Source organism: Candidatus Methanoperedens sp., from assembly GCA_012026795.1.
Taxonomy (GTDB): domain Archaea; phylum Halobacteriota; class Methanosarcinia; order Methanosarcinales; family Methanoperedenaceae; genus Methanoperedens.
Genome location: VEPM01000019.1, coordinates 1 through 57,671 on the forward strand (window position 1 = coordinate 1; position 57,671 = coordinate 57,671).

Annotated in this window: 58 protein-coding genes and 4 tRNA genes (1 of these 62 running past the window's edge); 32 read left to right on the plus strand and 30 right to left on the minus strand. The window is 41.7% G+C overall.

Annotated features, from left to right (window positions below; genetic code table 11):
* Positions 1-5,933, minus strand: a 5,933-nt coding sequence (locus FIB07_10320) for a hypothetical protein (GenBank protein NJD53250.1), incomplete at its 3' end; no start/stop codon positions are given.
* 397 nt (positions 5,934-6,330) lie between these two features.
* Here FIB07_10320 and FIB07_10325 point away from each other — a divergent pair.
* Entirely contained in the window at positions 6,331-7,749 is a 1,419-nt protein-coding gene (locus tag FIB07_10325) for an NAD(P)/FAD-dependent oxidoreductase (protein NJD53251.1), read from the plus strand.
* Between the two features lie 19 nt (positions 7,750-7,768).
* Here the strand turns inward: FIB07_10325 and FIB07_10330 are convergent, their stop codons facing one another.
* From FIB07_10330 to FIB07_10345, 4 genes are all read right to left on the minus strand, one after another.
* Positions 7,769-8,092: a hypothetical protein gene (locus FIB07_10330; GenBank protein ID NJD53252.1), complete on the minus strand. Its 324-nt coding sequence runs from the start codon at positions 8,090-8,092 to the stop codon at positions 7,769-7,771.
* A gap of 30 nt (positions 8,093-8,122) precedes the next feature.
* On the minus strand, positions 8,123-8,461 hold the full coding sequence (locus FIB07_10335) for a hypothetical protein (GenBank protein NJD53253.1): 339 nt from the start codon (positions 8,459-8,461) through the stop codon (positions 8,123-8,125).
* A gap of 110 nt (positions 8,462-8,571) precedes the next feature.
* Positions 8,572-10,458: a biosynthetic arginine decarboxylase gene (speA, locus tag FIB07_10340; GenBank protein NJD53254.1), complete on the minus strand. Its 1,887-nt coding sequence runs from the start codon at positions 10,456-10,458 to the stop codon at positions 8,572-8,574.
* A gap of 93 nt (positions 10,459-10,551) precedes the next feature.
* Positions 10,552-10,842 (minus strand): hypothetical protein, encoded by a 291-nt coding sequence (locus tag FIB07_10345; GenBank protein ID NJD53255.1) that lies wholly within the window; start codon positions 10,840-10,842, stop codon positions 10,552-10,554.
* A 251-nt stretch (positions 10,843-11,093) separates the two neighbouring features.
* Between FIB07_10345 and aroA the strand changes: the two genes are divergently transcribed.
* Positions 11,094-12,374, plus strand: coding sequence for a 3-phosphoshikimate 1-carboxyvinyltransferase (gene aroA / locus FIB07_10350; GenBank protein NJD53256.1), 1,281 nt, complete (start codon positions 11,094-11,096; stop codon positions 12,372-12,374).
* 73 nt (positions 12,375-12,447) lie between these two features.
* A tRNA-Met gene (locus FIB07_10355) sits at positions 12,448-12,558 on the plus strand.
* A 294-nt stretch (positions 12,559-12,852) separates the two neighbouring features.
* Here the strand turns inward: FIB07_10355 and FIB07_10360 are convergent.
* The 3 genes from FIB07_10360 to FIB07_10370 are packed head-to-tail and all read right to left on the minus strand — an operon-like array spanning position 12,853 to position 14,392.
* Positions 12,853-13,368, minus strand: a complete 516-nt coding sequence (locus tag FIB07_10360; GenBank protein ID NJD53257.1) for a hypothetical protein — start codon at positions 13,366-13,368, stop codon at positions 12,853-12,855.
* Between the two features lie 21 nt (positions 13,369-13,389).
* Entirely contained in the window at positions 13,390-13,815 is a 426-nt protein-coding gene (locus FIB07_10365) for an FAD synthase (GenBank protein NJD53258.1), read from the minus strand.
* A 40-nt stretch (positions 13,816-13,855) separates the two neighbouring features.
* Positions 13,856-14,392: a class I SAM-dependent methyltransferase gene (locus FIB07_10370; GenBank protein ID NJD53259.1), complete on the minus strand. Its 537-nt coding sequence runs from the start codon at positions 14,390-14,392 to the stop codon at positions 13,856-13,858.
* A gap of 218 nt (positions 14,393-14,610) precedes the next feature.
* On the opposite strand from FIB07_10370, the gene FIB07_10375 reads away from it, so the two are divergent.
* From FIB07_10375 to FIB07_10390, 4 genes are read left to right on the plus strand one after another with little or no spacing between them, the layout of a single operon-like run.
* Complete coding sequence (locus FIB07_10375) at positions 14,611-15,084, plus strand: hypothetical protein (GenBank protein NJD53260.1); 474 nt, start codon at positions 14,611-14,613, stop codon at positions 15,082-15,084.
* Entirely contained in the window at positions 15,084-15,404 is a 321-nt protein-coding gene (locus FIB07_10380) for a hypothetical protein (GenBank protein NJD53261.1), read from the plus strand. The genes FIB07_10375 and FIB07_10380 overlap by 1 nt, the downstream gene beginning before the upstream one ends.
* Position 15,405: 1 nt before the next feature.
* On the plus strand, positions 15,406-15,978 hold the full coding sequence (locus FIB07_10385; protein ID NJD53262.1) for a zinc ribbon domain-containing protein: 573 nt from the start codon (positions 15,406-15,408) through the stop codon (positions 15,976-15,978).
* A 38-nt stretch (positions 15,979-16,016) separates the two neighbouring features.
* Positions 16,017-17,615, plus strand: a complete 1,599-nt coding sequence (locus tag FIB07_10390) for a phenylalanine--tRNA ligase subunit beta (protein NJD53263.1) — start codon at positions 16,017-16,019, stop codon at positions 17,613-17,615.
* Here the strand turns inward: FIB07_10390 and FIB07_10395 are convergent.
* The gene (locus tag FIB07_10395; protein ID NJD53264.1) at positions 17,565-20,228 is read right to left on the minus strand and encodes a calcium-translocating P-type ATPase, SERCA-type; all 2,664 of its coding nucleotides are present in this window, start codon (positions 20,226-20,228) and stop codon (positions 17,565-17,567) included. The two genes, FIB07_10390 and FIB07_10395, sit on opposite strands and share 51 nt — an antisense overlap.
* A 148-nt stretch (positions 20,229-20,376) precedes the next feature.
* Here FIB07_10395 and larB point away from each other — a divergent pair, with 148 nt between their 5' ends.
* From larB to thiC, 15 genes are all read left to right on the plus strand, one after another.
* Complete coding sequence (larB, locus tag FIB07_10400) at positions 20,377-21,153, plus strand: nickel pincer cofactor biosynthesis protein LarB (GenBank protein ID NJD53265.1); 777 nt, start codon at positions 20,377-20,379, stop codon at positions 21,151-21,153.
* Between the two features lie 35 nt (positions 21,154-21,188).
* On the plus strand, positions 21,189-21,626 hold the full coding sequence (locus FIB07_10405; GenBank protein ID NJD53266.1) for an NfeD family protein: 438 nt from the start codon (positions 21,189-21,191) through the stop codon (positions 21,624-21,626).
* 38 nt (positions 21,627-21,664) lie between these two features.
* Positions 21,665-22,759, plus strand: coding sequence for an SPFH/Band 7/PHB domain protein (locus FIB07_10410; protein ID NJD53267.1), 1,095 nt, complete (start codon positions 21,665-21,667; stop codon positions 22,757-22,759).
* 6 nt (positions 22,760-22,765) lie between these two features.
* On the plus strand, positions 22,766-23,197 hold the full coding sequence (locus FIB07_10415; protein ID NJD53268.1) for a GNAT family N-acetyltransferase: 432 nt from the start codon (positions 22,766-22,768) through the stop codon (positions 23,195-23,197).
* 53 nt (positions 23,198-23,250) lie between these two features.
* On the plus strand, positions 23,251-24,486 hold the full coding sequence (locus tag FIB07_10420; GenBank protein NJD53269.1) for a translation initiation factor IF-2 subunit gamma: 1,236 nt from the start codon (positions 23,251-23,253) through the stop codon (positions 24,484-24,486).
* Entirely contained in the window at positions 24,483-24,851 is a 369-nt protein-coding gene (locus FIB07_10425; protein NJD53270.1) for a DNA-binding protein, read from the plus strand. Before FIB07_10420 ends, FIB07_10425 begins: the two co-directional genes overlap by 4 nt.
* Before the next feature lie 21 nt (positions 24,852-24,872).
* Positions 24,873-25,517: a DNA-directed RNA polymerase gene (locus FIB07_10430; protein ID NJD53271.1), complete on the plus strand. Its 645-nt coding sequence runs from the start codon at positions 24,873-24,875 to the stop codon at positions 25,515-25,517.
* The gene (locus FIB07_10435; GenBank protein NJD53272.1) at positions 25,518-25,706 is read left to right on the plus strand and encodes a DNA-directed RNA polymerase, subunit E''; all 189 of its coding nucleotides are present in this window, start codon (positions 25,518-25,520) and stop codon (positions 25,704-25,706) included.
* A gap of 1 nt (position 25,707) precedes the next feature.
* Positions 25,708-26,268 (plus strand): DUF359 domain-containing protein, encoded by a 561-nt coding sequence (locus FIB07_10440; protein NJD53273.1) that lies wholly within the window; start codon positions 25,708-25,710, stop codon positions 26,266-26,268.
* On the plus strand, positions 26,243-26,587 hold the full coding sequence (rps24e, locus tag FIB07_10445; protein ID NJD53274.1) for a 30S ribosomal protein S24e: 345 nt from the start codon (positions 26,243-26,245) through the stop codon (positions 26,585-26,587). Before FIB07_10440 ends, rps24e begins: the two co-directional genes overlap by 26 nt.
* A gap of 34 nt (positions 26,588-26,621) precedes the next feature.
* On the plus strand, positions 26,622-26,771 hold the full coding sequence (locus FIB07_10450; protein NJD53275.1) for a 30S ribosomal protein S27ae: 150 nt from the start codon (positions 26,622-26,624) through the stop codon (positions 26,769-26,771).
* A gap of 122 nt (positions 26,772-26,893) precedes the next feature.
* Positions 26,894-27,193: a hypothetical protein gene (locus FIB07_10455; GenBank protein ID NJD53276.1), complete on the plus strand. Its 300-nt coding sequence runs from the start codon at positions 26,894-26,896 to the stop codon at positions 27,191-27,193.
* On the plus strand, positions 27,193-27,642 hold the full coding sequence (locus FIB07_10460) for an archease (protein ID NJD53277.1): 450 nt from the start codon (positions 27,193-27,195) through the stop codon (positions 27,640-27,642). Before FIB07_10455 ends, FIB07_10460 begins: the two co-directional genes overlap by 1 nt.
* A gap of 184 nt (positions 27,643-27,826) precedes the next feature.
* Positions 27,827-29,287: an RtcB family protein gene (locus FIB07_10465; GenBank protein NJD53278.1), complete on the plus strand. Its 1,461-nt coding sequence runs from the start codon at positions 27,827-27,829 to the stop codon at positions 29,285-29,287.
* Between the two features lie 84 nt (positions 29,288-29,371).
* Positions 29,372-30,652 carry a phosphomethylpyrimidine synthase ThiC gene (thiC, locus tag FIB07_10470; GenBank protein ID NJD53279.1) on the plus strand — a complete coding sequence of 427 codons (1,281 nt, stop codon included), beginning with the start codon at positions 29,372-29,374 and terminating at the stop codon, positions 30,650-30,652.
* 38 nt (positions 30,653-30,690) lie between these two features.
* Here thiC and FIB07_10475 read toward each other — a convergent pair whose 3' ends face one another.
* The 10 genes from FIB07_10475 to FIB07_10520 all read right to left on the minus strand — a co-directional run bounded on the left by FIB07_10475 (position 30,691) and on the right by FIB07_10520 (position 39,151).
* Entirely contained in the window at positions 30,691-32,745 is a 2,055-nt protein-coding gene (locus tag FIB07_10475; protein NJD53280.1) for a sodium-translocating pyrophosphatase, read from the minus strand.
* A gap of 115 nt (positions 32,746-32,860) precedes the next feature.
* Positions 32,861-33,907, minus strand: coding sequence for a DUF4367 domain-containing protein (locus FIB07_10480; GenBank protein ID NJD53281.1), 1,047 nt, complete (start codon positions 33,905-33,907; stop codon positions 32,861-32,863).
* A 134-nt stretch (positions 33,908-34,041) separates the two neighbouring features.
* A complete protein-coding gene (locus FIB07_10485; GenBank protein NJD53282.1) occupies positions 34,042-34,446 on the minus strand; it encodes a DUF2178 domain-containing protein in 405 nt (134 codons plus the stop codon).
* 227 nt (positions 34,447-34,673) lie between these two features.
* The gene (locus FIB07_10490) at positions 34,674-35,033 is read right to left on the minus strand and encodes a DUF1673 family protein (GenBank protein ID NJD53283.1); all 360 of its coding nucleotides are present in this window, start codon (positions 35,031-35,033) and stop codon (positions 34,674-34,676) included.
* The gene (locus tag FIB07_10495; GenBank protein NJD53284.1) at positions 35,030-35,608 is read right to left on the minus strand and encodes a hypothetical protein; all 579 of its coding nucleotides are present in this window, start codon (positions 35,606-35,608) and stop codon (positions 35,030-35,032) included. Before FIB07_10495 ends, FIB07_10490 begins: the two co-directional genes overlap by 4 nt.
* Entirely contained in the window at positions 35,605-36,225 is a 621-nt protein-coding gene (locus FIB07_10500; protein ID NJD53285.1) for a DUF1673 family protein, read from the minus strand. The genes FIB07_10495 and FIB07_10500 overlap by 4 nt, the downstream gene beginning before the upstream one ends.
* A complete protein-coding gene (locus tag FIB07_10505) occupies positions 36,222-36,923 on the minus strand; it encodes a DUF1673 family protein (protein NJD53286.1) in 702 nt (233 codons plus the stop codon). The genes FIB07_10500 and FIB07_10505 overlap by 4 nt, the downstream gene beginning before the upstream one ends.
* 1 nt (position 36,924) lies before the next feature.
* Positions 36,925-37,698 carry a DUF1673 family protein gene (locus FIB07_10510; GenBank protein NJD53287.1) on the minus strand — a complete coding sequence of 258 codons (774 nt, stop codon included), beginning with the start codon at positions 37,696-37,698 and terminating at the stop codon, positions 36,925-36,927.
* Between the two features lie 14 nt (positions 37,699-37,712).
* A complete protein-coding gene (locus FIB07_10515; GenBank protein ID NJD53288.1) occupies positions 37,713-38,708 on the minus strand; it encodes a hypothetical protein in 996 nt (331 codons plus the stop codon).
* Complete coding sequence (locus tag FIB07_10520) at positions 38,705-39,151, minus strand: hypothetical protein (protein ID NJD53289.1); 447 nt, start codon at positions 39,149-39,151, stop codon at positions 38,705-38,707. Before FIB07_10520 ends, FIB07_10515 begins: the two co-directional genes overlap by 4 nt.
* 221 nt (positions 39,152-39,372) lie before the next feature.
* Here FIB07_10520 and FIB07_10525 point away from each other — a divergent pair, with 221 nt between their 5' ends.
* Positions 39,373-40,716, plus strand: a complete 1,344-nt coding sequence (locus FIB07_10525; protein ID NJD53290.1) for an FAD-dependent oxidoreductase — start codon at positions 39,373-39,375, stop codon at positions 40,714-40,716.
* Here the strand turns inward: FIB07_10525 and FIB07_10530 are convergent.
* The 3 genes from FIB07_10530 to FIB07_10540 form a co-directional block, all read right to left on the minus strand.
* Positions 40,690-40,774 (minus strand) — tRNA-Leu (locus tag FIB07_10530). The genes FIB07_10525 and FIB07_10530 overlap by 27 nt on opposite strands.
* A 278-nt stretch (positions 40,775-41,052) precedes the next feature.
* Positions 41,053-41,955, minus strand: a complete 903-nt coding sequence (locus FIB07_10535) for a preprotein translocase subunit TatC (protein ID NJD53291.1) — start codon at positions 41,953-41,955, stop codon at positions 41,053-41,055.
* Position 41,956: 1 nt separating this feature from the next.
* Positions 41,957-42,769, minus strand: coding sequence for an aspartate dehydrogenase (locus FIB07_10540; GenBank protein NJD53292.1), 813 nt, complete (start codon positions 42,767-42,769; stop codon positions 41,957-41,959).
* 79 nt (positions 42,770-42,848) lie between these two features.
* On the opposite strand from FIB07_10540, the gene nadC reads away from it, so the two are divergent.
* From nadC to FIB07_10565, 5 genes are all read left to right on the plus strand, one after another.
* Positions 42,849-43,688 (plus strand): carboxylating nicotinate-nucleotide diphosphorylase, encoded by an 840-nt coding sequence (gene nadC / locus FIB07_10545; GenBank protein NJD53293.1) that lies wholly within the window; start codon positions 42,849-42,851, stop codon positions 43,686-43,688.
* A 45-nt stretch (positions 43,689-43,733) separates the two neighbouring features.
* Positions 43,734-43,808, plus strand: a tRNA-Pro gene (locus tag FIB07_10550).
* A 307-nt stretch (positions 43,809-44,115) separates the two neighbouring features.
* Positions 44,116-46,509: a twin-arginine translocation signal domain-containing protein gene (locus FIB07_10555; GenBank protein NJD53294.1), complete on the plus strand. Its 2,394-nt coding sequence runs from the start codon at positions 44,116-44,118 to the stop codon at positions 46,507-46,509.
* A gap of 134 nt (positions 46,510-46,643) precedes the next feature.
* Entirely contained in the window at positions 46,644-46,898 is a 255-nt protein-coding gene (locus FIB07_10560) for a hypothetical protein (protein NJD53295.1), read from the plus strand.
* A 121-nt stretch (positions 46,899-47,019) separates the two neighbouring features.
* Positions 47,020-47,346: a transcriptional regulator gene (locus FIB07_10565; protein ID NJD53296.1), complete on the plus strand. Its 327-nt coding sequence runs from the start codon at positions 47,020-47,022 to the stop codon at positions 47,344-47,346.
* A 17-nt stretch (positions 47,347-47,363) separates the two neighbouring features.
* Here the strand turns inward: FIB07_10565 and ygiD are convergent, their stop codons facing one another.
* The 3 genes from ygiD to FIB07_10580 form a co-directional block, all read right to left on the minus strand.
* A complete protein-coding gene (ygiD, locus tag FIB07_10570; GenBank protein NJD53297.1) occupies positions 47,364-48,146 on the minus strand; it encodes a 4,5-DOPA dioxygenase extradiol in 783 nt (260 codons plus the stop codon).
* Positions 48,147-48,211: 65 nt separating this feature from the next.
* Positions 48,212-48,706: a hypothetical protein gene (locus tag FIB07_10575; GenBank protein NJD53298.1), complete on the minus strand. Its 495-nt coding sequence runs from the start codon at positions 48,704-48,706 to the stop codon at positions 48,212-48,214.
* Between the two features lie 17 nt (positions 48,707-48,723).
* Positions 48,724-49,134: a ferritin gene (locus FIB07_10580; protein NJD53299.1), complete on the minus strand. Its 411-nt coding sequence runs from the start codon at positions 49,132-49,134 to the stop codon at positions 48,724-48,726.
* A 100-nt stretch (positions 49,135-49,234) separates the two neighbouring features.
* Here FIB07_10580 and FIB07_10585 point away from each other — a divergent pair, with 100 nt between their 5' ends.
* From FIB07_10585 to FIB07_10595, 3 genes are all read left to right on the plus strand, one after another.
* The gene (locus tag FIB07_10585; GenBank protein NJD53300.1) at positions 49,235-49,687 is read left to right on the plus strand and encodes a DedA family protein; all 453 of its coding nucleotides are present in this window, start codon (positions 49,235-49,237) and stop codon (positions 49,685-49,687) included.
* Positions 49,688-49,757: 70 nt separating this feature from the next.
* Positions 49,758-50,639 carry an ATP-binding cassette domain-containing protein gene (locus FIB07_10590; protein ID NJD53301.1) on the plus strand — a complete coding sequence of 294 codons (882 nt, stop codon included), beginning with the start codon at positions 49,758-49,760 and terminating at the stop codon, positions 50,637-50,639.
* Entirely contained in the window at positions 50,636-51,814 is a 1,179-nt protein-coding gene (locus tag FIB07_10595) for an ABC transporter permease (protein ID NJD53302.1), read from the plus strand. The genes FIB07_10590 and FIB07_10595 overlap by 4 nt, the downstream gene beginning before the upstream one ends.
* A gap of 11 nt (positions 51,815-51,825) precedes the next feature.
* Here the strand turns inward: FIB07_10595 and FIB07_10600 are convergent, their stop codons facing one another.
* From FIB07_10600 to FIB07_10620, 5 genes are all read right to left on the minus strand, one after another.
* Positions 51,826-52,914 carry a TIGR04084 family radical SAM/SPASM domain-containing protein gene (locus FIB07_10600; protein ID NJD53303.1) on the minus strand — a complete coding sequence of 363 codons (1,089 nt, stop codon included), beginning with the start codon at positions 52,912-52,914 and terminating at the stop codon, positions 51,826-51,828.
* A 118-nt stretch (positions 52,915-53,032) separates the two neighbouring features.
* Positions 53,033-53,407, minus strand: coding sequence for an ArsR family transcriptional regulator (locus FIB07_10605; protein ID NJD53304.1), 375 nt, complete (start codon positions 53,405-53,407; stop codon positions 53,033-53,035).
* A 252-nt stretch (positions 53,408-53,659) separates the two neighbouring features.
* Positions 53,660-54,718 (minus strand): 7,8-didemethyl-8-hydroxy-5-deazariboflavin synthase subunit CofH, encoded by a 1,059-nt coding sequence (cofH, locus tag FIB07_10610; GenBank protein NJD53305.1) that lies wholly within the window; start codon positions 54,716-54,718, stop codon positions 53,660-53,662.
* 55 nt (positions 54,719-54,773) lie between these two features.
* Positions 54,774-55,778, minus strand: coding sequence for a 7,8-didemethyl-8-hydroxy-5-deazariboflavin synthase subunit CofG (gene cofG, locus FIB07_10615; protein ID NJD53306.1), 1,005 nt, complete (start codon positions 55,776-55,778; stop codon positions 54,774-54,776).
* Positions 55,779-55,926: 148 nt separating this feature from the next.
* Positions 55,927-57,450 (minus strand): hypothetical protein, encoded by a 1,524-nt coding sequence (locus FIB07_10620; protein ID NJD53307.1) that lies wholly within the window; start codon positions 57,448-57,450, stop codon positions 55,927-55,929.
* A 149-nt stretch (positions 57,451-57,599) separates the two neighbouring features.
* On the opposite strand from FIB07_10620, the gene FIB07_10625 reads away from it, so the two are divergent.
* Positions 57,600-57,671 (plus strand) — tRNA-Leu (locus FIB07_10625); it runs 11 nt beyond the window's last position.

Here is a 57,671-nt window from a genome sequence, read left to right on the forward strand (position 1 = left end):
ACATTGGTCTTGAAAACGCTGTCAAGATACACTTCAACATGATCAAAGTCTGAATCCGACGGATTTGTCCATGACCAGGTTATGCTTGTTTCACCCGTGGCTGTTTCACCAAGAGCAGTAACACTTACTGGAGGTGTTACATCGGCGGAGGTTATTGCAGAATCAGTGATTGTTGTGCCATTCATGTTACCTGTTGTATCCACTGTCTTTGTGCCGATGGTATACGTTGTGCTTGCATTCAATCCTATAGCAGTGTATGTTCCCGATGTTACGTTGGTCTTGAAAACACTATCAAGATACACTTCAACATGATCGAAGTCTGAATCCGATGGATTTGTCCATGACCAGGTGATGCTTGTTTCACCGGTTGCTGTTTCACCAAGAGCAGTAACACTTGCCGGGGGTGTGGTATCCGCTGATGTTGTTGCCGAATCAGTGATCGTAGTAGCATTTATATTCCCAACTGTATCCACGGTCTTTGTACCAATTATGTAAGTCGTATTTGCATTCAATCCCGTAGCCGTATATGTTCCTGAGGTTATGTTGGTCTTGAAAACACTGTCAAGATATACTTCAACATGATCGAAGTCCGAATCTGAGGGATTTGTCCATGACCAGGTAATGCTTGTTTCACCGGTTGCAGTTTCACCAAGAGCAGTAACACCTGATGGAGGAGTAGCATCTGATGCTGTGGTTGCTGAATCAGTGACTGTAGTGCTGTTCACGTTACCTGTTGTATCTACGGTCTTTATACCAATGATATATGTTGTACTTGCATTCAGCCCGGTTGGTGTATATGTTCCTGATGTCACGTTTACCTTGAAAACACTGTCAAGATACACTTCAACATGATCAAAATCTGGATCTGAGGGATTTGTCCATGACCAGGTGATGCTTGTTTCATCGGTTGCAGTTTCTCCAAGAACTGTCACGCTTGCTGGGGGTGTGACGTCCGCAGAAGTTATTGCAGAATCACTGACTACCGTGGCATTTATGTTACCAGTTGTATCTACGGTCTTTGTACCAATTGTGTAAGTGGTGCTTGCATTCAATCCCGTAGCTGTATATGTTCCTGAGGTTACATTGGTCTTGAAAACACTGTCAAGATACACTTCAACATGATCAAAGTCGGGATCTGATGGATTTGTCCATGACCAGGTGATGCTTGTTTCACCGGTTGCAGTTTCACCAAGAGCAGTAACGCTTGCTGGAGGGGTAGCATCTGATGCTGTGGTTGCTGGATCAGTGACCATGCTTGCATTCACATTTCCAACTGTATCTACGGTCTTTGTACCGATTGTGTAAGTAGTGCTTGCATTTAATCCCGTAGCAGTGTAAGTACCTGAGGTCACATTGGTCTTGAAAACACTGTCGAGATACACTTCAACATGATCGAAGTCGGAATCGGACGGGTTTGTCCACGTCCAGGTTATGCTTGTTTCACCCGTGGCTGTTTCACCGAGACCGGTAACACTTACTGGAGGTGTTGCATCGGCGGAGGTTATTGCAGAATCAGTGATTGTTGTGCCATTCACGTTACCTGTAGTATCCACAGTCTTTGTACCAATTGTGTAAGCAGTGCTCGCATTCAATCCCGTAGCCGTATATGTTCCTGATGTCACATTGGTCTTGAAAACACTGTCAAGATACACTTCAACATGATCGAAGTCAGGATCTGAGGGATTTGTCCATGACCAGGTAATGCTTGTTTCGCCGGTTGCAGTTTCACCAAGACCGGTCACGCTTGAAGGGGGGGTAGCATCTGATGCTGTAGTTGCTGAATCACTAACTATGGTTGTGTTGATATTCCCAACCGTATCCACAGTCTTTGTACCAATTATGTAAGTCGTGCTTGCATTCAATCCTGTTACTGTGTAAGTACCTGAGGTTATGTTTGTCTTGAAAACACTGTCAAGATACACTTCAACATGATCGAAGTCCGGATCCGACGGATTTGTCCATGTCCAGGTGATGCTTGTTTCACCCGTGGCTGTTTCACCAAGAGCAGTAACACTTGCCGGTGGTGTGGTATCAGTACCATTTGTGCTCTCCTGTACATTATGAATGAACTGGGTCATTGTAGTATCTCCAGCCGCACCATGACATGAGAAGCATGCGGCATCATCCATATCAAGACCAGTGTGGTCATAGTATGCAGTTCCATCCCTTGCACCTCCAAGCGGGGCATAAGTGGCATTTCCCGTGATTTCAGGCGGTATGTTCTCAGTCGGATTCCTTGCAACACTGAATTCCTGTATCATGTTTGAATAATTTGCTGCACCCTCCCAGTGGCACTGCTGGCACCAGGTACTGCCGGATGAGATCGTCTGGTTTACACTATTGCCAGCATTGAATTTTTCTGGCGAACCCAAAGTTGGAGAAACATAGTGCTTATTTGGCGAGTGGCACTGTTCACATGGATACTGGAGTCCCCTATCTGTATAGATATACAGGTAGCGAATATGTAATTTATCAGGAACTGCATCTGTATCACCCTGGTCATTATCTATGAATTTGACACTCACATTACCGGTTACTCCATCTGACGAATCTATGTGATGTGTGCTGCTGATATTCTTCACATAATCAAAGAACACACCTGAATTAAGAGTGTCAAGAAGCTCATAAGTTCCTGATGTCTTATTCAATATCATAAAAGAGGCATTTTCGGTATGCACCTGATAAGACATCCCAAGCTTACTGGCTCCAGATAACGGAATTCCCGTGGTATTGATGACTACTTCATATCTATTCCACACTTTCTCCTGGAATTTAAGGACAATATTGTCATAATTTACAGTATATGTCTTTGAAGTCCTTACTCCCTGGAACTCAGTATATAACTGGACCTTATATGACCCGGACTCGTCCAGGGCAGAGGCGAAACTGTTATTGCTCAATTCCTGCCAGCCGGTATTGGTTGTACTGCTTGCGCTGGCAAGAGTAACAAAACTACCTGATGGTTTGACTAACCTGAGATAAACAGTCTGGTTCAGGGTATTTCCTGAAGGCACTGTAATATTATAATCTGCACTGGCATTTGTATATTCGAAATCGCCGGTGTCAGGGGAATATTCAAATGAATAATTCCACCATACATATCCGCGATAAGTTCCACTGCTACCGCCTGATCTTAACATTGCCTTAAGAGAACCCACCGGATTACCTATTGTGGCGTCCTGCTGGGCATTAACAATTCCATTTGTTGTCGTTCCACCTCTTGCTATAGAAGATGTCCAGTTAGAGACCGGGATTAAAGCGAACTCACGCTCGTTCTCATTATATGGGACCATAACAGGTTTGTTCGAACTTCCGGAACTTGTCTCGATAACTTCCATATAGTCGTTGCTCGGGACTTTGATATTCTCGAAGGGATAATCAGGATTAACTGTCCCGTTACCTAATATCTCATATGATGCAAACTCATAGGTTGTATGATTATATCTCCAGTAATCTCCCCATTTTGTTCCGTTCATCGGGTCATTACTATGCGATTGTTCCAATATCTTCGGTGAAACTTTACCTGAAAGTGAATTGATCGTACCATCAACGCGCGTTGATTTATGGCAATCATAGCACGTTGCTGCCGTTAGCTTTGCTCCTGTGAAATTGCCATTGTACTGGATGAACTGTATCGGATGGATCCAGGTTGGATTGGTGTTGCTCACATTACCCATATGGCAATCCCAGCAGGTCAGGCTATTGTTATGGAAATTGTAGTCTGTTGAAGAGTGGCAGTTCAGACAGGTACTGTCGATATTTGCTTCCGTAAAGTTCGGGGTCACAAGACTGGTTTCATGCAATCTTCCTGGTTCATGACATTGCGAATCACCGCAGCCCGGTGTGGAGGATTGGGATGCATGGTCACTCCTTACTACATTCATTGGGTTTGCAAATGGCCCCATAACTGTAGACTCGTTCTGGTGACAATAACCACAATATTCACGCGTGCCAATTAGCGGACCAAAGAAAGAAGTCCTGTTCTTTCCATAGTGAGCGCTTGTTTCGTTCCTGCTCTTTGGCGGATATATCAATGGATTCCATGAGATGATCATTTCTTCCTGGTCATGGCAATCCGTACAGTATGTCACTGCCGGTGTGTTCATTTCTGATGAAAACCATGTGTGTTTCTCATTCTGCTCTGCGCCGTAATTCTGACTCTGATTTGCATTATTATGGCAGGATGTACAGTTCCGTGGAGTATCATAGCCTCCGGGATGAGTATCAACCGGTATATTTGTGGAATTCACACGTCCATTTTCAAGATATGAATCATTAGTGTGGCATGCCCAGCATATTCTTGAAGAATTTGCAGTATCAGAGTTTTTATTCAGGTCGTAATGGATATATTCCGGATTTGAAACATTGATGATGGCTGGGTCTACCTTCATAGTTATAGGTGCTTTTCCTGTCGTATTATGGCAATCAAGACACCACTTGCCGCCATAAGCCCCTGTGGGGATTTTATGGGAATCCATCTTATTGTTATCTATATGGCAGTTAGAACATTGTGTTATTGAATGGTTTTTAGCAAGCCCGCCATTTGATGTGACGTTTAGCCAACCGTCAGTAATATTATGGCAAAGCTGGCACTGGTCGTTTATATTGGTAAAATCACTTGTCCTGTTAGGAAGACCTGCGATCATGTGCAGCCCACCTGTCCCCGTACCCGGGGCGCCGCCTCCTGCATGACACAATTCGCAGGCAGTTCCATTAGTATTCGGGGAAGCGGAATGATTATGAGATTTACTTGCTCCGGGTTTTTGCGACCAGCCGGTCCAATCCGTTCCATTCAATGATGACAGGACGATCTTGGTTGAACCGTCCACTCCCTGCTGCGGTCCATGACAAACGGGGTAGCCGCTGTTATTCCCCAAGGGACCCTGATACCATGAACAGGATGGTCTTCCTCCATCATTTATTCCATCATCATTTAGATCCGTATCGCTTGTGCTGCCTCCCACACCAAGGTCAAGAATATTACGATTTAACAGGCTTCCGTGACACATTAAACAGTAGCTTGAGTTGCTGTTATCCCATGTAGTCACATAATTCGTGCCATTTCTTAATCCGGTCCTGTAATCCCAATTTGTTATAGTAGTCCATGCTGGCACCCCCAAAAATCTGGCCGTGTCGCTGTTCATTATGGAATTGTCCGGGCCATGTGTTCCCAGGGCATACTGGTAGCCCCAGTGACAGGTAGTGCACGTGACATCATTATGGGCAGTTTTGTCATGAGCGCTTGTGAATGTATTTCCAGGATGGTAGCAACCCGCAGTCCCAAAAATAACATAGACTTTCTTTGTGTAATTGACTCCAAGGTAATTAATTGTAACATTAATGGATATGTTCAGTTGATCCGTAGTCGGGGGCTTATTCCCTGTCAGATCATTGACATCTGTAACATCCCGGGTGGAATTGAAGATCCCATCATTATCGGTATCTGTAAAAGTTGGAAAGGTATTGGTAGAGCTTGGGTAATACATACCGCCGGTCGATATCACTTGATAGAATGGATAGTTGTTGAGTGCAACGCCCGTATGGTTCCATCTCTCCACATCAGAGAGATTCCCGCTGAAATTGGCACTCGTAAGACCTCTAACGATATTACCGTCCGAGTCCATTAGCACTGCAAATACGTTTGGTCTCTGGTTAAAAGAGCCTTTTGTATTGTCATTACTACTGGATCTAACGCCTGAGGCAAGGTCATATCCATAATCCAGATATACCTGCTTATCCGTAAAGACCATCACTTGATAAGGCGGCGTATAAGCTTCGGCTGCGGGTGCAACAGCAAATAATGAAGTTAATATTACAGAGATCAAAAAAATATTTTTGAATTCAGCGATTGAACTGGCTTTTTTTCCCCTCTGGTTTTTTGTTGATTTTTTAACATCTATACGTACGTATTTCCCTCTATTTTTCAATGACATATCCTATCCTATCCGGTATTTTATCTATCAGTTTTAATTATTTCAAACAATTTAAAGTCTGAAGCTAACCGTTTTTTCCATTCCCGTTTTTAAAATTGTTCTGTTTTTCCCGTTTTTCCGTTTTCCCGTTGTTTTTGAATGTAATAAATAAAAAGTGAAGGGACATATATAAATATATCGTTTTGATTTATGCTACTAATTATTAGTATCATATTATCAGGATGATATATACCTCCTATAATGTAAGCAGATATTAATCCTTAACTCTGCTCAATTTAAGTAATGTGCAATTCAATATGCTATGTTGAATGAATCCTGAGTTTCAGGACTTTATTGTAGCAAATAAACTATCCCATAGAAAGATTTTTTATAATGTTTTACCAATATAAGAAATGAAATGTCTGATTATGATGTAATTATCGTGGGAGGAGGAATAAGCGGGCTATTATCAGCCCTTACTCTTTCAAAGCACGGGAGGAAAGTGCTTGTACTTGAAAAGGATGAGGCCGTAGGAGGCAATTGTAACAGTTATACGGTGGATGGTTTCCAGGTAGATACCGGACCTCATGCGATTACACATATGAGGGAAGGGCCGCTGCGGCGGTTGATGGACGAATATTTTACATATATGCCTTTTTTTGTGGATTACGGGCACTATTATGTGCGTACTGAAAAAGGTCTGACGAAAATCCCTTCCAATATAAAAGATTTTGTAACTTTTGATGTACTCCCTGGGAAAGACAGGCTCATGCTTTCGCAGGCATTAACGAAAGCGTTGACCCAGATGACCTTCGGGATGCTGGATGGGGATCAGCCTGTTTACGATTACATTCCTAAAGGACTCTCAGAAGAAACATATGATTTTGTCAATGCGATCGCATATTTCCTTTCAGGAAAATCCATGAAAGACACATCCGTAAACCGTGTATTATATGGGAGCAGTTTTGTAAGGGACAGTGTTTCCGAGGATATTTTTGAAGACGTTGAGGAGGCATCAGGTACGCCTGGTACGTCTTATACATCGATGATAACCGATAGATTGTCAAAATACCAGTTAAAAGGTCATCTTACATCCCTGAGCAGGCTTGCCACGAATAAGGTATCTTATGCACAGGCTTATCCCCGTGGAGGATTGAAATCACTGTTAAAAGCGGTATTATATTCGATGCCTGAATCGGTGCAAATAAAAACCAGTTCAAGAGTAAATAAAATATTGACTGATAACGAAAAAGCGATTGGTGTCACTACTGATAGTGATTCATATACTTCGGATACGATCGTTTACACGGGTTTTGTAAAAAACCTGCCTTCACTTATAGAACTGCCACCGGATTATATAAAGAAACTTTCAACGATAGACCAGACGCTCAGCCTCACTCTCTGGCTGGGATTAAAGGAAAAAATGAAGGAATTCGATTATACTGGCTCCGAGGTGTGGTTCAAGGGCGGAGCATACTGGGCGATGCCAATCAGTAATTATGATGCAAGCATTGCGCCTAAAGGTAAGCAGCTTGTGGGATTTACATTTGTAATTGATGAGAAAAATAACATTGAAAGCGAGAAGAAAAAAGCGCTGGAATTGATCCAAAGAGCAGTACCTGGCATAGATAATAAGACTGAAATGATCCATTACCAGTTGACAATACCTGAAAAAGCCGCTGTGACCATTAATGGATATTTTGCAGGAACGCGCTCGCCGGTCAGGAGCCTTTATCTGGCAGGGACTGACACGGACAGCCGCAGTATGGGAGTAACAAGGGCGGCATATTCTGTTCTAGAGATGTTAAAAGCCATGAAAGAGGATAAGATCCTCTGATCTTTTTTAATTTTAATTTTTATTTTTCCTTTTTTCTGTTCTTCATATAATCCGAAAAACCCGAATTCAGGACAAAAACAATTCCGATGGTAAAGATTATAAAACCCACAAATTTCGCATTCGATAAGTTCTCCTTTAATATAAGTAATACTCCCGTATGCAGCACCAAAAGACCCAATATTATCGATGTAACCTCTTTGAATTTCGGAAAAAATGTGAAAAATATCAGGCCTGCGACCCAGGTACCCATACCCAGGTACTGGAAAGTAATATTTCCGGAATGTAATCCCGGAAAGAAAAAAACAGAACCAAGTACTGTTAAGAGTGCAATTTTTTTATTCATTAAATTGCTTTGATACCAGTAACCTGTATTTTAATCTTCGTTTTTGACCTCGATTTTTATATCGCGAACCAATTTTACGCCAAGCCCCCCGATTCTTCCGCCTGCTGATGCTACAAATGTCATAAGCATAAACCATAGTCCCATGTTTGTCATAATGCTTGATTCTTTTCCGGATATAAGCTCTGTGTCCATAGGCGGGGTTCCGGGGCCTGTTGGAAGGGATATTTTGACGCTGTTCATTTGAATAACGGATGGCGCAGCTTCTGCTCCGGTAAATACATTGTACATCGAATATACTGAATAGAATATGAATAAAAGACCCAATATGAGCAAACCGTATCCTGTGCCTTTAATATTTTTTAGTTCCATTGTTTCACTTCGAGTTCGATCTTCAGTACCACTTATTTATTAAATTTATCCATATATAAAGATATTCATGGATGAATATGGTGATGTTTATATGTTCCGAATTAAAATAATCATATATCCAGGTATGTATACCTGTTCATTACATTCTTATAATTGTTTATGATATCTTCTGCATCTGATTTTGATAATCCGCACTCTTTTACTGCCTGGTTTACTTCGGATTCAAATGCTGAGAGAAGATAACTATTGTTATATTTTACATATCCAAGGACATCGCAATTCCTGTCGCCGTTGACTATTTGTTTGATGTGCCACTCACCGCTTTCATCAACAATGATATGAGCTTCATTTGCCGAGCCGAACAAATTATGATAATCGCCAATCGTATCCTGGTATGCGCCAATCAGGAGTACTGCAAGATAATACGACCCGTTATTCAGTTCATGGAGTTCAAGAATTTCTTTTACATCCTTTAAATCTACAAATTTATCGATCTCACCATCTGAATCACATGTAATATCAACTATAGTACCATACTCTGTGGGTTTTTCATTGTTCCTGCTGACAGGGACGATCGGAAATAATTGTTTTATCGCCCAGAAATCCGGAACTGATTGGAAAACCGAAAAATTCCCTATATATTTCCTCGATAGGAGTTTATTCAGGTCATCGAAATCATCGGATTTGTTCTCCGTTTCTTTTGCAAAGCCGATAGCTTTTTCGCATAGCCGCCAGAAAAGAATCTCACCCATTGATTTTTCCTCCAGTTCAATTTCACCCAGATTGAACAGGGAAAGAAGCTCTTCCCGATGAAGCAGGGCATCATGATAGAACTCTACATAGTTTTTTATATTAATTTCTTTAAGCGCATCGTATAATTCCGTTATTATATGGGGCTCATTTCCGTGAAGTTCAACAGGTTTATTTAAATCTCCGTTCTTATTTCCCTTTATATTAATAACAAGAACGGAATGATATGCGGAAATCGCACGGCCGCTTTCGGATAATATTATAGGGTGACTTACATTTTCTTCATCGCATACATCTTTCAGTGAATAAACTACATTGTTTGCATATTCCTGTATCGTGTAATTGGCGCTTGCATCAGATGAAGTCTTGCTGCCGTCATAGTCAATCCCGAGACCTCCACCGATATTGAAATATTTGATGTTTATGTGCTTTAACTTTATTTTGGCATAAACCCTTGCCGCTTCTTTGACTGCTTTCTGTATCCTCCTTATTTCCGTAATCTGGGAGCCAATGTGGAAATGAAGCACCTGGAGCTGGTCGATCATATTGTATTCACTGATGATCTTTACACATTCGAGTATCTCTGTGGTTGACAGGCCGAATTTTGAGGATTCTCCACCGGATTCAGCCCATTTGCCGCTTCCCCTTGAGTAAAGTTTTGCACGGATGCCAATTATCGGTTTCACATTCAATTGTTTTGCAATCTCAAGCAGGCGTTTTGTCTCGCTGAACTCATCGATGATTATGACAACTTTATTGCCCAATTTGATGGCATTCAAAGCCATATGAAGATATTCGTCATCCTTGAATCCATTGCAGATAAGAAGCGCATCGTTGCTAAGGTCGAAGGACAATGCAGCAAGAAGTTCAGCCTTCGTTCCCACCTCCAGCCCCATATTATATTTTTTGCCGGATTTAACGATTTCTTCTATCACTTCTTTTCGCTGGTTCACTTTCATGGGGAAAATCCCCTGGTAAGTGTTATTATATTTATATTCTAATATTGAATTTGAAAACGCGCTATTCAATGTTTTTATTTGTGATTCAAGGATTTGAGGGAACCTGAATAATATTGGAAAATTTATTTTCTTTGATACAAGATTATCAACCACATTTTTGAGATCTATGACCTGTGCTTCATTTTTTGTTGGTTTGACAATCAGATTCCCATTTCTATTAACTGAAAAATAACCGCTTCCCCATCGCTCTATCCCATAAAGTTCTATAGCATCCTCAATTTTCCACATTTATTTAGAATTCACGTCCTCATTGTTGATAAATCCAGCGCAAGAATACTTGATCGGGTTTAAAGTTTTCCGTCGAATATCTTAAGATAGTAATTAATATAATCTATCATCATTTAATTCCTTATGCAGGTAATAAGTTGCAACAAAAATGCCGAGGAACCCGAGCATCCATTCAATATATTTTATGGACAATACAGGTTCGCCTGCGGAAAAATAAACATAACCTCCCAGGTTTGCAAATATCCAGGTAAACAGGATTACTATCATGTAGCTTATCAATGCCATAAGACCAAGGATCCTCAGCATTTTAATTGGTGATCCTTTTGCAGTTACAGCACTTTCGTCCTTCTGTCCTTCAACCCGGTATTTGTTATACTGATTCACAGCAGTAATTTCTTTCAGACCATAATATAGTTAACTGATGATAGTGATGATGATGACGACAATGCAGAACATTACATACATAGCATCCAGCGTTAAATAACCGATAGGAATTCAAGTTTTGCGGTTTATCGTATCGTTTCCTTTCAAGGGAAATATGTATGATTCACTAATAATGAACGAAAAATGATAACGGCGACTAACCCACAATATAAATTATAAATAGTTGCATCTTCAATTAGCATGTTCAACACATGAAACTGACAATCAATAGATCCGAAATAAAAGGCATAGTTTTTGCACCGCCATCCAAAAGCTACACTCACAGGGCTATTGCCATCGCAGCCCTCTCCAGGAAAGCCACAGTCCATAACCCCCTGATCTCAGAGGATACAAAAGCTACTATAAGGGCTGCCATCGCTTTCGGAGCAACTGTTGAAACAAAAAACGATTCCCTCCTTATTACAGGATTTGATGGAAAATTAAAAATTCCTGATAATGTGCTTGATGTTGCAAATTCAGGCACAACACTTAGAATAATGACTGCGGTATCCTCTCTTGTTGATGGAGCTACTGTACTTACCGGGGATGCAAGCATCAGGACAAGACCGAATGCACCGCTTTTGAATGCTCTCAATGATCTTGGAGCAATGGCATTTTCCACGCGCAATAATGGCCTGGCACCAATAGTCGTCAGGGGTAAAATGAAAGGAGGAAAAGTCCATATTGATGGTTCAATAAGCTCACAGTTCATTTCCGCACTTCTGATCGCATGCCCGTTTGCACAAAACGAGACCACCATAATGATAAAAGGTGAATTGAAATCACGGCCGTATGTTAATATTACAATTGACATGTTAAAAGATGCAGGAGCCAGCATAATCGTTGATGAAAAAACGAATTCATTTACCATATCCCCGGATCAGAAGTATGATATGAGGTCATATAACGTTCCCGGAGATTTTTCCTCAGCTTCCTATATGATGGCAGCAGGAGCGCTTTGCGGTGACGTCACTATTAAAAACCTGTTCCCTTCGCAACAGGGTGATTCTGCATTGATAGGGATACTTGAAAAAATGGGAGCACAAATCTCATGGGACCGGAAAAAAGGAGATGTCAGAGTATCCAGAAGCGAGCTTTGCGGCATCAAAGTGGATGTGGGCAAGACGCCAGACCTGGTTCCTACGCTTGCTGTGCTGGGGGCTGCTTCCAGCGGACAAATGATCATCGAGAACGCTGAACATGTAAGATACAAGGAAACTGACCGGCTCCATGCAATGACAGTTGAACTTAAAAAAATGGGTGTGGACATTACAGAGGAAAAAGACAGGTTGATAATCAAAGGCGGCAAGTTAAAGGGAGCAACAGTGCATGGCTGGGATGACCACAGGATCGTCATGGCGCTTGCTATCGCAGGAATGGTGGCGGCAGGCGAAACCACCATCGATACAATAGAATCCGTCAGCATTTCATATCCCGGGTTCTTTGAGGATTTAAAAAAGAGCGGTGCGAATGTTGATTTTCCGGAAAAATAGGTTATTATCTGATAGATGGTCCAGCCCAAAGACGATATATTTTAATACATCTTTGCATGTAGGGGAGGGATATGCCCAGGTGGCCTAGTCGGTTAGGGCGCCAGACTCATAGGGTAAATTTGAAGAGGCGCTTAAAGTCTCCTGAGAAATCTGGAGGTCACGGGTTCGGATCCCGTCCTGGGCATAGAACTTTTTGTCCGATCTTGATGCCAGAACTGGCAAGCTCCTTTGACAATACTTCCTCTCCTGGACCATATCGGCGTGAACATAGGGGATGAAGTACACCGCGCCGTTCGGTCTGACAAGGGTGAGCGACGTGCTCTGATTATCTCATGGAACATTGCCCTGATCTGTTTGCGATAGCAATACCTTACGTCTTCTGTGTCCTTGTCAAAGTAAACTCTGCCTATCTCCTCATCGGACTTTGTGGTGAGCCTGACCATGTATACTGCAGTCCTGTTCTGGTCGAGTTTTACCTCTATCTCTTCACTGAGTTTTGTGGTCGCCCTCTTATCAGTACGTCGCCCATTTCTCGCCGAAGCGGCGCAAGGTCATTGAATATTAGATTTGCAAATGCATCTTTGAGGTTCTTACATTCGCATTTTTCAAGCAGCCGATAGTAGTAGATGGTACCGCCGAAAAGGAAGTAGAGGTTAAGCTTCTCATCCAGGGACTTTATCCCAAGTTCGTCAAGCACCTGAAATATCTGCGCCACCTTGAAAGGCTGGATGGTGACGATATTATCCTCTCTCCTGAAAAGCGGAGCGCCTCCTTCAATAAATATTTTCTTGATCATTCCGACAGAGGAACCGGAAGTTATCAGGAACAGTTTTGACTCCTTTCCGCGCATATCCCAGTATTTCTGAAGCTGGGTTATAAAAGCCGGATAGAGCTTCTGGAACCTCTGGACCTCACCAAAAACTGCCACAAGATCCTCATCGTGATAGTCTTCTTTTGTCGATAACCCATAATTGTGCCTGATGAGTGAGAACAATTTGTATCATCTTATTCCTCTTCAATCGAAGCCGTTCCTTTCAAGAATCTTTCTGATAATCGCCGCAGAACTGTAAAGCTCGCCCTGCTCAAAAGACTGGATCCTTACCACCTTTGCTTCTATCCCCCTGGAAGCCAACTTTGCCTCAAGCTCTTTTTCATTGAAAAACTGATTTTTTCCAAGCGCGATAATATCCGGTTTTATTTGCCTGATGGGCAGAAACATATCAGTCTCGCTCCCCAGCATTGCCGCATCCACCATACGCAGCGCCTGGACCATAGCCAGCCTCTGTTTTTCAGGAACTATGGGTTTTGGTTTATGTTTTATCATCGAGTCCCGCGCCACAATGACATAAAGTTCATCTCCCAGCGCTCTTGATTTTGAAAGATAGAGCAGGTGGCCTGGGTGCAGCAAATCGAATGTACCCGTTGCCAGAACTCTGACCATGGCATCTAAGATTATCCTTAATTGCTAAAAATGTTTGTAATTAAATGTATATTGTACAGTCAATATCCAGGAACATTACACAGACGTTTTTTTTTCTTCCCCAGTTCTTTGAGTAATCAACATCGATCGTAACAGCGGGAAGATTCTTAACAGCATTCACAAGATATTTGTTCATTTCAATATTGCATGAAGGAAGACATATTATGTGTTCGCTCACCTGCTTGCATTCAAGCAGCAACTCATAGAACGGATCGATCACCTGCCAGGCATAATCAATCTCGTTGCCCATAAATTCACAGAACTCATCATAATTGCTTTTCCGGAACGCATCGGAAAGGGCATCTTTTTCAAGAAGAGCGGTGAAGCACTGGATATATACATCCTGGAATGATTTCGGCTTGAAGGGCAGGTTGAATGCATCGCAGCATACCACCTCCAGCCCTTGCTTTTTTGCCTGCCTGCACAGGCTCATTTTTATATCTATGCCCACGAACATATCCCATTCCCTTCCTTTTGTTTTATACAGATTTGAATGACTTCCGCAGCTTATTTCAAGTATCGAGTTTTTCTTTATCATATTATTCACACCTTTATCACATCAAACTAAATGATAATGTGAAAGTATTTATAAAGTGTTATGGCTTCATGATATGTGAATAATATAAAAACGTTAAAAAATAATCCTTCACTGCTAATATCCCTGAAACCTCACACGTTCTTCACAAATTGGTTTATATCCTGATTAATTGAAAATAAGAATAAGTTTGAAATTTATTAATTGAGGTCATTTAAGAAATGATGGAAATATCATTAATGTTACTTGCGCCAGTACCTGTTCCAATCATAACTGAGTCAGCTATTGAAGGAACCATAAATGGAATAGATATGAGCGGCACAATTGTCCGCCTGATATCATTCCTGCTGGGAATATGCGGCGCAACTTATCTTGCGGCTGGATTGTGGTCAAGGTCTCTAAAAGGCTCCAATAGCTGGAAATACCTCTCAATTTCAATGGTATTGTTTGTTTTCTGGAATATAATCGGAGCGTTCGGTATTTTGCTGGATGTTATAAAAGTCCAGAATTCCATAAACGATGTTTCAGTATCCCCGGAAGGATTGGATTTATTTTCATACATAGTCAAAGTTCTTGACCCCCTGTTAGAGGTCATTGTTTTCATCATATTATTATTCGGACTTCGAAAAATAATTAGTGCAATGAGGACAAAGCCATGGACTGTGTTTAGCAAAGATGAAGAGGAGATTGAATAATGAACGAAGATTTCTTTATCGTCCTGAATTCAGTCGCATCAATGATAGTTATAATCTGCAGTGTCTTATCATTTCAGTTACTTGTGGGAATTTCAAGAGAATTGAAGGGCTTGAAAACCATGGATGTTATGTGGAAAAATTTTATTATAATGATAAATCTTTTCATATTACTGGGTATCACAAGAGCCGTAGGTTCTATCGGGACTGTAATTTTCGAGGGATTTCATCCGGTATTTGAAGCCCTGTTATCTGTAACTCTAATATTGTTCTTCGTGTTTGCAATTCAATTATCCATATCCATAGAGGAGATCACCGAATAAAATGGGCAAGATATTATCTGAAGAAGAAAGAAGACATATGCTCGAAAAGCTGGAGAGCAAGATAGTTGCCACGCGATTCATGACTTTGAAATACATTACTTCTTCGATAAACCAGGATAAAGTGGATTTTGCTAAAATGGATATGGAATTACCTGAATTCAGCAAGAGCCTGGTAAGAATAATTGAACAACTGGCTGAAAAAGACACTGAAGAAATGGTAAAACGCGAAGCTGCTGTTTGTCTTGAGAACCTGAAAAAGAAGCTGAATCCTGCTCTTATGCAGGACGTACCCATGTGTACTGCATGCGGTGAACGTGTGGTTGTATCGTATCGTTTCTGTACAAAATGCGGTGTCGAACTTAAAGGTCAAAAATGGGCATCTACTTACAAAACGTGTGAAAAATGCCAGAATGCTTATGACCCTAAATGGAATAATTGTTCATATTGCGGTAACCAGTTGATCAAAAAAGTTGAAGTAGCAAAAATCTGCGGGTTCTGTAAGAAAACCATTGAACCAAGCTGGTTGATGTGTCCGTACTGTGGTTCTAAGGTGAAACTTATCGCCGGTCAATAACATTAATATATCTTATAATCGTTATTCGCCTGATTGAAATGCCTGTTATTACATTATATTATGATGACCTGGAAGAACTATCGGGCCTTGATAAGGATACGGTTATTAAACGCATTCCCATGATGGGATGCGATATTGAACGAATAGAGGACGACCATGTTGATATCGAGTTCTTCCCCAACAGGCCTGATCTTTATAGCACTGAAGGCGTAGCCAGGGCGATCAAAGGATTCCTGGATATTGAAACGGGTCTTCGGGAATTCAATGTAAGTTCTTCGGGGATAACAATCACAAAAGACAATGAGATCAAAAATATCCGCCCGTATCTTGCCTGCGCCGTAGTCAGGGGGATGCGGTTCAATTCACGAAGCATAGAATCCCTTATGGCGCTCCAGGAATCATTGCACTGGGCTGTAGGCAGGAACAGGAAAAAAGTGTCCATTGGTGTACATGATATGGGAAAGTTGACGCCGCCTTTTAAGTACATCGCACAGGACCCGGAGTTCAAATTTACGCCGCTTGATTTCACTGAAGCCTTATCGATGCGTGATATTCTTGAAAAACATCCCAAAGGCATCAAATTTGCAAATCTTCTTGAAAAATTCGAAAAATTTCCACTTATTCTTGACTCGAACAATAATGTTCTCTCATTCCCGCCCATAATAAACGGAGAACTTACAAAAGTCACCCAGGGGACGACTGATCTTTTTATCGAGGTCACAGGTCTTGATCCTGCCGTATCAATTGCATTAAATATCGTTGTTGCTTCACTTGCAGAACGCGGCGGAATGATCGAATCAGTCCTGGTCGATGGGGAAATAGAGACGCCGGATATATCCCCGGGAATAATGGAACTTAAAAGTAATGAAGTAGCGGAACTTCTTGGATTTAAGCTTACTAATGAAGAAATTATCACCAGCCTGAAAAAGATACGGTACGGGGCGCAAATTTCAGGGAATTCAATTAGAGTATCAGTCCCGGCTTACCGCTCGGATATACTTCATAACTGCGATCTCATAGAAGATATCGCTATAGCATACGGTTTTGATAAGATAAAACCGGAGCTTCCATCAACTTCCACGACAGGCAGGTCACACCAGATATCAAAATCAAGAGATATGCTAAATGAAATAATGACCGGTCTTGGCTACCTGCAAGTAATGCCTTTCACCCTCACAAACGAAAGAATGCAATTCGATATGATGCGAAGGGAAAAAGCAAAGGGTATAACACATATTCTTTATCCCATAAGCGAAGACCATACGATCGTTCGCCCGGCGATATTGCCAAACCTTCTTGAGATACTTTCGATCAATAAGCACAGGGAGCTGCCGCAGCGAATTTATGAAGCCGGGGAAGTTGTTCTTGATTGCAGGACTTACCAGCGTCTTGGATGCGTTGCGATACACCCGCAGGCTAACTTTACGGAGATCCAGGCGATCGTTGACGCCGTTTTGAGGGAAAGACGGATAGGATACACGGTCGCAGAGTCGCACGATCCCGCATTCATTGAGGGAAGGTGCGCTGATGTCCTGATTAATAATGAAAAGGCCGGGGTATTCGGTGAGATCCATCCTGAGGTTATCTCAAACTTTGGGCTTGAGCATCCGATTATCGGATTTGAATTGAAAATATGATTCAATGGACTTTGCTGCTTCCACAAAAATCAGCGTGGTGGATGCAAGAATAAGGATTATACCCCAATCAGTAATGCCAAGAGGTATCGTGTTAAAAGGACCATTCAGGGACGGAGTATAAATAACCAGAAGCTGCAACAGGATCGTACTTGCAACAGCATAAATAAGCGTCCTGTTTGATAAAAGACCTATACTGAAAACACTGAGCCGCTCAGAGCGCCAGTTGAATGCATTGAACATCATTGAGATGACGATCAAAGTAAAAACCATTGTCTGTGCTTTCACAATTCCGGAATTATCAAGAGTCCACTTGAAAATAAAGAGTGCTTGCATTGCTATCAAAGCTCCAACTCCAGAGCTGTAAAGGATCACTCTTTTTGTAATTATCCCTTCATCCTGCTTCCTGGGAGGCTGCCTCATCAGCCCGATATCAGGATGTTCAACTGAAAGCGCCATGGGTGGAAGACCGTCGGTGATCAGGTTTATCCAGAGTATCTGGATAGCAATAAGCGGCATTGTTTGCCATGAAAGCATCGCAGTAAGTACAATAAGCACTTCCCCGATATGACATCCAAGCCCGTACAGTACAAAATTCTTGATGTTTTTGTATATATTTCTTCCTTCCTCAACCGCAGCTACAATGGATGCAAAATTGTCATCCGTAAGGATCATATCTGATGCATCCCTGCTGACCGCAGTTCCGGTTATCCCCATAGATATCCCAATATCCGCAGCCTTAAGGGCCGGCGCATCGTTTACACCATCACCTGTCATTGCCACAACATGCCCTTTCTTTTTTAATGCATCAATTATTCGCATTTTATGTGCGGGTGAAACTCTTGCATATACGGAAACTTTTTCAACAATATTATCAAGTTCTTTATCATCCAGGTTATCAAGTTTCACACCTGTCAGCACCATTTCCCCTTCTTCGAGCAGTCCTAAGTCCTTTGCAATAGCAGAGCCTGTGATTTCATGATCACCTGTTATCATGACGGTCTTTATCCCGGCCTTTTTGCATGTTGCAATTGCCTCTTTTACCTCTTCCCTTGGCGGATCGATCATACCTGCAAGCCCTGCAAAAATCATATCTTTCTCAGTGTCATTGTTAACCGGGTGGTTCTCTAAATGTTTGTATGAAAAAGCCATTACTCGAAGCGCCTTTTTCGCCATTATTTTGACGGTATCGTAAATCTTTTCTTTCCCTGCACTGTCAAGATCAACAACAGAGCCGTTATGATAAATGCGGGTGCATGAATCCAGTATTATTTCAGGTGCGCCTTTTGAATATGCATACAGCCCATCAGGTGTTTCACATATCGTTGTCATCATTTTGCGCTCTGATGAAAATGGGATCTCATCTTTGCGCCGAAATGTTTTTTCAATGTCCTGTTTGCGTATCCCGGCCTTTACAGCTGCAACAGCAAGTGCTCCTTCTGTGGGATCGCCTTTTATATGCCATACCGAATTTTCATTAATAAGCTCAGAATCGTTGCACAGGGCGCTTATCAGGAGCAATATTTTAAGATCATTGTATTTTTCCGGATCAATTTTCCGGTTACCTTCAAGAAAATATCCCTCTGGTTCATAACCCGCACCTGTGACTTCAAGCATTCTGCCATCAACAAAAATATTTGTGACCGTCATTTCATCATGGGTTAGCGTTCCTGTTTTATCGGAGCATATAACCGTAGTCGCACCCAGTGTTTCCACTGATGGCAGTTTCCTGATCAGGGCATGGCGTTTTACCATTCTTCGCACCCCCAGTGCAAGGCACACTGTAACAACAGCAGGAAGAGCCTCAGGAACAGCAGCGACTGCCAGCGCAACGCCCCAGATGAACATTTCTATAGTTCCAAATCCACTTAAGATCCCGAGAATTGATACCACTGCAACAACAACAATGGTAATTATCCCGATCCATGTACCTAACCTGTCAAGTGCTTCCTGCAAAGGCGTTCTTTCTATTTCGATCTTCTCCAGCATCCCTGCGATCCTGCCAAGTTCAGTTTGCATCCCGGTGGCAGTAACAACAGCTTTTCCCCTTCCGATTGAAACCGATGTTCCCATGTAAGCCATATTATTCCTATCAGCTACCGGGAGTTCTTCTTCTAATTTGTCTGCTTTTTTCCGGACAGGAACCGATTCTCCTGTAAGTGGTGCTTCATCCATTTCCAGATTGATAGCTTCAATGAGGCGGGAATCGGCAGGTACCCCGTCGCCCGTATGCAAAAAAATAATATCCCCGGGCACGATCTTTGCTGCGGGTATTATTGATTCCCTGCCGTCCCTTATTACCCGTGCTGTCGGGGCTGCCATCTGCTTTAATGCATCAATCGCATTTTGTGCCCTGTATTCCTGGAAAAAACCAAGGATACCTGAGAGTATGACTATCAGCAAAATTATTACAGAATCTGCGAGTTCACCCAGCAAAGCAGATATGGCCGCTGCTGCCAGCAATATAATAATAAGAAAACTCTTGAACTGGGATAGCAGCATTTCAAGGTATGATACTTTTTTTTCTTGGATAATTTCATTTTGTCCGTATTTATCCAGGCGCGTTGCAGCATCCTGTTCTGTGAGTCCTGCAGTTGAGGTACCCAGTGATCCCATAACCGATTTGATATCCTGTGCATAATATTTATTTAGCGTTAGGTCGGTAGACGTAAAATCCCCCTGATTTCATGACTAAATGAGCGCATCAGATAATAAATTTTGATGTATGCAAAAAAATAAAGGATATGTCAGCATTATCCAGTGCATGGATATATCTGATATATTAAAAAAAGTGAAAAATAACGATTTAAGTCTTGATGAAGCAGAAAAGCAGCTTCGCATCATAAACTTCGAATTATTATCAGATATTGCAAAGGTGGATATTCACCGCGCCAAGAGAGTGGGTATTCCAGAAGCCATAATCGCTGATTGTAAGACCAGCGAAGATGTAGTTTCAATTGCACGGGTCCATTTAAAAAATGAAGGCCGTGCCATAATAACCCGTGCATGTGAGGATAATTATAATTCATTAAAATCATTAGCAAATGAAACGAATTCCAGGATCAGGTGGGAAAAACGTGCAAGAATCGTGATCATAGGAGAATCAATACCCGGAACAGAGGGAAGAATTGGTGTTATTTCTGCCGGTACTGCTGATATCCCTGTTGCAGAAGAGGCTAAAGTAATAGCAGAAGAAATGGGTTGTTCCGTAACTGCAATATATGATGTAGGTGTTGCAGGGATACACAGGCTTTTTCCTGAACTGGCAAAACTCGCAAGAGCTGGAGTGGATGCAGTGGTTGTTGCTGCTGGCCGCGAAGGAACACTTCCTGCAATAGTATCGGGCCTGGTTGACGTTCCGGTGATCGGGGTTCCTGTATCAACCGGGTATGGCGCAGGCGGAAAGGGTGATGCTGCGCTATTATCCATGCTCCAGTCCTGTTCTGTTCTTGCTGTAGTTAATATCGATGCGGGTTTTGTGGCCGGGGCTTTTGCAGCCAGGATCGCAAATCTGGCCGCCAAAAACCGAAAACAGGTATAAACAAATATATAGTATAAAGAACTATCTTAAAGTCTATGGAATTAGACGTCGGCTGGCTGATGATAATTATCGGCCTGGGGCTTCTTATAGTTGAAGCAGCACAACCGGGTTTTTTTGTGGCTGTTCCGGGAACAACGCTAATAGTACTCGGCGTAGTCACTCTTTTAATTCCAGAGGTAGCACAGGATTATGCTCCTGCCATAATAGTTATAACTGCGCTGGTTTCCAGTATCATAACGATCACCTTTTACAGAAAAATAGCGCCGGGACAGAAACCGCAGACAACAAGTATGGATATCCTGGCAGGAAAGAAGGGAGTAGTCGTGAAAACAGTCCATCCCGGATCAATTTCAGGAAAAATCGAGATCGGAAACCAGATATGGAGCGCAACTTCAGATAGCGTAATTGAAACAGGAACGAAAGTAATTGTCATAAACTCAGAAGGAGTTCATGTAAGAGTAAAAGAAGAGTAGAGGAAAAGTAAAGGAGGAGATTAAAAGTGGCATATGAAATGTTTATCGCGATATTTATCGCAGTAGCAATATTGATACTATTTATTTCAGGGGTTGCGATTATACAGCCTTATGAACAGGCGTTATGGGTAGTTCTGGGACAGTACAAGAAACGGTTAAATCCCGGTTTTAACTGGGTGTTTCCACTGATAAGCGATGTCATAAGGCTTGACCTGAGGACCCAGGTCCTTGATGTGCCGCGACAGGAAGTCATCACCAAGGATAACTCGCCCACCAACGTTGACGCAATTGTTTATATAAGGGTAATAGATCCTGAAAAAGCATATTTTGAAGTAGTCAATTATCATGTTGCTGTAGTATCACTTGCGCAGACTACTCTTCGAAGCGTAGTGGGTGACATGGAACTTGATGAGATCCTTTATAATCGTGATTTTATTAATACAAAACTCCGTGATATTCTTGACCATTCCACCGATGCATGGGGTGTTAAAGTAGAAGCTGTAGAGATACGGGAAGTCGATCCTGTCGGCACGGTAAAAGGTGCTATGGAAGAACAGACATCTGCTGAAAGGAAGCGAAGAGCGGCCATTTTACTTGCAGACGGACAGAAGAAAGCCGCGATCCTCCAGGCAGAAGGCTCCAAGCAGGCAAATATCTTGAATGCCGAAGGTGTGAGGCAGTCAAAGATACTCGAAGCTGAAGGTGAAAGGGTTTCACAGATATTGAGGGCACAGGGAGAAGCACAGGGACTGAGGATACTTTCAGTTGGCGCAGTGCCTCTTGATAAGAAAGCCCTGACCGTTCTGACTATGGATATGATGAAAAATGTGGCAAACGGCCAGGCTACAAAGATAATCTTCCCGATGGAGGTCTCAAAGATGATTGACCAGGCTGCAAAATACCTTGGAGCTTCCGAGAAGATCCAGGAAATCGGATCACCGATGGATACGGAAAAGATCGTTGGTACGGCAGATGAAGTGCTTGGAAGGATACCAAGGCCTGAGGAGCTCAGGCAAGAGCTACAGAGCATTGAGAAGGAGATGGCCCGCGAAACTGAAGAGAGTCTGAAACAGGCAGAGAAGATCAAAAGCTCTGATGTGCCTGAGGCTCCAAAGAAGAAAAAACAAGAATAAAACCGAATGGATTTCGACATCAGGAAGGCAATACAGGCAGATTTGAAGGATATCAAAACCATCCTTTCTTTCTATTATCTTGATACGGAAAATGTAGAAAAAAACCTGCCTGAATTCATAGTTGCACAAACGAATGATAAGATAATAGGCTGCGCATGTCTTGATCCGGGGGATATCGTGGAATTGCGCTCCATTGCGATACTTCCATCTTACCGAAACAAGGGTGTGGGTTCAAAACTTGTGGATACAATATTACAACGTGCGCAGGGTTTGACAGATACAATCTATCTTCGTACCACATCACCTGTTTTTTTTGAAAAGAAAGGATTTACAAAGCTTCAAAATAACGAGAAAAAAGTCATCTGGAAAGATTGCGCGCAGTGTGATAAGTATGATATTTGCAGGCAAACCGCCATGAAAAGCGAAAAGAAATATTAATGTAAAAGCCATTAAATACAAAGAGCCTAATGTAGGAACATCATTTTCGGAGGATTTCATTGCAACCTGTTGTAAATATTGGCATCGTAGGACATGTTGACCACGGCAAGACAACTCTTGTCAAGGCACTTTCAGGTGTCTGGACTGACCGGCATAGCGAAGAGATTAAACGAGGCATTTCAATCCGGCTTGGTTATGCGGATATCGTATTAAGGAAATGTCCTGAATGCCCTGAGCCTCAAAGTTTTACTGTCAAAGAAGTATGTGAGATATGCGGTGCAAAAACAAATGTACTTCGCTCAATATCATTTGTGGATTCCCCCGGTCATGAAACATTGATGGCGACAATGTTATCAGGCGCAGCTCTTATGGACGGCGCGCTTCTTGTTATTGCGGCAAATGAAACTTGTCCCCAGCCGCAGACAAAAGAGCATCTAATGGCATTGAATATCCTCGGGATAAAAAACATTATTATTATCCAGAACAAGATCGACATTGTCCCGCGCGAGAAAGTGCTTGAAAATTACAACCAGATAAAGGCTTTCGTGAAAGGTACGGTTGCGGAAAATGCACCGATCATACCGGTTTCTGCCCAGCAGAATGCAAATATCGACCTGGTCATTGAAGCCATTGAAAAATATATTCCTACCCCGGAACATGACCTTAAAAAATCACCTTTAATGTTCGTTGCACGTTCATTCGACATAAACAGGCCTGGGACCCATCCTGAAAATCTAAAAGGAGGCGCTATCGGCGGTTCTTTGAATAGCGGTATTTTCAGGCCAGGTGATGAAATAGAAATGAGACCAGGCAGGAAAGTTGAAACGGGCGGAACTGTCAAATGGGTTCCGATAAAAACTGTTATCACAACCATCCATGCAGGAAATGATGAGATGGAAGAAGCAAGGCCAGGAGGACTCATAGGGATTGGCACTAAACTTGATCCCTCGATAACAAAAAGCGATGCACTTGTGGGGCAGGTCGCAGGCATACCGGGAAAATTGCCTCCGACTATAGAAGGCTTTGTAATGGAAACAAAACTTCTTGAAAGGGTGGTCGGGGTAAGTGATGAATCCACAGTTGAACCAATACGTTCAAATGAACCTTTAATGCTGAATATAGGAACAGCGACGACAATTGGCGTAGTCACAAGCGCAAGGTCTATGGATGCGGAAGTCAGGCTCAAAAGGCCAATTTGCGCAGATAAAGGTTCCCATATCGCGATCAGCAGGCGTGTAGGCGCGCGCTGGAGGCTTATCGGTTCAGGTATTTTGAAAGAATATAAATGAGATCAAAAGTGATCATAGATACAAATGGTTTGATGATCCCGGGACAATTCGGGATAGATATATTTTCCGAATTGCAGCAATTGGGTTTTTTTTCATATATTGTTCCAGGCGCTTCCGTAAAGGAGCTTGAAAAGATTGTGTTGACCGGCCGCGGCAGGGACAGGACTGCTGCCAAAATAGCATTATCTTTATTGGACAGGTGTACCATAATTGACAGGAACGGATATGCAGATGATATTATAATAGACCTGGCAGTTGATATGGACGCGGCAGTTCTTACCAATGATACCGAATTAAAGAAAAGATTATGTAGTAAGGGAGTTACTAATGTGTATCTTCGAGATAGAACTCGTTTAAGTATATAATACCTTTTTAAGAGGATTTAGATGTATAAGAAAATGAGATTAGCAGATACGGTGAGGATTGCACCAGAACTACTTGGCGAACCGGTTGAGCAGGCAGTAAAAATCGCTTTGCGGGAAAAACTTGAAGGACTTGTTGACAAGAGGATGGGTGCGATAGTTGCGGTCAAGGATATTATTGAAGTTGGAGAAGGACATATACTTGCAGGGGATGGAGGAGTATATTATGATGCGGTTTTTGACGCATTGACCTTCATGCCTGAACTCCAGGAGATCATTGAAGGCAGCGTAGTTGAAGTAGTCCAGTTCGGGGTATTTGTAGGAATCGGTCCTCTTGACGGCCTCGTGCATGTAAGCCAGCTGACTGATGAATTCGTTACTTATGATGAGAAAAATTCCCGCCTGATAACAAAGGAATCCGGCCGTTCTGTCACAGAGGGAGACCGCATACGAGCAAGGATAATCGCTGTTAGCCTGAATGAGCGTGAACCCAGGGACAGCAAGATCGGCCTCACCATGCGCCAGCATGCCCTTGGCAAAATGGACTGGATAGAAGAAGCCCGAAAACCAAGGGATGAAACCGAAGATAAAGGAAAGCCTAAGAAGAAGAAAAAAGAAGACTCGCCAAAGCCCGAAAAGCAGGATGAATCAAAACCCGAAGGAGCATAAATGCCGGATAATGTTTGCAGGGAATGCCACAGGATAGTGAAAAAAAGCCAGGTCTGCTCATATTGCAATTCAACGGCTCTTACCAGCGATTGGAGCGGTTATGTAGTAATAATTGACCCCGAAAAATCACAAATTGCAAAAAGACTCGGAGTCAAATTACCCGGTGAATATGCGTTGAAGGTCAGATAACTTGAAAGGATACTGCCTGCCTGTGGAGTTAAGAGATGAACTAAGGCAACTCCATGGAGAGTTATATCCCGGAGACGGGATCGAGACTACAAAAAAAATCATCCATGATCTGAAAAATTGTACTAAAGTAATATCTGTCGGCGATATTGTGACATTCAATCTTCTAAACGCCGGTCTTATTCCCGATATATCATTTGTTGATAATAAGACAAAACGCAGCCCTGTTTCCGATAAAATTACACAGGGAACAAAGCATGGCCACTTCAGTACCATAACTGTGGAAAGCCCGCCTGGAATAATAACGGAAGAACTGTTGCAGGAGATAGAAGCAGCTATGGGATCTGATAAACATATACAGATCGTTGTCAGGGGTGAGGAAGACCTGGCAGCTCTTCCTGCGATTGCCATGGCGCCCATATCATCAGTAATTATATATGGTTTGCCTGACAAAGGGGCGGTAGTTGTCCACGTTACCGAGGACAAGAAGAAAGAAATACAATTATTACTTAATCGAATGAAATATAAGGAGAAAAATAATGGAAATCCAGATTATCAAAGATAAGACAAATCCCTTATTACAGAGACGAGAGATTTCGGTTGCTGTAAAAAATAAAACAACGGCTACGAGAATAGAATTAAAGAATAAACTTGCAGCTCTGCTCAATTCCAAACCGGAACTGATCGTGGTTGAGCATCTCGATACAATATATGGGAAGCAGGAAATGGTAGGGACAGTATCCCTCTACCAGACAGAAGAACGCCTTAAGCAGCTTGCTCACCAGCACCTGATGGCAAGGGATGCGCCAAAGGCAGTTGAAGGACAGCCTGCGGAGGCGGCACCGGTTGCAGCCCCGTCAGAACCTAAACCTGAGGCTAAATAGAGAATAGAGAACAAAGAAACAGAAAGGGATTTCAATGGCAGTAAATAAATTCTATAAAATCAGCGGAAATAAAGCAGAAAAGATAAAACCATCATGCCCAAGATGTGGACCAGGGGTATTTCTTGGTGAACACAAGAACCGCAATTCATGCGGTAAGTGTGGTTATACCGAATTCAAGAAATAATCTTTTTCTTCATTTCTTTTAATTATATTCAATAGTATTTTCTATTGTATTTTCTATTGCATTATTTTTGGAGCTATATGCTAAATTAGATATGCCCATAGTTACAACTCTAAGGATTGATTATGCTAACCCTGAGAGTACAGCACGAACTTGAATTGTTAAAAAGGCACCTCATCATCCTGAAGAAAGTGATAGATAGCGGACCTATCGGAATATTAAAAATATCGATTGAAACAAATATACCTGATCATCTTGTACGATATTCACTGCGTGTTCTTGAGCAGCAGGGTTTGATCACTCCTTCTACACAGGGCGCTGTTGCCACAAAATCTGCTAAAGAGGCATATTCGGAATTCAGGACAGAACTTGAAAAGATCGAAGATACACTTGAGGATATCAAGAGGACCGGATTCGAAGAGTGATGACCGGGGAAAAAAGCGAGGGAAAATACGAATTCCTGGAACACATAGCAGATGCCAAGTTCATGGCTTTTGGTCTTACACTTGAAGAAGCTTTTGAGAATGCCGGGCTTGCCCTGTTCAATGTGATGATAGATACGTCAAGCTTAAAGGCCAGTGAGGAAAGGAGGGTCGAATTAATATCATCCGATATTAAAATGCTTCTTGTTGACTGGCTATCCGAATTATTATACCTGTTCGAGGTGGATGAGATAATATTCTCTGAATTCAGGATTGAAAAAATAGAGAGAACGGGGGAGGGTTTTTCATTGAAGGGGATAGCATCGGGTGCACCGATTGACCTTTCGCACCATAAGTTCGATACAGAGGTGAAAGCTGTGACTTTACATGAACTTGAGGTGGAGCAGGATGAGACCGGGAGATTCCGGGTTCAGGTTGTTGTAGATACCTGAAATACCTGAAATTGTACCCGGAATTGTATTTGAAATTGCATCAAACTTAATAACTTTGTGACGAATAAAGATACTAATAAACAATTTTATAATATCTTTGCGTACTTTGTGTTATTCGTGGTGTCTGGATTTATTCACCGCAAAGTATGCAAAGGCCGCAAAGAACGAAGCAAGGAAGGGAAACATGTCTGAAGCAAATACAAAAGATGTTGCAAGCATCCTCAAGAAAGTTAATGATTACACATGGGACATACCCATTGGCTACAAACCCGGTATGAGAGTTCCAGGGCGCATTTTTGTTTCACCGCAATTGCTTGACAGCCTTGAACTTGACACACTTACCCAGGTTTCCAATGTTGCAACCCTTCCGGGTATCCAGAAATTCGCCATGGCAATGCCTGATGCGCATTCAGGTTATGGTTTTCCCATCGGGGGAGTTGCGGCTTTTGACAGGGATACAGGTATTATAAGCCCTGGTGGTGTTGGATACGATATCAATTGCGGGGTCAGGATAATCAAAACAAATCTTATGGTGGATGAAGTGCGCCCAAGGATGAAAGAACTCATTGAGCTTCTTTTCCATGAGATCCCATCCGGTGTAGGTTCAAAAAGCAAGCTTCGCGCCTCAGAGAGTGAACTGACAGATGCATTCCTTCACGGCGCCAGATGGGCAGTGGAAAGCGGATATGGCGTGAAAGAAGATATCGAGCATTGTGAGGAGAATGGTTACATGAAAATAGCCGATCCTGCAAAGGTTAGTGAGAAGGCGCGAAAAAGGGGTAAACCACAGTTCGGCACACTTGGCAGCGGCAACCATTTCCTTGAAGTGCAATATGTGGATGAAGTATATGACCCTGAAGTTGCAAAGATTTTCGGGCTTCATAAAGGCCAGGTTACTGTCATGATACACTGCGGATCCAGGGGCGCGGGTCACCAGATATGCGATGATTATCTCAAGATCCTTGATAAAGCCACACATAAATACGGGATCCAGCTACCGGACAGGCAGCTTGCCTGCGCGCCTGCCGAATCACAGGAAGGACAGGATTATTATAAAGCCATGGCTGTCGGCGCCAATTACGCCTGGGCGAACAGGCAGGTCATTACTCACTGGGTCAGGGAGGCATTCACGCGTTTTTTCAGGCGGGAAGACCTTGGAATGGATCTTATTTACGATGTGGCGCATAACGTAGCAAAACTGGAAGAGCATACCATTGGCGGTGAAAAAAAGATGGTTTATGTGCACCGGAAGGGCGCTACACGGGCATTCCCGCCCGGACATAATGATGTCCCCCGGATTTACAGGAAAGTGGGACAGCCGGTATTGATCCCCGGCAGTATGGGCACCCCGTCATTTGTTCTGCACGGAACAGAAAAAGCAATGGAACTCACCTTCGGAAGCGCATGTCATGGATCTGGCAGGGTTTCAAGCCGCGGGGCTGCAAAGCACCAATTCCGCGGCGAGACAATACAAAAGGATCTGGCTGCAAAGGGAATATCAGTCATGGCCATGCACCCTTCGATAATTGCAGAAGAAGCCCCTGGCGTCTATAAATCAAGTGAAGCAGTTGTTGACGTGGTGCACCAGCTTGGCATTGCAAGAAAAGTCGTAAAACTTATGCCAATGGGAGTGGCAAAAGGATGAATCAACTTTACTTGATTTAAGATCAATTTTTTTGATTGAACATATTTAAGTATCATTGCTACATTTCGAAAGCCGGTAATTTTTATGAGTCTTATCACTGAAGCAAGAAATGGCAACATTACTGAAGAAATGAAAAAAGTGGCTGAGATTGAAGGCGTTGAACCTGAATTTGTTAGGCGCGGGGTAGAAAGCGGAAGGATAGTCATTCCGGTCAGCCCTTATCGCCATACAAGGCCCTGCGGGATCGGGAAGGGGCTTCGCACAAAGGTTAATGCCTCTATCGGGACGTCATCCGATATTATGGATGTTGATATGGAAATCAAGAAAGCCAAGGTTGCAGAAGCAACAGGCGCCGATACCCTGATGGAGCTTTCAACAGGCGGGGATTTTTACGATATCAGGAAAAAGGTCATTGATTCTACGACCCTGTCAGTAGGAAGTGTGCCTCTTTACCAGGCTTTTATCGAAGCGATCAGAAAATACGGTTCTGTTGTGGAGATGAAAGAAGATGATCTCTTTAAGGTCACTGCAAAACAGGCAAAGCTTGGCACGAATTTCATGGCGATACATACGGGAATTAACCTTTTCACAGTGGAGCGGCTTAAAAAACAGGGACGGTTCGGAGGACTCTGTTCACGCGGCGGCGCTTTCATGACAGCATGGATGCTGCATAATGAGAAAGAAAATCCGCTTTACAGCGAATTCGATTATCTCCTTGAGATAATGAAAGAACATGAGGTCACACTCAGTATGGGCAATGGCATGCGCGCGGGCGCTGTTCATGATTCCACTGACAGGGCACAGATCCAGGAACTTATTATGAACTCGGAGCTATCTGATCAGGCGCATGAAGCAGGTGTCCAGACAATTGTCGAAGGACCGGGTCATATCCCGCTTGACGAAATAGAAACGAACGTAATACTTATGAAGCGTCTGAGCGGCGAGAAGCCTTTCTATATGCTCGGTCCGCTTGTTACGGATATCGCGCCTGGATTTGATCATATTGTGGCAGCAATAGGCGCATCTCTCTCCAGCGCTTATGGCGCGGATTTCATTTGTTATGTTACACCGGCTGAACATCTTGCCCTCCCAAATGTGGATGATGTAAGGCAGGGAGTAATTACTGCAAGGATCGCGGCGCATATAGGTGATATGGTCAAGAACAAAGACCGCCAGCGTGATATGGACATGGGAAGAGCAAGGCGTGATCTTCAATGGGAAAAGATGTATGAGCTTGCGATCAATCCCGAATATGCAAAATCAGTAAGAGACAGCCGCTCTCCGGATGATGAAGAAGCTTGCACTATGTGCGGGAACTATTGCGCTCTTAAGATCGTAAAACAGAACTTTAATTTCGAAAGATAAAATAATTAAAAAAGGAGAACAGTCAATATTCTCCTTTTTTATCCGATCAAATTGTATTTCAATATCAGCGCCGCGAATAATATTGCCACGATATTCATTACTTTAATCAATGGGTTAATGGCCGGGCCCGCTGTATCTTTTGTGGGATCACCAACTGTATCGCCTACAACTGCTGCCGCATGCGTTGGATTTTTGCTGCCGTCCGGCAGTCTCTTCCCGCCAAGGTTTCCTGATTCTATGTATTTCTTGGCATTATCCCATGCTGCTCCTCCTGTTGTCATCATAAGAGCAAGAAGCAGCCCTGAGATTATAACACCAATGAGGAGACCCCCCAGTGCAACCGGGCCAAGGATGAAACCTACTAAGAGAGGAGATAGCACTGCAAGAAGACCGGGTATGATCATTTCCTTCTGGGCTGCAATGGTAACGATATCCACACAGCGCCCGTAATCCGGTTTTGCCGTTCCTTCCATTATGCCTTTTATTTCCCTGAACTGGCGCCTGATTTCTGTAACTATGGTCGTTGCCGCCCTTCCAACAGCTCCCATCAGGAAGCTTGCAAACAGGAATGGGATCATGCCGCCGATGAGTAATCCAACAAGTACCATCGGGTCTGAAAGCTTGAGTTCTAACGGGCTTCCACGTAGTTTTATTATCTCGCTGCTATAGGCTGCATAAAGCGCAAGTGCACCTAATGCTGCTGAACCTATGGCATAACCTTTGGTTACTGCTTTTGTTGTGTTGCCAACCGCATCGAGAGGGTCTGTGATATCCCTTACTTCCTTTGGTAATTCCGCCATCTCAGCTATCCCGCCTGCGTTATCTGTGATCGGGCCGTAGGAGTCTATAGCTATTATGATGCCTGTAACTGAAAGCATGGCCGCCGCTGCTATTGCGATACCATATAACCCGAGTGTTCCTCCACCCATGACCATATATGAAGAGAGTATCCCTGCACATATTACGATCACAGGTAAAGCCGTGCTCTGAAGACCTACCGCCAGACCGGTAATAACATTTGTTCCCGGACCTGTTACTGATGCATTGGCTATCTGCTTGACAGGGCTATGCTCAGTTGCCGTATAATATTCAGTTATTATTATCATGGCTGCGGTTACGCCAAGACCAACAAGGGCGCTTATGAATAAACCGGTATCGCCCATCATCAACTGCTGTGTTATAAAATAGAATAGTATCAAAGATATTATACCTGCGATGATCGCTCCGTTATACATGGCCCCCATAATATTATTTGATTTCCCAAGCTTCACGAAGAGGACACCAATAATGGAAGCAATAATGGCTGCAGCGCCAATAACTAAAGGATAAATGACTGCGTTCGGATATTTATCGGTCACAGTTACACCGATTAGCATTGCACCAAGAGCGGTTACTGCGTAAGTTTCAAAAAGGTCTGCTGCCATTCCTGCGCAGTCACCTACATTATCCCCGACATTGTCTGCAATGACACCAGGATTGCGGGGGTCATCCTCAGGAATACCTGCTTCTACTTTTCCTACAAGGTCTGTCCCTACATCTGCTGCTTTTGTATAAATGCCGCCTCCTATCCTTGCAAAAAGGCTGATAAGTGAGGCGCCAAATCCGAATCCAACGATTTTATCTACGGCACCGGCGTTGCCTCCAAAGGCTATGAACAATCCGCTGACACCAAGAAGTGCAAAGCTTGCAACAGATATCCCTGTCACAGCGCCGCCCTTGAAAGCCACATCAAGGGCTTTTCTCATTCCCTCTTTAGCAGCATTGGCGCAGCGCACATTGGCCCGGACTGATATGTTCATGCCCAGGTATCCTGCTGCTGCCGACATTACTGCCCCAAGGACAAATGCTAAAGCAGTGGCTGTATTTATTGCAAAAGCGATCACGATAGTAAGTATGACCGCGATAACTGCGACGGTCTTATACTGCCTGTTCAGGTAGGCCATGGCGCCTTCCTGTACAGCTGCTGCAATTTGTTTCATTTTGTCTGACCCGGCGTCAAGTTTTAAAATATACAAAACAAGATACACGGCAAATATTAATCCTATAATTCCCGCAAGCGGGGCCGAAAACAACATTAAATTCGTAATGTCCATAGTTCCTCCTATATTGCTCCGCCAAGTTGGTTCTAACTATATATATTATTTACCTTTGATGAGCTGGCTTCAGGAAGCTGTATATTTCAATTAATTGCCATTAATAAAAGCAGGGTCACTTAATCGACCCCGCTACTTTGATCATTTCTTCTTTGCTTAACTGGCTGGAAAGGGCTAATTCAAGCCTGCCAATGTTCCATATCAGTATTCTGGTCTCGCCAAATCCTGATATTATTTTCCCCTGCGCACCATTAATACTGACCTTCTCGACTTCGTCTATATCAGGCGAAGGATTTGATTCATCTTGCAGTGTCTCGGAAAGCGAAAGTATCTGAGAACCTTTCTTATATTCCAGTGACACAGATTCGATATTTTCATATTTGAACACTGTGCTGCTGTTAAATGTAAAACCCTCAGGCAGATAAGAAGGCACAAGAACTGTGAAATTGACTTCTTTCCTTGCTTCCTCAAGTGTCAGCTTTTTGGGCGGCGCAGGAAGCTCTCTTGTAACCACCTTTGCGCCCTCAGGTATCTTGAACTCGAATTCGCTGTCGGGTATTCCGGTATTGAATTTCATGTCGCGGTATTCTATTGAAGTCATAAGCTTATCATTCTTATCCAATATCTCTGTCTTGAGAGGAATCCAGTTTTCACTGTCCACCAGCATATTATAATGCATGCCCATCATACTGCCGTTTTTTGGCGATGCTTTGATATTATATACGCTTCTCCCTTCAAATTTTTCCGTGCCCTGGTAAGATATGTCTGTCTGGTTCAGGATTTCCTGAATAAATTTAGTGTAATCCGGCTCAGGAGGATTGGCAATTTCAGGCATATCCATCCTGGTTACCTCATTTTTCTCCGGGTCATAACTCCATATAGTCTTGCCGTCATTGACCATGACCTGGCCAGCCATCTTTGAAGGTTCAAGATATTCTATCCGGCTTTTATCAGGCATCTTGTTCATCATTTTTGCTTTTGCTATCTCGCTTTTGCCCCCATAATCCGAAGTAATTACCATAGTGGCCGAATAGTCTTTTATACTATCCTGTTTCGCTTTCATCTGTTGTGCGATCTGCTCGGCAGACATATTTGCAGTACATCCCGATATAAGGGATATTATAATAACTGCGAACAGAACTACTCCTGTTCTTTTAATCATATATTTCCTCCTTTATTATTTTTGTCAGAAACGCGACCCACAAATCCCGTTTTTTATCACGTTAATAACCGCAAATTAGATAATTCCTGTTTGATTGAGCCTGTTCTCAAAGATAAAACCACCTATATTTTTCATTAAACTTCACCATTTTTAACAAAATAATAGGTTAATATTGCCCACGAATATATTCCGATATGTGCGAGTATAAAAGGCATGAAGCGGTAATCTTTGGTTGCCAGCCAGATACTGTTGACCAGGCCCAATAGGAGCAGGCATACCACAAGGATCAAAAATGCGTATAAACTCGCTTTTGAGCCAGCTCTTTTGGTTCGTTCATCGCCCACAGCTCCTGTTGTTGGTATTGACAGAACAAACAGGGAGAATATGATTATGTCAAAATTGAAAATAGTCTGGATAATTACGTCATTGCCAAAATAGTTCGGAGTTCTTCCTGAAATTTCTTGGATAATTGTAATTGCTAATGCCACAAGCGCGAGAATGAGAATCAAATATGCCCATTTTCTATTGAAGTTGTTCACTCGATATCACCTTTTCTTACAAAGTAAGCATAGAATGACATAACTGCTCCAAGCAATACTGGTGGCCTGAAAATCAATAGTTGTTTATTTGTTCCTGTTATTTCCATTCTATCAAACCTCTAAATGTTAGTTATATGTAACATTATGTTAGGTATATGCAACTATTTAAAACTTTCTTTTCATTAAAAATGTACAGAATTTGAATCTTATGACCAGGCCCCGCGGAATCATCTGCTCTCATCCACAGTATAAAATCCGGTTCTATCTGATATCAATATCTTCCTGTTTTTCCGCTCCCAGTAAGCCACTACAAGATACTGTGTCCAGGCAAACAAAAATAAACCTGAGAGAAAAGGATAATATTCTCTGATGCGTATCCCGGTTTTCACCAGCAAAAAGATAATTAAAAAAGTAACTAAAGCTATTAATCCAACTATTTTGAGGCAGTTAATTACCTTATTTCTTCCGGTAACTTGCAGCCTCCTGTACTTTCCTTCGGCAACTTTATTGAGCCTGCGCCATTCGGCGATTCCAGCCCCTATACTTATGGAAGCCCCTGTGATTAAGCCTGAAAAGAAAAGATTCATGTTATCTTTTTCGCCGGAATAATATATTTCAATTTGAAAAAGTCATGCTCATTGCGAGGATAAAGCAAGATGTATCTTCCACCAGCGTTCATTCTAATCATATAAGGATAATTCGATATGCGGATAGTGGCATATAATGAATATGCAAAACCAATAACTGCTATAAGATACCATATATTCATGACAGAGTCTGGCATGGAAACCACAAAATAAATCGACAGCAATATCATCATTAGTAATGATGCCAGGCTATTCCGCTTATGCCTGTTTCCATAGTTTTCAAATATTTCTATACTTTTGATGCTATTTTTAGGAATGATGATATCACCCAAAATCGGCGTAGTGATCTTCAATGTTTCACTGCCAATAGATAATTTTGTATTAAAAAAAATGATAAGCAAAGCAACCAGGATAGAAGACAGAGTTATAAAATACCTATCTGTACCTGCCCATGCACTGCTGATTATAACCGAACCCGCATAACCCAGAATAACAGCCCATATGCGCCAGTCGAACATTTGCAGCGGCACGTCCATATCCTTATGAATGGAATTATTTTCTGAAAATGTTGTCACTGAACTACCTCTAATTTACTTTCCAGTTCCTGCGGATTATTTGTATAGAATGTAATTTCACGATTTTTTGTCATTATTTTGAGAACAGCAGGATGGTATGATCTAACCATGTAATTGTAGAATATCACAGCAACAAGAACAGTGGTCATAGGGATGGAATAAGCAGTAATGAATTTCACTATCACAGGAGCAGAACTTGCAGCATTGTGGTATAAACTGGTTATATTTTTTTCTATTGAAAATAATAATCCTACAAGCGCAAAGGAGTATAAAATCCATCTAAACCTGTAACCGGGATTCTTTATGACATTGATTGATACAATGCTTTCTTTTTGTATCAAGACAGACTTTAGCAGGGGCCGGTGGATAATAATGTTGTGAGGTGTAAGCTCAACGGTTGTTTTATTCTGAAGAAGTAAAATCAAAAAGGCAAAATAGAATATTGAAATGGCGATTATATCGATTGCATTATAATTGATGTTAACGAGCAATAATAGAAATGCTATTATAGAAGCGGGCAATATAATACTTATTATACCGGCATCACGGGAACTATCTACAAGAATTTTTATCCGGTCATGCTCTGGCACCTTATTTTGTGAATAAATGGCATTCATTTCTCCAATTCCCCCTTAAGAATATTAAACTCATATTCATTTCTGGGGTAGAGAGTGATGCTATTTATGGTTTCTATCTTGATGGCTTTTGGATAATGTGATATGCGAATATTTCTTTGAAGGGACGATATAAGTAAAAAAATCAAAAAAACAGGCATAGCAATACTAAATATCATCTCTTCCAGGGATGCTGATAATATTATCTTGCGGTACAAAATCAGTACTTGCAGAAAAACAAATAGCATGATAAAGATAATTAAGACAATATTTAACCATCTATATTTATAAATAGAATTGTCGATAATTTTTATAGAATTGATATTATGTTTTGGGATATTGACAGGTTTGAGGAAAGGCGTACTTATCTGAATCTTTTCATGGTCAATCGAAATTTTGAACCTGTCAAAGGTGGAAAAAAATACAATAAATAAAATGTAAACAGGTATGTAACCAGGAAATCCATTAAATAAATCAACGAATATTAAAATAAAACCTGAAATACCCAGAATTAATACAATTGAAAAAGTGCGCCAGTCAAACATCTGGATCGGTATATCCATATTCTCAACCGGGTAATATCTGGATGATCTCTTATTGCTATGGGGGTTATCTGTAATAAAAACGTCTTTAACCGTGGAAAAATCTGTTTTCTGCGGGCACCATCCCATCAATTTCCTGACATATTCAAAAGAGACCATTTCAATTTGCACCCCTGTAATGTTCAATAGAAGCCTGTATTTCAGATGCTGTCGTCTCGTCTGTTATGATCGAATAATAGGATGTGTTCGTTAGTTCATGCCATCTTTTACGTCGGTTCTTGTCTTCATACTGAATGTATAACTGTGTATCCAGATTATGATATTCCTTATCTTGCTTGTGTTTCACTAGCAAAAGCCAGGGCAGTAGTGAAGCAACTGATATGGTCAATTTCCAGTCTCCTGACTTCAATGAGTAAGTAAGCAACATAACAAGCATTGCAGCAAGAAGCAGTAACCCTATTACAATTAGTCCGATTGGAAGTTTAACGCCTTTTCTTATAGTTATTGATTTAACGTTCCTATAATTTAGCAATACGTCCCTTAGCTCGAAATTTCTTAAATGCACACCGTTTTCATCAATTAAAATATGCGCCTTAAAAGTTATAGCCACAATGAGGTAAAGTAAGGATAATATTCCAACAAGAACTGGGATCAAGATTGCATAGTCCAGATTTCTGGCCACAGCCAATATCAAATTCAGACTGATAACAAGGCAAATAGTGAACAAGATATTGTTAGCAGAAAACATTACATTTTTGGATTGAAATTTTCCAGCATTTGGTTTACCAGGGGGTTCCTGCGGAAGGTGTGCAAAATCGACGGATGTGGTCTTTTCGTGTATCACCGGATTTGCATTCGGACACCAGCCCATAGTACGCTTAATTGCTTCGATATTCAATTTTACCACCTTTTCTTCATGAATATTTCCCGGCATACATTTTGCTCCCTCTACGAAAGCCAGCCAGCGAAAAATAGCCTGGCCAGTGTGTTGAAAGTCATAATTACTCCAAGAGCCGCAAACAGAAGATGGATTATCTTGCGTCCCATTGAATGACTGCTTTTTGCGGTTAGTCCTGCCATAGCGCCTGCTACAGCAGATATGGCGGCGAAGAAACCTATCCACTGCTGTGCTGTTTCAGGGATGTAGGAAGGATTAAGAAGAGTAAAAATGAGGGATCCGTCAATTAACGCAATAAAGGCGATAGGCAAATCCAGTATACCAAAAATCCTGCTTAGCCATAAAACAGTGACTTCTGCTGTAGGAGGGCGGATTCCAATAATATTTTCATTATCGATGCTTTCTAATTTTACTGTTTTTCTGGAGGCTACACTTGCGTTTGGACACCAGCCTATAGAATGCTTAATAAGTTCAACCAAGCCTGAACCTTCTGTAACTAACTTCTGTCCATATTTTTTATTGAACCGTATGCTCAAAAAGCTTGGAATCGAGGGAAGTAATGCAAAAATGAACGCCCAATAAATGCTCCATTCCATTTTATAATTATCATTCAATAAAGAAAGCTCAAGAATAATCACAGCAAATAGCCCTGAAAGCAGGATTACATTAAAATAACAGAGTTTAGAATATAATTTTCTAAAGATGAGAATATTATAAATTAACACAATAGTTGTAACTGAGAACAGCATACTTGCTACTGATAAAGTAATATCTGCCAAAAAAGATCCGTAGTTTAGCGCAAGATATGATATATTGTGAAGGTCGAAAGCTTGATAAACGCTCATCGGTAAAATAAACAAAGACGCAAACAGCAGAGTAAAAACATGCCCGATGATTAATAAATCTAATTTCCATTTTTTAACAGGTAAACCGGCATTTATTGACTCTATTTTATATTCTACGTACCCTATTTTTTGCTCTGTTATACTTGCATTCGGACACCAGCCCATCATTTTCTTAACATTTTCCATTAAATTTATCATCATGCCAGCCCCCTCAACTTCTCAAAAAGTTCCTCAGCCAGCTTCGTTGGATCGTCAGTTTTTTCAAGCTGAAGCTTCATCTCATCAGCAAAATCCCACAGCAGTTCAATGCATTGTGCATATCTTGTACAGGTGCCGCAATTCCCTTCATGCTCGTACCATACCTGCATTCCATGCTTTGCAGATACGAAAATTATGGCGCTGGCATTAAAGGGCACAGAATGCCCGAACAGGATGCCTCGATCCGTGTTTATCTTCTCTACCTCTATCTGGTTTGCGCGCGCCATCTCAACAAGGGTTTTTTCTATCCTTTCATCCATCGTGAGGAGCGCCTTTGAAACAGCCTGTTTGGAGATTTTGAACAGACGCGCTATGTCAATGCTGAGAATACCGCTGCGCCTCAGCCTCCAGAACTCAAACTGCTTGTCATTTAAAGGAAGGAACATGTGTCAATATATGAGTATTGACAATATAAAGATTATGACACATTATCCTGGAAGGTATTAATTACCCCCTCTAAATTAAATGGTAAATAGAAAAAAATATTTTTAGTGAAGCCTCTACAATATTTGATATTTTTGAATAATGATATTCATAATTGTATAATCAGCCATGTTAATGCTCAGTAATAAGCCTATATAAACTGTCAAAACAAAAAAGAGTTATTATGGATGAACCAACTAACGATAAAACCTCGCCGGATAAAGCGGATGTAATAATCATAGGCGGGGGTGCATCCGGACTTGAAGCCGGAAAGGAAATAGCAAAAGCAGGGAAAAAAGTTTATGTGATCGAGGCCCGGAACAGGCTTGGTGGCAGGATACATACTTTAACCGTTCCAGGTTTTTCAAGACCTTTAGAAACAGGCGCAGAATTTGTCCACGGTGACATGCCTGCAACTCAATCGTTGTTAAGAGAGGGCGGTATCAGGTTCTACCCTATTGCGGGAAAATACTATATGATTAAAAACGGAAAATTCCAGGAACATGAAAATCTCTGGACCACTTTCCCGATACTTCTTTCAAAATCAGATTCACTTAAACAGGATATGCCTTTCAGTAAATTTTTGGATCAGTACCTGAACGAAGAGAAATATAAAACCACACGGGAAATTGCCAGAAGTTTCGTAGAAGGTTATGATGCGGCCGATATTAAAAGAGCCAGCACATTTGCTCTGAGGGAAGAATGGAAAATTTTCGGCCAGTCGGACCAGTACCGTTTGAAGGGTGGTTACATTAAGCTTATAGACTTTCTTTCAAAGGAAATATTAAAGCATAACGGTGCAATCTTTTTGTCAACTGTTGCAAAAGAAATCCGGTGGAAGCCAGGCAGCGTTGAAGTTATTAGTGACAGAGGTAAAATTTATTCAGCGCGCAAAGCGTTGATTACTGTACCGCTTGGAGTTCTTCAATCAGAACCGGACGATGAAGCTTACCTTCATTTTTCCCCCGGATTGCCTGAAAAACTGGAGGCAGCAAAATCAATCGGGTACGGCACTGCTATAAAAGTATTTCTCGAATTCAAGTATGCTTTCTGGGAATCATCTGAAAATCAAATACGTAAGACGCCTGAGCTTGGTCTTCTTATTTCCGATACTTCTTTTACTGCCTGCTGGACCCAACTGCCTGATAAGACCCCCCTTCTTACAGGATGGCTTGCAGGTCCGCAGGCGGAGAAATATAAAAACACATCTGATGAGAACATGATAACTATGGCACTCGATGCTCTGTGTTATATTTTTAATACAAACAGATCATTCCTCATAAAGAATCTGCGCGCAGGAAAGGCTGTAAACTGGCAGACCGATCCTTTTTCGCTTGGGGCTTATTCTTATGCAACCGTAGGGTCAAATGAAGCAAAAAAGATATTAGCCCGGCCAGTTGAAGATACATTATTTTTTGCCGGGGAAGCCCTGTCGGAAGGCACCGCTATGGGAACATTGGAAGAAGCACTTGCGAACGGAAAGAAAACAGCTAAGGAATTATGCGGAGGATGGGATTCGAACCCATGAACTCCTGCGAGACAGGACCCTAAATCCTGCGCCTTTGACCTGGCTGGGCGACCTCCGCGCGAGCCTTCAGATGATTCTTATTACATAAAGCTTTGATGTCTGGAATAAGGAAAATTCTTAAAATAGAAATAGTTATGATGTGCGTGGGCAGGTAACCGATTTTACCCTTAACCTCACTCCCCCAACCTGCCGCAGCACTACAATCATAATGTTGTAGTAGCACCCTGAAATAGTTAGTTATCATAAGGTGCTACCAGAACACTAAAACCTTTTTTAGACTTTAGATGCAAGTGACCTATTGTTTACATGCTTGAATATTTCTTAAAATTATGAAACTCATTTTCCTGTTAATATCATTACTACCAGGCTTGCTTCATACAGTATTATAAACGGCAGCGCGACCATTATCTGCGTGAACATGGTGGGGTCGGGTGTTACCCAGGCTGCGATTATCAGAAGTATGACGTATGCATGCCTTCTGTAATGAGCAAGCGTTTTCCTGGATGTAACCCCGATATGGACAAGAAAAGTCAATATCACGGGTAATTCAAAAGCTATTCCAAGGATCACCGTTGTCATTACAATAAAAGAGATGAATTCATAAATTGAAAAAGTCGCATTTATCCCCAGGTTCATGGCGTCCTGATAAAGGAAACTCAGGAAAAAAGGAAGCATATACAAATATGCATATCCTGCACCAATCAAGAACAGAGCTATTGAAGTAGTTATCGCTATAACAATAAGCGATCTTTTTTCTCGTATAAATGGGAGGCTGGTTAGCCTGCCTCTTGCTCCCCTGTAAACGTAATATAGTATGAGAGGAGAGACTACCAGAAAACCGAATATAAGGGACATCTTGAATTCAAGCATAATTACTTCCATAGGGGTTAGATAAATAATATTCGGCTTATATAAATTTAGGTTCTGGGAAACATTTAAAATATCATTTGAGACCCTCGTCAGGTTCTGGGCAATTACGGAATTTATGGAATTTACGGAATTATTATCAGCAAGCCTTTTTGATATCAATACAATTTCATTGGAAATTTCAAGCAATTGTTTAGCCGAATCCGGTCTATCCTGTATGTTCAAACGCCAGAACATATCAGTTTCTATTTTTTTAATTACCCCTCCCATATATGAAAAAGATATAAGCGCCCCTGCCCCGAAAACAGCGACAAGATAAATTATATTTTTTTTAATCTGAGAAATTATTGAAAAGATCCCTTCAAAATTCATTTTAAGTCCCTATCTGTAATGGTTCCGTTATTTTTTTCAAAGTTGCGATTGCAGATAGTGCTGCAAGAAAACTTGTCCTTGGGTTGTCAGGTGACGGGATATTTTCTATGCGCGATGTGAACATCCCAAAATCCCCGATAACCGTAATTTCATGAATGTTCCTTGAAGCCTCAGGATCAACATAAACTTTCACATGTGTTTTTTCAGCCCCGATCCCTGCAAGGCTCAATGATGCGGCTACATTGACATTTGCCGGGAATGACCTGACTGCTTCCTTTGCATTTCCTTCAAATATCAGGGTCTTTTCATGAAAAGAACCGGGATCAATATTGTTTTCAACGATAAAAGGAGCGCCACTTAATCCTTTCGGGTTTTTTGTGGTTGAAAGAATAACTTTATCTATTGTTGCTATCGATGCTGATTTTAAACCATCGATACCGGATATGGCTCCTGAAGGTACATAAATCCTGCAATCATTTTTCCTGGCAGCCATTGTAAATCCATTCAACAAATCCGGGTCCATGAGAGCGCCTGCACTCATAACCATGAGATCTTTTCCCTGTTCCAGAACCAAAAGCCCAAGTTCTCTCACTGCGGCCTGGGAAGCACACTCCACGACAATATCTGCTTTTGATATTAATTCTGCAGGCTGGGAGATCACAGGTTTATTTTCAAGTGACCCGAATAAATTCTCACAATGCTCACTACTCCTGTCATAAATTGCTACAAGCTGTGCGTTTATATTCCCGGTATCTATGGCCTTGCATATCCTGGCACCTATTGCACCGCAGCCGATAACTCCAATTTTAAGCATATATTTACTGATATGTTTCCTGATAATTTAACAGTAGCCTATAAGTCATCTCTGGATAATTAATCAGAGGGATTTGATTATGCTATTAACTGAACTGGAACGTTTTGTTGAAGAAGATATCGGCTACGATGATATTTCATGCAATATAATTCCGGATTGCAGGGTCAGAGCAGAAGTTATCGCTAAGGAATTCGGAATTGTTGCAGGTTTAGCTGAAGCCACGCAGATCTTTGAATATTTTGAAGTTTTTCCTGCTACGGATTTCCAGGATGGGGACCTGGTAAAAGAAAACGAAGTCATTTTCAGCCTCGATGGCGGGGCAAGATCAATACTTAAAGCAGAAAGGCTTGCATTGAATTTCCTGGGAAGAATGAGTGGTATCGCAACCCTTACGCGCGAGTATGTGGAAAGAGCCGGAGGGCCAAGGATCGCAGGTACCAGGAAAACGACGCCAGGATTCCGGAAATTTGAAAAAAAAGCAATCGTGGCGGGGGGTGGAGATCCTCACAGGTATAATCTTTCAGATGCTGTCATGATAAAAGATAACCATATTGCTGTGATCGGGCTTGAAAAAGCCATAACAGCAGCTAAAAAAGCAGCAAGTTTCACGAAGAAAATAGAAGTTGAAGTGGAAACAGCAGATGATGCAGTCATAGCTGCAAACATGGGCGCGGATATTATAATGTTCGATAACATGACAGTGAAGGAAATTCAAAAGGCGGTAAATATACTTGAAGAAAAAGGGCTAAGGGACGGTATCACACTTGAAGCATCTGGCGGCATATCCATTGAAAACGTGGATAAATATGCAAGGACAACGGTTGATGTTATTTCGATCGGAGCGCTAACACATTCATCGAACTGGCTTGATGTCAGCCTTCGGATTAATTCAGTTATACCGGAATCAGAAATTTTATAGGAAAGAATAAAATACTCTTGAGGATATCTAAGGCCACGCACCTGCGGGGTCGTAGGGTAGCTTGGTCCATCCTTCATGCTTGGGGTGCATGAGACCTGAGTTCAAATCTCAGCGACCCCATAAAATCTTTCATTTATTTTTAGGCAAAGCTACTTGGGTCACAATTTCAAATAGATAAGTAAAATATAAATACCATGATAACTGAATAAATTGTGATAGGATGTGGAATTAGATTTGACCAACAAATTATATCATTACAATAAAGGGATTTTGTAACAACGACTTCCAGTGCAAATTACATCTTTTTGCCACATTCCTAAAAGCTGGGAAATTAGTGAAAATTGGAGTGACAAATATGAAAGAAGACGAAATAATGGAGGGTGACCTCACGAATTCAGTTGAGGTAAAAAAGAATCATTTTGTAAGAATGGATAGGAGAACATTTTTAAAAATGGCAGGTGTGGCAGCAGCCGCTATAGCCCTGAATCCTAAGATGGTTGATACAGCTACAGCGTCTACCCTTGTTCCCCAGGTGCCATTTCCGGGAAAGAACATACTTCAATATGTAGACTCGTTGCCAGTATTTGGACCTGCGGGGGGTCTTAATCAAATTCCGAGGGTGAATGGAAATAATCCGGTAACTGTTACATTGAAACCCTTCAGTCAGCAGGTTCTTTCTACAGGAACTATCCTAGCTCCCGGAGTGGTCGTCGGTCCGGCTGCTGGATTGACAAATGTATGGGCATATGATTTGAACGGGATAACAAATTATCCGACAGTTACCATAGAAGCTACAAAAGGTACACCTACCCATGTGACCTACATAAATAACCTGACACCTGACCTCTACAAGTACCTGACAGTTGACCAGACCCTGCACTGGGCTGACCCGCTTATGAACATGCAAAATATGCCAATGGCGCCATATCAGGGTCCTGTTCCCGTAGTTACGCACCTGCATGGCGGAGAGGTGCCACCACAGGTTGATGGCGGCCCGGACGCATGGTGGACTCCTGACGGGTTACAGGGACACGCATACTTCTCGGAACCTGGAGCAGCAATTAATGCCGCGAAATATACTTATCCTAATGTTCAGGAAAGCACCACGCTGTTTTTCCATGATCATGCCTTGGGCGTCACGCGGCTTAATGTCTTTGCAGGTCTTGTTGGTTTCTATTTCATAAGGGATGCTCTTGAGACCGCAGTAAGTCCTCCCCTTCCTGCTGGTCCCAATGAGATAGAGATGGCAATACAGGACAGGATGTTTGACACCACAGGTCAGTGGTTCTTCCCGGATCTTGGACTGAATCCTACTGTGCATCCTTTCTGGATCCCGGAATTCTTCGGGGATGCAATTGTTGTAAATGGAAAGACCTGGCCATTCCTGGTTGTGCAGCCGCGCAGGTATCGTTTCAGGTTTGTGAATGGCTCAAACGCACGCTTCTATCGCCTTGACCTGGGCTCGAAGCTTGTATTCTGGCAGATAGGAACGGATGGCGGTCTTTTGGATTCTCCCGTGGCTGTCAATCAGCTGCTTCTTGCGCCTGGTGAGCGTGCAGATGTAATCATAGACTTTGCGCCATTCGCAGGGAAGAACATTACGATGACAAACAGCGCCAAGGCACCATTCCCTGCAGGAAAGAACCCGGATCCAAAGACGACTGGCCAGATCATCCAGTTCAGGGTAAGTCCAACACTGGCGCCAGATAGCAGCTTCGATCCAGCAGCAGCAGGTGCGACCCTTCGTAGCCTCGCAAACCAGATTGTGAGGCTCGTGAATCCTCTTACTGGAACCCTGGCCATAAATGTGACTCCCACCAAAAAGCGCCAGCTGACCCTGAACGAGGTCATGGGGCCGCTTGGACCTCTTGAGGTCATACTCAACAACACCAGGTGGACCGGTTTGTGGCCTGGAACAGCGCCAATGTCGCCGCCTCGCGTCAGGACGCTTCCGGGTGGAATAACGGACTTTACGCCGTTTACTGTTGGCGGTGTTACAACATATTACTCTGAAATAGTGCAGGAGGGTACTACAGAAGTGTGGGAAATAATCAACCTTACAAGGGATGCGCATCCGATACATCTCCACCTTGTGCAGTTCCAGATCTTGAACAGGCAGCCTTTTAATAAGACACAGTATCTGGCAGCGTACAATGCATTGTTCCCAGGAGGAACATTCGATGGTGTGCTTTATGCGCCCGGAGCTTATATCCCGGCTTATGGTCCACCCTCAAATTATAACGTGGCGAATGCCGGAGGTTATGTTGGCGGCAACCCGGATATTCTGCCGGCTTTGCAGGGCACACCTATTCCGCCGAATCCCAATGAAGCAGGATGGAAAGATACTGTAGTTGCGTATCCAGGTGAGGTCACACGCATTGCTGTGCGTTTTGCGCCACTTGATAAGCCGATCACAGATCCGAACCTGTATTATCCGTTCAATCCCAATGGGGGGCATGGTTTTGTCTGGCACTGCCACATCATCGACCATGAGGACAATGAGATGATGAGGCCGTATAGTGTAGCACCAGCAACCGTAGCTGCTCCAACAGTGGTTATTACGGCTCCAGCGACAGGAACTGTGAATACAGCTATCACTCTGACTGGCGCTCCAACCTATGCACCAGGATTAACAGGAAATATAGTATGGTCGGGTGTTGATCCGATAACAGGATTACCGATAAGTTTCGTACCGGATATAATAAATCCTAATACTGTTGCATTTACACCCGTTAATACTGGAACATATACAATAACAGCTACGGTCAAAGATAGTCGTGGAAATACCGGCAGTGCGACCGCTACGATTATTGTTGCGTAGATACTCCCTGGAAATCGGTATTGACAGGTAAATGTGTGATACCTGTCAGGGCTGCTTTTGCAGCCCTTTTTTTGAAATAATAGCAATTCTTGCCTCATGGGTAAATCATTTAAGAAGGAAAGAACAATAAAAGAATGAAAATGACTACGGTTGAACTTTATTATTCAGACACCTGCTTAACCTGCCATCAAGTCAGGGCTCTTTTAATGGAAACGCTGCCAAAAACCGTGAAATTCAAAGAGATTAACACATCCTACCCTGAAGGAAAGCAAAAGGCATCCGAACTAAATATTATGTCGGTGCCAACGGTGGCTATCGATAAGGATGTTGTTTTTGTTGGAAGAGTCTCAAAAGAAGAGCTCTTAAAAGAGTTATCTTTGAGAAAGTAATATTTTTTCCTGTATTGATTTTTTAATTAACCAAAAAAAACAGAAAGATATATTTACTATGAGTATAATCATACTCATAACCAAAACGGTGAGGTATAAAATCAAACAGGATGGTGAAAAAATGAGGCGAAGCAGAATTGATATTGTTGTTAGAATATTGGATGTAGCGAAAAATGGGGTAAACAAAACAGCTATCGTTTATAGGTCAAATATTAATTTCACACTGGCAGGGAAATATCTTAACCTGCTGGAAAAACAAGAACTCCTTGAGAACAAATCTGACAAATATATTACAACTGATAAAGGAAAGGTATTTTTACAAAAAGCTAAAGAATTAACTCTGCAACTGGAAGCTCCGATACAGGAGGCTAAAAAAATAATCCCGTGGTTAGAAGTACCCCAGAAAGTTAAAATGAAATCCCAGGCAAGTGAAGCTATATATTTGTAAAAGCCAGAGCTCATTTCTTATCCGACCTGGAAGCATCTCATTGAGATTGAACCGTATTGAAATCCTTCATAAATAAATTTTAACGGGTCATTTTCTTCCTGTAAACCTAATACATATATCATTGGTAAATAATGGTCAAGTGTTGGCACTGCCAGGTATGAACCATTTATATTTTGATATTCAATGAGTTTTTCATGGTTCATATTTATAAGAGCTGATTTTGCTTTTTCATCGAATTCTACAGCCCAATCAAAAGATGTTGAATCAATATTTCGAAAATCAAGAATTCCAAGGTTATGGACAATATTACCACTACCTATGATAAGAACTCCTTTTTCCCTTAAAAACGCAAGTTCTGATGCCAGATTATAATGATATCGTACCGGTTTTGGATGCCATTCATTAAATGTATAATCAAGGCTCATCTCAAAAACCGGAATATCCGCTCCCGGATATATATGCTTTAAAATTGCCCATGAGGCATGGTCTAATCCCCATTCATTGTTACATCTGATCCGGGTCTTTTGTACAGATCCTGTCAAATACCTTGCACCATCTGCGAAACCCTGGCATGGATATTCTATTTTGTATAATTCTTCAGGAAACCCATAAAAATCATGAATAGTCTTTGGTTTTTCCATACACGTGACATATGTTCCATTTGTCAGCCAGTGTGCTGAAATGACCAGTATCGCTCTTGGTTTTGGCAAATGTTGTCCCAATTTTATAAGACTGTCAGTAAAGTCGTTTTTCAAAATGGTGTTCATGGGTGAACCATGACCTATGAACAATACTGGCATTTTCCTGCCATCAGTTTTTTCTGAGATCGTCATCTTTCCTTGATTATTTAATAAGTTTATGGTAATCACTTATAAGATTTCAATATTTCAATACCTTTTCCTGGAAGTTCAAGCAGGCTTTTTTTGAGATCGTCCCTATCATTTAATATTTGTTTTCCTGTTGATGCTGTCAAATGCTCTGTATGTACTTCCTGCACACTTCTTTTAAAATCGTTATGGTAGTAAGTATTTATGATCAGGTCGCTCAAATCGAGTTTCTCATCAAATGCAGGTTCCTTTTCAAATAATGCAGGAACCGTGATCAGTTTTTTCCCATCACAAGTTTTTGATAAAAAACAGAAAATCGTTCTTCCGATATATTTCTTTGCAGTTGCAGCCAGAAGCCTCCCGGTTAAACCACTTCCTTTGATACTATTGACCAACAACCCGCAATACCCGATTTCCCCACCCTTCATGAAATACCTGGCATGGAGAACCAATTCCACATGTCTTATGGGAACCTTGACCTGGGAATGCTCCATATCAACAGGAAGTTCCTCAAAACCATTTAATATATCCATAAACGTTGTATGGTGAATTAATGGCTGATCTTTTCAAGTCTCATCCTGAACTCTTTCCTGTGCCTTTTTTCTTCATCCAGGATATGTTTTAACACGCCAATAACTTCCTGATCATCAATACTTTCAATTTGATGTTTGTATATTTCTATGGTTTCAGTTTCAAGTGCCATCTGTTTTTTGAGTTGTCCGTAAAGGTCATCCCCGCCAAAATCAAGTTCTTTATGTTCCATACCGGGCTTCCCGCCTCGTTTTACGATCAGGTCGGCAAGCCAGTTCATATGCCTCATTTCATCAATCGCTATCGCTTCGGTCACCCTGCCGGGGTCGCACTCTGGCATTATAAAAGCATTCCTGGTATAGATCAATGTGGCTTCAATTTCCCTTACGAAATTTTCATTCAATAAACGGATTATTTCATCGACTTCCAGATCAAATCCTCCCGAATTATAGAAGAGTGAACAACATAAGAGTATTTATCTTTAATTAAATACCATTGTTTTTATATCAGGCAGGTATATTCCAGTATATATGTTTGAATCCCTTGAAAGCATTCTGCTTAATTATGGTTATCAGGGTCTTTTTCTGGCAAGTTTCCTGGCATCGACCATTCTTCCTTTCGGAAGCGAAGGTATCCTGGTTTATCTTGTCCAGAAAAAATTCAACATACCTGCGCTGGTACTGGTAGCAGCAGTTGGTAACTTTCTCGGGGCCTGTACAAGTTATTATATCGGTTTTAAAGGAAGAATACTTATTGAAAAATACCTGAGGTTTGATCCGAAAGAACTTGAAAAGGGAGAACAATTTTTCACTAAATACGGTTTATTTGTATTGTTATTTACATGGCTTCCTTTCATAGGAGATGTATTCACAGTGGTTGGCGGATTATTGCGGACGGATTTCAAGATTTTTTCTGTTCTTGTATTCACGGGCAAATTCCTTCGCTATCTGGCAGTGGCATATCTTGCTAATGCTATTCTTTAATTCCATTTTGATCGCAACAGGCCGACTAAATAAAAAGATATTAATGTAACATTACGCATAGGGGGGATGTATGGGAAATACTGTTGAAGTTTCGCATATTACAAAATCGTATCATGGGCAATTTGTAGTAAATGATATTTCTTTTAATATTGCACCAGGGGAAGTATTCGGTCTGATCGGGCCAAACGGGGCAGGAAAAACCACGATCATACGAATGCTTCTTGATATCATCAGGCCGGATTCCGGCGAATTACAGGTACTGGGCTCTGGAATTGATGATGGGATAAAAGACAGGATAGGTTACCTTCCTGAAGAACGTGGATTATATCGCAGTCTAACAGTCATGGACTCTCTTATGTATCTTGGAGCCCTGAAAAATAAACATAGCAAAAACAGGAGTATGGAACTTCTTGAGAAAATGAATCTGCTTCCTAATAAGGATATGAAAATTTCCGAACTTAGTAAAGGCATGCAGCAGAAGATACAGCTCATCGCAGCGATAAGTCATTATCCGCAGTTTATTATCCTGGATGAACCATTTTCAGGTCTTGATCCTGTGAATATGAAACTTGTAAAAGACATGATACTTGAACTCGGAAAGCAGGGTAAAACCATACTCATCAGCACACACATGATGGATCAGGTAGAGCGTATGTGCGACCGGATATTGATGATACAGAAGGGAAAAATGGTATTATATGGAAGCGTAAATGAAATAAAATCCAGATTCGGTAAAAATGCAATCCAGCTTGAATTTGAGGGCGAACTGAAAAGTTTACCCGGAGTGAAGAGGATGAATCATTCCGGAAATTATGCTGAATTAATTCTCGATCCTGGTGCAGATGCCCAGGAGGTATTAAGAAATATAATGAAGAGTGTCAGAGTCAACAGGTTTGAGATATCTTCGCCATCTCTTAACGAGATATTTATCCAGGTGGAGGCAAAAGCATGACAAAATGGATAACCATCGCAAAACATGAATTTACATACAATATTCGCAGGAAAGAATTCCTTTTTGTGACTTTTGGTCTTCCGCTTCTCATGTTTGCAATAATGGGTCTTCCGATCCTTTTAGCCGGGAACAGCATGAACAACCAGGAATATAAGATCGGTTTTGTTGATAATACAGGTTTATTTGAGCCGCTCAACTTCACAGGTTTTTCTAATGAAGAACTCGCACAAAAAGACCTTTTTGATGGAAAGATTACACACTTATTTATAATTCCTTCAGATTATGTAACTACCGGAAAGATCATTATATACTCTTCAAAAAAGGATATTTCAGGCTCAATTACAGTTGAAACTCAAATTAAAAATTTCCTTCTGGATAATCTTTTAAAAGGCGAGAAAAAAGAGCTCCTTGAAAGAATAAAAAATCCTATCATTGGCGAGTATTTCACGCTCAATGAAAAAGGAGAAAGCAGGGACGATAGATTATTTGCACTTCTCATTCCGATTGCATTTGCCGCGTTTTTCATGCTTTCCATTTTCACCTCATCGAACTTTCTTTTGCAGGGTGTCGTCGAAGAAAAAGAGAACAGGGTCATGGAAATATTACTTTCATCGGTCTCGCATCGCGAACTTCTCACAGGTAAAATATTCGGACTTGGGGCAGTGGGTATGACGCAAATAATCATATGGCAAATAATCGGTATTGGAATATTAAAAACAGGACCGATGGCCGGACTTGTTTCAAAATTGAATGTTTCTCCCGCGCTCCTGTTTTTTGCATCAGGTTATTTTATTTTAGGTTACCTTGTTTTTGCATGTATAATGGCAGGCATCGGGGCAGTGGCAACAACTTCAAGGGAAGGCCAGCAGATGGCCGGGATATTTACATTAACGGGAGCGATGCCGTTAATTATCTCACGATTCATAATCGAAAGTCCCGGTTCAATTTTCAGCACATTTATGAGTTATTTCCCCCTGACATCTCCAGTTACTATGATGATACGGCTTTCTGCAGGCGAAATACAGTTCTATGAATTGATGATCAGCCTGATCATCCTGACGGTTTCGATATTAATCATCATAGAACTATCGGTCAGGATATTCAGGGCAAGTCTCTTGATATATGGTAAGAAACCATCTATCAGAGAGATTGTTAAATATTTGCGCGAAGGGTAAATCAGACAAAATCAAGGAATAATTTCACAGCCATTATTGAATTCCGGATAATCAAAATCCGATATTTCAATAACTCCGGCATAAATAAGCTCTTGAATTTGCGGCATAGCCTTCTGTAATTCTTTTACCAGGTGCCGGACGGTGCTGCATATCATTTCATATCCGTTTTCTTTTAACAGCTGCTGCGACCTGTTAACAAACAGGCATCTGCCACCGCAAATCCGAAAAATATCGCATAAAGTGCAGGGTTCGCCAACGTTTGCTTTACCAGGAAGAGATGACGGGACATCATCGTGTATTGATCCTATTACTGAAAAATCAAAATCAATTGAAACGGGACAGGCAGAAATCCTGCCGTCTGGCATTATTGTATAAAAATCTATTCCGGAACCGCATCGAAGATGAGAATCCGTATGATTGAGAAGAGAATTCATTATACCGATAAATGGTACGATACCTGCAACATGACCTGTTCGCCCCATCTTGAGAACCCACCATTTAATAAGTGAAGAGATCCCGGAATTATAAAAGTTGATCCAATCCGAAAGCCTGGGCACTGTGTTCTCCCATGCTTCCCAGAACATTTCAAAATCAAGCTGCCAGTGAACATGATCAAAACCCGGCTCTTTTAGTGTAAGAAGATGCATGACATTTTCATAAATATCAGTCCCCTGCGACACAGTCATCCTGGCAACAAGGTCTCCTGCAAATCCCCTTTGCCTGATCAGCTTTATATTATCCATGGTCCTGTCATAGACTCCTGTCCCGCGCGCCCTGTCTGTCACATCCCCTGTACCATCTATCGATACCAGGATCGAATGGAACTTTTTCAGATAATGTGATTCGAGTTTATTAAGGAGGAGACCGTTAGTCTGGATAACAAATCTTGCAGGCAATGAGTCCATGATCTGTTCAATAGTTCCAATCCGAAGGAGAGGCTCACCCCCATAGAATTCAAGTATTGGTTTTTCATCACGATAAATGAACTTTTTAAGTTCATCTATTGAGTACTGGATCTCCCCGGGTGGTGAATCGCTTCCCCCTCCGCAATATTCGCATTTGAGGTTGCATTCTTTTGTCAGGATTATATGGTAATGCATGGATAATCTTGATTATCCACTCAAAAGATAGCTCTTGTGTCTTTCAAACTTAAAAAATGTTAAGGATGTAACTCTAAAATTATTAAAAAAGAAAAGAATTCCCCCAAATGGGGATTTTTTATTTTGTCAGTTCTTTTAAGCGCTTTATGCTTGCCATCATTGCCTGTGATTCTTTTTTCTTCTGTGTTTCAAGATGTTCGATGATGGCTTCAATATCTGTTTTTAATTGATATATCTTATATGGTCTGCCTTTTCCAGGTTTTTTCTCCTCTCTTTCTGCTATCCAGCCCAGTTCTTCAAGTTCGCGCATAGCTATGCTGACTTCTGGCTGTCTAAGATCAGAGCCCATTTCAAGATCCCTGGAAGTTACATCTTTAACATTTTTTAAATAAGTAAGAACTTTTGCAACATTTCGTTTTAATCCCAACTCGATAAGTGTATCGGCAAATTCTTCATCTGCTTTGTCAAGAACATTAACTGAAAGACTTTTCATAATATTTTCACCACATCTTTAAATGTGGTCATTAAATATAAATCTTCCGTTTTAATAAATTGTATATAAGAAAACTATTTATAATTAAAAGCCGCAAAAAAAAAATTGACTCACTATGGGTAGACTCATTATTATAAGTATAAACTCATCATAATTATATGTATCATATTTAAGTAGAGGCAATAAAAAGCCGATTTAATATTATACTAAAATTTTTTATAGAAAACATATAATGTAAAAAAACAAAAATCCTTACACAACATTGACATGCCTGTAAAGAGTATCTCTCTGTTGTGGCAACCGGTTCATCTGTTTTATCAATCTCTCAAACTCAGAAGGCGCCATATACTCACCACTTGTAGACCCGGCGCTTTTTGATATCTTTTCTTCCATCAATGTCCCGCCAAGGTCGTTCGCTCCGTATTTCAGGGCTTTTTGTGCAAGCTCTCTGCCAAGTTTCACCCAGCTTGCCTGGATATTCCTGATAGTTGGATAAAGAATTACCCTGGCAAGGGCATGTAATTTCAAATCCTCAATACCCCGGGAAACGTTTTTGCCTATTCCAAGTATGTTATTTGAAGGCATGAAAGGAAGCGGTACAAATTCAGTGAAACCCCCTGTTTTTTTCTGGATATCTCGTATCAACATTATATGTTCGATCCGTTCTTTCAATGTCTCAATGTGTCCGTACATTATTGTTGCAGTGGTGGGTATCCCTGAATTATGGGCCGCCTTTATGACATCTACCCATTCATGCGTTGTAAGTTTATCCGGGCAGATTTTTTCCCTTACACGGTCAACAAGTATTTCGGCGGCTGTCCCGGGCATTGAGCCAAGACCCGATCTTTTTAGATTTGAGATTGTTTCCTTATAACTTATATTGCTATTATGCGAAGCATGATAAACTTCCATTGGAGAAAAAGCATGGATATGCATATCCGGGAATTCATTCTTAATATTCTCAAGTATATTGCAGTAATTAAAAACATCCCAGCCAGGAAGAAGTCCTCCCTGGATGCATACCTCAGTAGCATTGGTCTTTGCAGCTTCTCTTGTCTTTTCAAGAATTTCAGGAATCGACATAATATACCCTTCTTCTTTCTTGAATGCGCAGAATTTGCATGTGCCGATGCACATATTTGTAAAATTTATATTCCTGTTAATGACATAGGTAACCCTGTCTCCAGCAGCTTTTTTCCGAAGTTTGTCAGCAAGGGAAAATAAAATATTCGGATTGTTTAAAAGCGTAAATGCATCATCAATTGTACAGTTTCCTGCTTCGATGCGTTCTGTGCTGTCATCACAAATCATTCGTAATTCCTGTTTGGTCTGCAATTTTTGAATATTACCACCAGAATTTGCAGTTTTAATGAGATGCTTGCTTATAAGTTTTCCGAAATCCTTCTGCGTCAGAAAGACAGCTTAATAAATCCTTCATCTGAGCGCTGTACCATCCTTTTTTTATATACGCGGGATATATTGGCAGGCGTTCACGAAGGGGAACATCCACCATTGCCTGTAATTCAAGATAATTCGGCCATGGCGCATCGGGATTAATAAAATCGATGGTTTCCGGCGATATTCCTCCAAGATCGCCTGCACCGCATTTCACCAGGTCACGCGGAGGAATAAGATTAGGCGGCACCTGTATGGTTATTTCCGAAGGGAGTAGCTCGCGTGCCATCTTTACCGTCCGTATCATCTCATCCAATCCCGGAGCAGTACATGTTGCCATTTTAGTTCCTGGCTTGGGAATGAAGTTCTGGATTATGACTTCCTGGATATGCCCGAATTTTTCATGTAAGTCTTTTATTTTACTGATCGAGCGCACCCGTTCTTCCCATGTTTCACCTATCCCCACGAGTATCCCCGTCGTGAATGGGATTTTGAGTTCTCCTGCATATTCAATGGTTCTTATACGGGATACGGGATTCTTTCCCGAACATCCTTCATGTCCTTTGATATCTGCAAGTGTCTCAAGCATCAGTCCCATGCTGGCATTATATGGCCTTAGTTTTTCAAATTCTGACTTTCCGAGTATGCCGGGATTGCTGTGAGGTAAAAGGCCGAGTTCGATCGAAAGTTTGCACATGTCAAGAAGATAATCGATTATACTCTCATAACCGGATTCCAGAAGCCATTCCCTGAAACCCGGAACTTCCTCAGGATGCTCCCCAAATGTGAAAAGCGCCTCAGAGCAACCGGCGCGCGCGCCTTTTAATATTATATCCGTGACTTGCCCGGGTGAGAGAAGTTTTGCCTCAGGGTGCCCCATATAACGTCTGAATCCACAATATCCGCAACTATTCCTGCAAATATTTGTGAGTGGTATGAATACATTTCTTGAGAACGTGACAAAAGGCAAAGACATAAACCTTAATCTAATCATATTATACATAATTATGTCGAATAGAGGTTTTATGTCCTGTAGCCAAGTGCCAGGACATTCGTAAATACTGTTCTGAAGTTTTTAAAAAATATACATTGAACCCATTGAATGAGTTCAATGCCTTTTGCGCCTAAGCCGTACTTGTGGAACCCGATATAGGTTTTATCCACATATCTGATACACTGCTAAACATATCCGTATATGCTCTGGCTGTTTTCTTTACAGGTTCCATCATAGGTTTTATCGGACTCATTACAGGTACATACTTAAAGAAATCATCAAAAGCCCTTTCATACATACTTACCCAGGCATTAGAAAGCTCTTTATTTACCTCAGGTCGAGCCTGTTCTGATATATCTGTATTTTTCTGCGATATCTTCTCCAGGGCCGATACCCAGGAGTTATAGGTATTCAGGTTAGCCTCCATGATCTTCGTAAAACTATCAGTTATCTCCTTTGAAACGGATCTGACAGATTCGATATTGAATAGCCTGCCATAGGTGTTCTTGTACGTATCGATCCACAGGTCATAAAATTCTTTGTATGCTTCCGGTTTCGCTTCTCCTCCGGGTAGCCCTGATATTTTTTCGGAAAACGATGGCATTAAATCAACCCATGGACGGAATAAGTGCTGATAGGAATCATTCCAGAGTTTTGTTATCTGTGCAAAGTTCCTGAAGTAGATACTTGGAATGCCTCCATAGTTCTCAAAGATAACTGCCGTACTTCCTTTAGTTGGCATTTCGATAAAATCCTGGAATATTTTTTCGTATGTTCTTGTCCACGTATTATAGAGTTCTCTATATTTCCCTGGATCAGGTGTGCCCTGTAGCAATTCCTGGGTCTTCCTTGAATTCTCATCTAACAGGTCAATCCATGATTGGAAGAGATTTTTTGATTCCTCTGCGCTTTCTTTCATTTTCTCAAGTGTTTCCTTATCCAGCTGCTGTGTCATGCCCGGATAAAGTTTACCAAAGGTGTTCTGGTACATCCTGGTCCATTCATCATAGAATGACTTATAATTTTCAGGTGTAGCATTTCTTGAGAGTTCGGCCGCCTTGCTGTACAGCTCTGCTGTGGATTCAATCCATGGCTTTTGCAGGTTAGTTGAGGAGTCCTCTATTATTCTTGAAATTGCGGCATAGCTGCCTGACATTACCTGAGAGATATCTCTCTTTTCTTTATCTTCTTTTTTCGCCTCTTTTTTCACCTCTTTTGCCTTCCTCTCCTGCTGCGCTGTTGAAATGATCTCTTCAATATCCTTTCCTTCTTTCAATAGCTCCTGTATCGGTTTATTATATAGGCTTTCTGTCTGTCTTTCTTGTTCATACCTTTCCTGCTCCTCTCTATAATGCCTCTCCTGGTCATCCGGATTTGGTCTTTCTGTTATTGTTCTTCTATCTTCCCACCACGAAGATGCAGGTGGTGAGATATCCCTGCGAGCCTCTGTCTTGAAAACTTCTTTTCCTTCTTCGCTTTCTACTCCCATCTGTTCCCCGGATTCGTATATCTCTTCTTCGGATATTTCAGGCTCTTGAGGTTCTTCTGCTATATATTCTCCTCCCTCCTCTTCCTGTTCTAATCTCTCCTGTTCTTCTCTGTAATGCTTTTCTTGATCTTCCAATCTTGGTCTTTCAACTCTTCTTCGAGCCATGCTATTCACACTCCCTTTTATTACGTTATTGAGTTTAGTATTAAATAGCAATATTAGATAAAGATTACGATTATGTTATGCCAAGAAGCGCTGTTAAGGAAGCGTTAGTTTAAAGTAACCCAAGAGATATTTAACGTCACTTCCCTTGTGCGGGGATAACCAAGCGGCCAAAGGTGCAGGACTTAAGATCCTGTCTCGCAGGAGTTCGTGGGTTCAAATCC

Bases quoted from the DNA above. Each gene is read 5' to 3' on its own strand.
- FIB07_10325 (NJD53251.1), top strand. From the start codon at position 6,331: ATGTCTGATTATGATGTAATTATCGTGGGAGGAGGAATAAGCGGGCTA.
- FIB07_10330 (NJD53252.1), bottom strand. From the start codon at position 8,092: ATGAATAAAAAAATTGCACTCTTAACAGTACTTGGTTCTGTTTTTTTC.
- FIB07_10335 (NJD53253.1), bottom strand. From the start codon at position 8,461: ATGGAACTAAAAAATATTAAAGGCACAGGATACGGTTTGCTCATATTG.
- speA (NJD53254.1), bottom strand. From the start codon at position 10,458: ATGTGGAAAATTGAGGATGCTATAGAACTTTATGGGATAGAGCGATGG.
- aroA (NJD53256.1), top strand. From the start codon at position 11,094: ATGAAACTGACAATCAATAGATCCGAAATAAAAGGCATAGTTTTTGCA.
- FIB07_10365 (NJD53258.1), bottom strand. From the start codon at position 13,815: ATGGTCAGAGTTCTGGCAACGGGTACATTCGATTTGCTGCACCCAGGC.
- FIB07_10370 (NJD53259.1), bottom strand. From the start codon at position 14,392: ATGATAAAGAAAAACTCGATACTTGAAATAAGCTGCGGAAGTCATTCA.
- FIB07_10375 (NJD53260.1), top strand. From the start codon at position 14,611: ATGATGGAAATATCATTAATGTTACTTGCGCCAGTACCTGTTCCAATC.
- FIB07_10380 (NJD53261.1), top strand. From the start codon at position 15,084: ATGAACGAAGATTTCTTTATCGTCCTGAATTCAGTCGCATCAATGATA.
- FIB07_10385 (NJD53262.1), top strand. From the start codon at position 15,406: ATGGGCAAGATATTATCTGAAGAAGAAAGAAGACATATGCTCGAAAAG.
- FIB07_10390 (NJD53263.1), top strand. From the start codon at position 16,017: ATGCCTGTTATTACATTATATTATGATGACCTGGAAGAACTATCGGGC.
- FIB07_10395 (NJD53264.1), bottom strand. From the start codon at position 20,228: ATGGGATCACTGGGTACCTCAACTGCAGGACTCACAGAACAGGATGCT.
- larB (NJD53265.1), top strand. From the start codon at position 20,377: ATGGATATATCTGATATATTAAAAAAAGTGAAAAATAACGATTTAAGT.
- FIB07_10405 (NJD53266.1), top strand. From the start codon at position 21,189: ATGGAATTAGACGTCGGCTGGCTGATGATAATTATCGGCCTGGGGCTT.
- FIB07_10410 (NJD53267.1), top strand. From the start codon at position 21,665: ATGTTTATCGCGATATTTATCGCAGTAGCAATATTGATACTATTTATT.
- FIB07_10415 (NJD53268.1), top strand. From the start codon at position 22,766: ATGGATTTCGACATCAGGAAGGCAATACAGGCAGATTTGAAGGATATC.
- FIB07_10425 (NJD53270.1), top strand. From the start codon at position 24,483: ATGAGATCAAAAGTGATCATAGATACAAATGGTTTGATGATCCCGGGA.
- FIB07_10430 (NJD53271.1), top strand. From the start codon at position 24,873: ATGTATAAGAAAATGAGATTAGCAGATACGGTGAGGATTGCACCAGAA.
- FIB07_10435 (NJD53272.1), top strand. From the start codon at position 25,518: ATGCCGGATAATGTTTGCAGGGAATGCCACAGGATAGTGAAAAAAAGC.
- rps24e (NJD53274.1), top strand. From the start codon at position 26,243: ATGGAAATCCAGATTATCAAAGATAAGACAAATCCCTTATTACAGAGA.
- FIB07_10450 (NJD53275.1), top strand. From the start codon at position 26,622: ATGGCAGTAAATAAATTCTATAAAATCAGCGGAAATAAAGCAGAAAAG.
- FIB07_10455 (NJD53276.1), top strand. From the start codon at position 26,894: ATGCTAACCCTGAGAGTACAGCACGAACTTGAATTGTTAAAAAGGCAC.
- FIB07_10460 (NJD53277.1), top strand. From the start codon at position 27,193: ATGACCGGGGAAAAAAGCGAGGGAAAATACGAATTCCTGGAACACATA.
- FIB07_10465 (NJD53278.1), top strand. From the start codon at position 27,827: ATGTCTGAAGCAAATACAAAAGATGTTGCAAGCATCCTCAAGAAAGTT.
- thiC (NJD53279.1), top strand. From the start codon at position 29,372: ATGAGTCTTATCACTGAAGCAAGAAATGGCAACATTACTGAAGAAATG.
- FIB07_10475 (NJD53280.1), bottom strand. From the start codon at position 32,745: ATGGACATTACGAATTTAATGTTGTTTTCGGCCCCGCTTGCGGGAATT.
- FIB07_10480 (NJD53281.1), bottom strand. From the start codon at position 33,907: ATGATTAAAAGAACAGGAGTAGTTCTGTTCGCAGTTATTATAATATCC.
- FIB07_10490 (NJD53283.1), bottom strand. From the start codon at position 35,033: ATGAATCTTTTCTTTTCAGGCTTAATCACAGGGGCTTCCATAAGTATA.
- FIB07_10500 (NJD53285.1), bottom strand. From the start codon at position 36,225: ATGAATGCCATTTATTCACAAAATAAGGTGCCAGAGCATGACCGGATA.
- FIB07_10505 (NJD53286.1), bottom strand. From the start codon at position 36,923: ATGGTCTCTTTTGAATATGTCAGGAAATTGATGGGATGGTGCCCGCAG.
- FIB07_10510 (NJD53287.1), bottom strand. From the start codon at position 37,698: ATGCCGGGAAATATTCATGAAGAAAAGGTGGTAAAATTGAATATCGAA.
- FIB07_10515 (NJD53288.1), bottom strand. From the start codon at position 38,708: ATGATGATAAATTTAATGGAAAATGTTAAGAAAATGATGGGCTGGTGT.
- FIB07_10520 (NJD53289.1), bottom strand. From the start codon at position 39,151: ATGTTCCTTCCTTTAAATGACAAGCAGTTTGAGTTCTGGAGGCTGAGG.
- FIB07_10525 (NJD53290.1), top strand. From the start codon at position 39,373: ATGGATGAACCAACTAACGATAAAACCTCGCCGGATAAAGCGGATGTA.
- FIB07_10535 (NJD53291.1), bottom strand. From the start codon at position 41,955: ATGAATTTTGAAGGGATCTTTTCAATAATTTCTCAGATTAAAAAAAAT.
- FIB07_10540 (NJD53292.1), bottom strand. From the start codon at position 42,769: ATGCTTAAAATTGGAGTTATCGGCTGCGGTGCAATAGGTGCCAGGATA.
- nadC (NJD53293.1), top strand. From the start codon at position 42,849: ATGCTATTAACTGAACTGGAACGTTTTGTTGAAGAAGATATCGGCTAC.
- FIB07_10555 (NJD53294.1), top strand. From the start codon at position 44,116: ATGGATAGGAGAACATTTTTAAAAATGGCAGGTGTGGCAGCAGCCGCT.
- FIB07_10560 (NJD53295.1), top strand. From the start codon at position 46,644: ATGAAAATGACTACGGTTGAACTTTATTATTCAGACACCTGCTTAACC.
- FIB07_10565 (NJD53296.1), top strand. From the start codon at position 47,020: ATGAGGCGAAGCAGAATTGATATTGTTGTTAGAATATTGGATGTAGCG.
- ygiD (NJD53297.1), bottom strand. From the start codon at position 48,146: ATGCCAGTATTGTTCATAGGTCATGGTTCACCCATGAACACCATTTTG.
- FIB07_10575 (NJD53298.1), bottom strand. From the start codon at position 48,706: ATGGATATATTAAATGGTTTTGAGGAACTTCCTGTTGATATGGAGCAT.
- FIB07_10585 (NJD53300.1), top strand. From the start codon at position 49,235: ATGTTTGAATCCCTTGAAAGCATTCTGCTTAATTATGGTTATCAGGGT.
- FIB07_10590 (NJD53301.1), top strand. From the start codon at position 49,758: ATGGGAAATACTGTTGAAGTTTCGCATATTACAAAATCGTATCATGGG.
- FIB07_10595 (NJD53302.1), top strand. From the start codon at position 50,636: ATGACAAAATGGATAACCATCGCAAAACATGAATTTACATACAATATT.
- FIB07_10600 (NJD53303.1), bottom strand. From the start codon at position 52,914: ATGCATTACCATATAATCCTGACAAAAGAATGCAACCTCAAATGCGAA.
- FIB07_10605 (NJD53304.1), bottom strand. From the start codon at position 53,407: ATGAAAAGTCTTTCAGTTAATGTTCTTGACAAAGCAGATGAAGAATTT.
- cofH (NJD53305.1), bottom strand. From the start codon at position 54,718: ATGATTTGTGATGACAGCACAGAACGCATCGAAGCAGGAAACTGTACA.
- cofG (NJD53306.1), bottom strand. From the start codon at position 55,778: ATGTCTTTGCCTTTTGTCACGTTCTCAAGAAATGTATTCATACCACTC.
- FIB07_10620 (NJD53307.1), bottom strand. From the start codon at position 57,450: ATGGCTCGAAGAAGAGTTGAAAGACCAAGATTGGAAGATCAAGAAAAG.